This is a genomic window from Streptomyces sp. NPDC001796 (genome assembly GCF_042892355.1).
Taxonomy (GTDB): Bacteria; Actinomycetota; Actinomycetes; order Streptomycetales; family Streptomycetaceae; genus Streptomyces.
Window position 1 is genome coordinate 281144 of the sequence record NZ_JBIAUC010000007.1, and the last position, 57164, is coordinate 338307.

General features: G+C 70.8%; 47 protein-coding genes, 1 tRNA gene and 1 other RNA gene (2 of these 49 running past the window's edge). 19 read left to right on the forward strand and 30 right to left on the reverse strand.

Annotated elements, in window-relative coordinates:
• Positions 1–838: the 5' portion of an MFS transporter gene (locus ACFYZE_RS17555; protein ID WP_388994148.1), read on the reverse strand. Its footprint begins 611 nt before the window's first position; 838 of the gene's 1449 nt are visible here — the first part of the coding sequence; its start codon is at positions 836–838; its stop codon lies off the left edge, out of view.
• Between the two features lie 212 nt (positions 839–1050).
• Between ACFYZE_RS17555 and ACFYZE_RS17560 the strand changes: the two genes are divergently transcribed.
• Both ACFYZE_RS17560 and ACFYZE_RS17565 read left to right on the forward strand, forming a co-directional pair.
• Positions 1051–1125: transfer RNA gene (locus ACFYZE_RS17560), tRNA-Cys, on the forward strand.
• Positions 1126–1339: 214 nt separating this feature from the next.
• A complete protein-coding gene (locus ACFYZE_RS17565) occupies positions 1340–1861 on the forward strand; it encodes a hypothetical protein (RefSeq protein WP_388994151.1) in 522 nt (173 codons plus the stop codon).
• Positions 1862–2023: 162 nt separating this feature from the next.
• Here the strand turns inward: ACFYZE_RS17565 and ACFYZE_RS17570 are convergent, their stop codons facing one another.
• From ACFYZE_RS17570 to ACFYZE_RS17600, 7 genes are all read right to left on the reverse strand, one after another.
• Complete coding sequence (locus ACFYZE_RS17570) at positions 2024–2782, reverse strand: SUKH-4 family immunity protein (protein WP_388994153.1); 759 nt, start codon at positions 2780–2782, stop codon at positions 2024–2026.
• 305 nt (positions 2783–3087) lie between these two features.
• Positions 3088–5394 (reverse strand): xanthine dehydrogenase family protein molybdopterin-binding subunit, encoded by a 2307-nt coding sequence (locus ACFYZE_RS17575; protein ID WP_388994156.1) that lies wholly within the window; start codon positions 5392–5394, stop codon positions 3088–3090.
• Positions 5391–6854 carry a 2Fe-2S iron-sulfur cluster-binding protein gene (locus ACFYZE_RS17580; protein ID WP_388994159.1) on the reverse strand — a complete coding sequence of 488 codons (1464 nt, stop codon included), beginning with the start codon at positions 6852–6854 and terminating at the stop codon, positions 5391–5393. The genes ACFYZE_RS17575 and ACFYZE_RS17580 overlap by 4 nt, the downstream gene beginning before the upstream one ends.
• The gene (locus tag ACFYZE_RS17585; protein ID WP_103840999.1) at positions 6851–7744 is read right to left on the reverse strand and encodes a xanthine dehydrogenase family protein subunit M; all 894 of its coding nucleotides are present in this window, start codon (positions 7742–7744) and stop codon (positions 6851–6853) included. The genes ACFYZE_RS17580 and ACFYZE_RS17585 overlap by 4 nt, the downstream gene beginning before the upstream one ends.
• A 279-nt stretch (positions 7745–8023) precedes the next feature.
• A complete protein-coding gene (locus ACFYZE_RS17590; RefSeq protein WP_388994162.1) occupies positions 8024–9700 on the reverse strand; it encodes a beta-N-acetylhexosaminidase in 1677 nt (558 codons plus the stop codon).
• 154 nt (positions 9701–9854) lie between these two features.
• Positions 9855–10133, reverse strand: coding sequence for a DUF3039 domain-containing protein (locus ACFYZE_RS17595; RefSeq protein WP_388994166.1), 279 nt, complete (start codon positions 10131–10133; stop codon positions 9855–9857).
• A gap of 29 nt (positions 10134–10162) precedes the next feature.
• Complete coding sequence (locus ACFYZE_RS17600) at positions 10163–10735, reverse strand: YqgE/AlgH family protein (protein ID WP_200417816.1); 573 nt, start codon at positions 10733–10735, stop codon at positions 10163–10165.
• Between the two features lie 308 nt (positions 10736–11043).
• Here ACFYZE_RS17600 and murA point away from each other — a divergent pair, with 308 nt between their 5' ends.
• On the forward strand, positions 11044–12384 hold the full coding sequence (gene murA / locus ACFYZE_RS17605; protein WP_200417675.1) for a UDP-N-acetylglucosamine 1-carboxyvinyltransferase: 1341 nt from the start codon (positions 11044–11046) through the stop codon (positions 12382–12384).
• A gap of 508 nt (positions 12385–12892) precedes the next feature.
• On the opposite strand, the gene ACFYZE_RS17610 is transcribed toward murA, so the two are convergent.
• The 5 genes from ACFYZE_RS17610 to ACFYZE_RS17630 form a co-directional block, all read right to left on the reverse strand.
• Complete coding sequence (locus ACFYZE_RS17610) at positions 12893–13174, reverse strand: HU family DNA-binding protein (RefSeq protein ID WP_007498188.1); 282 nt, start codon at positions 13172–13174, stop codon at positions 12893–12895.
• Between the two features lie 392 nt (positions 13175–13566).
• Entirely contained in the window at positions 13567–14994 is a 1428-nt protein-coding gene (locus ACFYZE_RS17615; RefSeq protein WP_388994169.1) for an NAD-dependent malic enzyme, read from the reverse strand.
• Between the two features lie 397 nt (positions 14995–15391).
• Positions 15392–17701 carry a HelD family protein gene (locus tag ACFYZE_RS17620; RefSeq protein WP_388994172.1) on the reverse strand — a complete coding sequence of 770 codons (2310 nt, stop codon included), beginning with the start codon at positions 17699–17701 and terminating at the stop codon, positions 15392–15394.
• A 150-nt stretch (positions 17702–17851) separates the two neighbouring features.
• On the reverse strand, positions 17852–18670 hold the full coding sequence (locus ACFYZE_RS17625) for an anti-sigma factor family protein (RefSeq protein ID WP_388994176.1): 819 nt from the start codon (positions 18668–18670) through the stop codon (positions 17852–17854).
• The gene (locus ACFYZE_RS17630) at positions 18667–19257 is read right to left on the reverse strand and encodes a sigma-70 family RNA polymerase sigma factor (RefSeq protein ID WP_103841015.1); all 591 of its coding nucleotides are present in this window, start codon (positions 19255–19257) and stop codon (positions 18667–18669) included. The genes ACFYZE_RS17625 and ACFYZE_RS17630 overlap by 4 nt, the downstream gene beginning before the upstream one ends.
• 590 nt (positions 19258–19847) lie before the next feature.
• Between ACFYZE_RS17630 and ACFYZE_RS17635 the strand changes: the two genes are divergently transcribed.
• The 3 genes from ACFYZE_RS17635 (at position 19848) to ACFYZE_RS17645 (ending at position 23262) form a co-directional block, all read left to right on the forward strand.
• Positions 19848–21230, forward strand: a complete 1383-nt coding sequence (locus tag ACFYZE_RS17635; protein WP_388994179.1) for an MFS transporter — start codon at positions 19848–19850, stop codon at positions 21228–21230.
• A gap of 141 nt (positions 21231–21371) precedes the next feature.
• The gene (locus ACFYZE_RS17640) at positions 21372–22523 is read left to right on the forward strand and encodes a uroporphyrinogen-III synthase (RefSeq protein WP_388994182.1); all 1152 of its coding nucleotides are present in this window, start codon (positions 21372–21374) and stop codon (positions 22521–22523) included.
• A 151-nt stretch (positions 22524–22674) separates the two neighbouring features.
• The gene (locus tag ACFYZE_RS17645; protein ID WP_388994185.1) at positions 22675–23262 is read left to right on the forward strand and encodes a CGNR zinc finger domain-containing protein; all 588 of its coding nucleotides are present in this window, start codon (positions 22675–22677) and stop codon (positions 23260–23262) included.
• 59 nt (positions 23263–23321) lie between these two features.
• Here ACFYZE_RS17645 and ACFYZE_RS17650 read toward each other — a convergent pair whose 3' ends face one another.
• Positions 23322–24377, reverse strand: coding sequence for a LacI family DNA-binding transcriptional regulator (locus tag ACFYZE_RS17650; RefSeq protein WP_388994188.1), 1056 nt, complete (start codon positions 24375–24377; stop codon positions 23322–23324).
• Positions 24378–24696: 319 nt separating this feature from the next.
• Between ACFYZE_RS17650 and ACFYZE_RS17655 the strand changes: the two genes are divergently transcribed.
• Genes ACFYZE_RS17655 through ACFYZE_RS17670 form a run of 4 tightly spaced genes read left to right on the forward strand, consistent with a single transcriptional unit; the run spans position 24697 to position 29632 of the window.
• On the forward strand, positions 24697–25998 hold the full coding sequence (locus ACFYZE_RS17655) for an ABC transporter substrate-binding protein (RefSeq protein ID WP_388994191.1): 1302 nt from the start codon (positions 24697–24699) through the stop codon (positions 25996–25998).
• 11 nt (positions 25999–26009) lie between these two features.
• Complete coding sequence (locus ACFYZE_RS17660; RefSeq protein ID WP_388994194.1) at positions 26010–27074, forward strand: carbohydrate ABC transporter permease; 1065 nt, start codon at positions 26010–26012, stop codon at positions 27072–27074.
• On the forward strand, positions 27071–27904 hold the full coding sequence (locus ACFYZE_RS17665) for a carbohydrate ABC transporter permease (RefSeq protein WP_388994197.1): 834 nt from the start codon (positions 27071–27073) through the stop codon (positions 27902–27904). Before ACFYZE_RS17660 ends, ACFYZE_RS17665 begins: the two co-directional genes overlap by 4 nt.
• A 51-nt stretch (positions 27905–27955) precedes the next feature.
• On the forward strand, positions 27956–29632 hold the full coding sequence (locus ACFYZE_RS17670) for a glycoside hydrolase family 13 protein (protein ID WP_388994200.1): 1677 nt from the start codon (positions 27956–27958) through the stop codon (positions 29630–29632).
• 69 nt (positions 29633–29701) lie between these two features.
• On the opposite strand, the gene ACFYZE_RS17675 is transcribed toward ACFYZE_RS17670, so the two are convergent.
• From ACFYZE_RS17675 to ACFYZE_RS17690, 4 genes are all read right to left on the reverse strand, one after another.
• On the reverse strand, positions 29702–31018 hold the full coding sequence (locus tag ACFYZE_RS17675; protein ID WP_388994203.1) for an acyltransferase: 1317 nt from the start codon (positions 31016–31018) through the stop codon (positions 29702–29704).
• On the reverse strand, positions 31015–33207 hold the full coding sequence (locus ACFYZE_RS17680; protein WP_388994206.1) for a glycosyltransferase: 2193 nt from the start codon (positions 33205–33207) through the stop codon (positions 31015–31017). The genes ACFYZE_RS17675 and ACFYZE_RS17680 overlap by 4 nt, the downstream gene beginning before the upstream one ends.
• Positions 33207–34382 (reverse strand): hypothetical protein, encoded by a 1176-nt coding sequence (locus tag ACFYZE_RS17685; RefSeq protein WP_388994209.1) that lies wholly within the window; start codon positions 34380–34382, stop codon positions 33207–33209. The genes ACFYZE_RS17680 and ACFYZE_RS17685 overlap by 1 nt, the downstream gene beginning before the upstream one ends.
• A 251-nt stretch (positions 34383–34633) precedes the next feature.
• Positions 34634–35599 carry a LysR family transcriptional regulator gene (locus ACFYZE_RS17690; RefSeq protein ID WP_388994212.1) on the reverse strand — a complete coding sequence of 322 codons (966 nt, stop codon included), beginning with the start codon at positions 35597–35599 and terminating at the stop codon, positions 34634–34636.
• Positions 35600–35683: 84 nt separating this feature from the next.
• Here ACFYZE_RS17690 and ACFYZE_RS17695 point away from each other — a divergent pair, with 84 nt between their 5' ends.
• The 7 genes from ACFYZE_RS17695 (at position 35684) to ACFYZE_RS17725 (ending at position 46586) form a co-directional block, all read left to right on the forward strand.
• A complete protein-coding gene (locus ACFYZE_RS17695) occupies positions 35684–37021 on the forward strand; it encodes an MFS transporter (RefSeq protein WP_388994215.1) in 1338 nt (445 codons plus the stop codon).
• 120 nt (positions 37022–37141) lie between these two features.
• Positions 37142–38437, forward strand: a complete 1296-nt coding sequence (locus tag ACFYZE_RS17700; protein ID WP_388994218.1) for an ABC transporter substrate-binding protein — start codon at positions 37142–37144, stop codon at positions 38435–38437.
• The gene (locus tag ACFYZE_RS17705) at positions 38434–39402 is read left to right on the forward strand and encodes a carbohydrate ABC transporter permease (RefSeq protein WP_388994221.1); all 969 of its coding nucleotides are present in this window, start codon (positions 38434–38436) and stop codon (positions 39400–39402) included. Before ACFYZE_RS17700 ends, ACFYZE_RS17705 begins: the two co-directional genes overlap by 4 nt.
• Positions 39399–40256, forward strand: coding sequence for a carbohydrate ABC transporter permease (locus tag ACFYZE_RS17710; RefSeq protein WP_388994224.1), 858 nt, complete (start codon positions 39399–39401; stop codon positions 40254–40256). Before ACFYZE_RS17705 ends, ACFYZE_RS17710 begins: the two co-directional genes overlap by 4 nt.
• A 9-nt stretch (positions 40257–40265) precedes the next feature.
• A complete protein-coding gene (gene yicI / locus ACFYZE_RS17715) occupies positions 40266–42524 on the forward strand; it encodes an alpha-xylosidase (RefSeq protein WP_388994228.1) in 2259 nt (752 codons plus the stop codon).
• 31 nt (positions 42525–42555) lie between these two features.
• Positions 42556–43566, forward strand: a complete 1011-nt coding sequence (locus ACFYZE_RS17720; protein ID WP_388994231.1) for a LacI family DNA-binding transcriptional regulator — start codon at positions 42556–42558, stop codon at positions 43564–43566.
• Positions 43567–43685: 119 nt separating this feature from the next.
• On the forward strand, positions 43686–46586 hold the full coding sequence (locus ACFYZE_RS17725) for a glycoside hydrolase family 3 C-terminal domain-containing protein (protein ID WP_388994234.1): 2901 nt from the start codon (positions 43686–43688) through the stop codon (positions 46584–46586).
• A gap of 49 nt (positions 46587–46635) precedes the next feature.
• Here ACFYZE_RS17725 and ACFYZE_RS17730 read toward each other — a convergent pair whose 3' ends face one another.
• The 4 genes from ACFYZE_RS17730 to ACFYZE_RS17745 all read right to left on the reverse strand — a co-directional run bounded on the left by ACFYZE_RS17730 (position 46636) and on the right by ACFYZE_RS17745 (position 49211).
• Entirely contained in the window at positions 46636–46956 is a 321-nt protein-coding gene (locus ACFYZE_RS17730; protein WP_388994405.1) for a hypothetical protein, read from the reverse strand.
• An 84-nt stretch (positions 46957–47040) separates the two neighbouring features.
• Entirely contained in the window at positions 47041–47925 is an 885-nt protein-coding gene (locus tag ACFYZE_RS17735; protein WP_388994237.1) for a hypothetical protein, read from the reverse strand.
• Positions 47926–48195: 270 nt separating this feature from the next.
• Positions 48196–48396, reverse strand: coding sequence for a DUF397 domain-containing protein (locus ACFYZE_RS17740; RefSeq protein ID WP_388994239.1), 201 nt, complete (start codon positions 48394–48396; stop codon positions 48196–48198).
• Positions 48393–49211: a helix-turn-helix domain-containing protein gene (locus ACFYZE_RS17745; RefSeq protein WP_388994242.1), complete on the reverse strand. Its 819-nt coding sequence runs from the start codon at positions 49209–49211 to the stop codon at positions 48393–48395. The genes ACFYZE_RS17740 and ACFYZE_RS17745 overlap by 4 nt, the downstream gene beginning before the upstream one ends.
• Positions 49212–49352: 141 nt before the next feature.
• On the opposite strand from ACFYZE_RS17745, the gene ACFYZE_RS17750 reads away from it, so the two are divergent.
• The gene (locus ACFYZE_RS17750; protein ID WP_388994244.1) at positions 49353–49796 is read left to right on the forward strand and encodes an ATP-binding protein; all 444 of its coding nucleotides are present in this window, start codon (positions 49353–49355) and stop codon (positions 49794–49796) included.
• On the opposite strand, the gene ACFYZE_RS17755 is transcribed toward ACFYZE_RS17750, so the two are convergent.
• The 7 genes from ACFYZE_RS17755 to ftsE form a co-directional block, all read right to left on the reverse strand.
• Complete coding sequence (locus tag ACFYZE_RS17755; protein WP_388994247.1) at positions 49763–50743, reverse strand: alpha/beta hydrolase family esterase; 981 nt, start codon at positions 50741–50743, stop codon at positions 49763–49765. The two genes, ACFYZE_RS17750 and ACFYZE_RS17755, sit on opposite strands and share 34 nt — an antisense overlap.
• Before the next feature lie 98 nt (positions 50744–50841).
• Positions 50842–52074 carry a DUF6215 domain-containing protein gene (locus tag ACFYZE_RS17760; protein ID WP_388994249.1) on the reverse strand — a complete coding sequence of 411 codons (1233 nt, stop codon included), beginning with the start codon at positions 52072–52074 and terminating at the stop codon, positions 50842–50844.
• 391 nt (positions 52075–52465) lie between these two features.
• Positions 52466–52866: a transfer-messenger RNA gene (ssrA, locus tag ACFYZE_RS17765) on the reverse strand.
• A 201-nt stretch (positions 52867–53067) separates the two neighbouring features.
• Positions 53068–53547 (reverse strand): SsrA-binding protein SmpB, encoded by a 480-nt coding sequence (gene smpB, locus ACFYZE_RS17770; protein ID WP_388994252.1) that lies wholly within the window; start codon positions 53545–53547, stop codon positions 53068–53070.
• A 69-nt stretch (positions 53548–53616) separates the two neighbouring features.
• A complete protein-coding gene (locus ACFYZE_RS17775) occupies positions 53617–54777 on the reverse strand; it encodes a S41 family peptidase (RefSeq protein ID WP_388994255.1) in 1161 nt (386 codons plus the stop codon).
• A 67-nt stretch (positions 54778–54844) separates the two neighbouring features.
• Positions 54845–55762, reverse strand: a complete 918-nt coding sequence (ftsX, locus tag ACFYZE_RS17780) for a permease-like cell division protein FtsX (RefSeq protein ID WP_103841078.1) — start codon at positions 55760–55762, stop codon at positions 54845–54847.
• Between the two features lie 28 nt (positions 55763–55790).
• The gene (gene ftsE, locus ACFYZE_RS17785; protein ID WP_103841080.1) at positions 55791–56480 is read right to left on the reverse strand and encodes a cell division ATP-binding protein FtsE; all 690 of its coding nucleotides are present in this window, start codon (positions 56478–56480) and stop codon (positions 55791–55793) included.
• 264 nt (positions 56481–56744) lie between these two features.
• On the opposite strand from ftsE, the gene ACFYZE_RS17790 reads away from it, so the two are divergent.
• A complete protein-coding gene (locus ACFYZE_RS17790; protein ID WP_200417705.1) occupies positions 56745–56936 on the forward strand; it encodes a hypothetical protein in 192 nt (63 codons plus the stop codon).
• Between the two features lie 104 nt (positions 56937–57040).
• Here the strand turns inward: ACFYZE_RS17790 and ACFYZE_RS17795 are convergent, their stop codons facing one another.
• A protein-coding gene (locus ACFYZE_RS17795; protein ID WP_388994259.1) for a hypothetical protein crosses the window boundary here: on the reverse strand, positions 57041–57164 show its end. The gene runs 545 nt beyond the window's last position; only the last 124 of its 669 coding nucleotides appear in the window; its start codon lies off the right edge, out of view — the gene reads right to left on this strand; the stop codon is at positions 57041–57043.

Genomic DNA, 57164 nt, shown 5'->3' on the forward strand with positions numbered 1-57164 from the left:
GGCCGCGCGCCGCCCGACAGGTGCCGCGGGGCAGCAGTCCGAGCACCGCCGGGACGAGCAGGGCGGCGCCCGCGACGCCGGGGACGAGGGAGACCCAGTGCAGGTCCTGGGCGGCGTACTGGAGGAGTCCGGCGCCCAGGGAGATGCCGAACGCCAGGCGGATGCGGCGCGCGTCGAAGGGGGCGGCGGTCTCCGTGGCGGGACCGCCCGCGCGCCGCCGTATCTGCGGCAGGGCGAGCGCCAGCGGGAACACCACGAGCACGGGGATACCGATGAACACCCAGCGCCAGCCGAGTTGTTCGGTGACCGCGCCCGACGCCAGGGGGCCGACCACCGAGGGAATCACCCAGCTCGCCGCGAACGCCGCCATGATCGCCGGGCGCAGCCGCTCCGGGTAGGCCCGGCCGACGAGGACGTACAGCGCGACGATCACCAGTCCGCCGCCGAGCCCCTGCACGGCCCGGCCCAGGATGAACAGCCACATCGCGCTCGCCGTCCCGGACACCAGCAGACCGGCCGCGAAGGCGGCGATGCCGCAGGTCAGCGAGGAAAGAGGGCCGCTGCGATCGGACCACTGACCGGCGAGCACCATGCCGAACAGGCTGGTCGTGAAGTAGCCCGAGAACGCGAAGGCGTACAGGGACAGCCCGTCCAGCTCCCGCGCGGCGACCGGCATCGCCGTACCGACGGCCGTCGCCTCGAAGGCGATGAGCAGCACGACGGAGACGATCCCGATGCTCAGGGCCCGGTACGGCCGGCTCAGCACGCCGCCGGTGGCGTGGGAAGGGGAGGGTGTGGCGGCGGCGACGTCGGTGTCGCGGGGGTCCAGGGCGGTCATACAGGTCAGAGTAAGGGGCTCGACCGGGATTGGCTCCTGTCAGGAGCCGGTGATGGGCCGGGACCTTGGTCTTAGGACCGAACCGAGCCCGGTTCATGAACGGCGTATGGCAGTCCCGTTGCAGGGCCGCCGATCCTCTTGAGCCGGTGATCCACCGCTCCTACGGTCGGTACATCAGGACGGCACGGGCAAGCCGTACCGGGCCTGATCCCGGCCGTGTGCCCGAGTGGTTCAGGGACTCGCCTGCAAAGCGGGTTACGCGGGTTCGATTCCCGCCACGGCCTCCACCTGTCTGAACAGGAAAAACGAGAGGGCGGCACCCTGCGCGGGGTGCCGCCCCATCAGTGATCCGTCTCACTCCTCGTCCCAGTCGGCCCGCAGGGGCGCGCCCCGCTCATGGGCCAGGCCTCCGCCCTCCGACATGCCCGTCCCCTTTGGTCAGGTGTACGGTCCGGAAGCCGCGTCCGAGATCAGGGGCGCCCGGCCTTTACAGGGGGGATCGTGAGTCAGCAGCCCGTTCCGGCGCCGAAGAAGCCGCTGGGCAAGGGAAAGAAGATCGCTATCGGCGTCGGGGTGCTGATCGCAGCTCCGCCGTTCATCGCCGGCGTGGTCTCTGGAGTCAAGGACGCCGCCACACACGACACCTCGGCAGCAGCCGCGACACCTGTAGCGAGCCACAGCAGTCCGGCAGCGAAGTCGTCAGCGAAGACGAAGCGGACCCCGGCCACGCATGCGTCGACGCCTGGGCCGGCGCAGAAGCTGGCCGACCTCGATGGGAACGGTCGGCCCGCCGGCGAGTACCAGCAGGTTCTCGACGCACTGGCGCCGCGCTGCACGGAGGACCGCCCGCGCCTGACGGCCGTCGTCAACGCCACGCTGAAAGACCTGAAGAAGAACGGCGTCAACGACGAGGACGGGTTCAGCGTCCTGCAAAACCTGGAGCACTCGGTGCCCGCCGGGAACCCGCGGGTCAACTGCGCGTCGGTGGCGGCGGCTTACGCGACCCTGCGCGAAGGGAAGTAGAGCAACCGGATCTCCAGCATGGCCACAACGGCGGAACGGCACCCTTGCGGGGGGTGCGCCCTGCTGTTCGTCCTGTTCAGTCCGCGTCTCACCTGACCGGTGCATGCACGCCGGCCGCCCGATCGTCGTCATCGCCCGGCCGGTCCGTCTCGGTCTTCCGGATCAGACCGTCGACGTCGCTTCCGTCACTCTCCTGTCGCGGTGGGCCAGCCACACCGTGAAGACCAGGGTGGAGATGTCCGCGTGCAGCGGACGCAGGGTCGCGTCCGGCTCGCTCCAGCACAGGACCGCTCCGGTGGCGCCGTCGAGCAGCAGGCTCGTGTCCTCCAGCAGGCAGCCGAGGCGTATCAGGCGGTCCGCCCGTTCCGGGAGGTCGTCCTCCGGGACGCCCTCGTCCGCGTAGTGCTCGGCGAGCGTCGGCAGCGGCTGGTCCGTGTCCGGTTCGAACCAGTAGCCGGTCTCCGGCAGGCCCACCTCGCGCAGGAAACGGCGGGTCGGTTCGTGCGTGAGTGTGCGGGGGAAGTCGATGTCCTCGAAGCGCACCATCGCGGCGGAGCCGAACTCCTCGTCCAGCAGCCGCGGCGGCAGGTCCAGGGCGAGCCCCGTGCCGGGGCGGGCGATCCGGGCCAGCGGGCGGATCAGGGCGTGCGAGGCGAACCCGCCCGGGAAGGCGGTCGGTTCGTCCGTCGCCGCCGCGAGCCGCAGCAGTGCCTCCAGGGAGGGCGCGAGCGGCGAGAGGTCCATCGGGCCCGGGGTGCGCGGGGAGAGGTACGTCGTGGGTATCCGCCCCGTGGCGCCGCCCAGCAGGAGCGACTCCAGATCACGGTCTACGGTGCGCAGCGCCCCGATGACCATCTGGTCGCGCAGTTCCTCGGCGAGTCTCTCCGCGTCGTCGACCAGCTCGGCCGCCCGCCGCAGCACCGACCGCCCGCACGGTGTCCCGGCCCCCCGTGCATATGGTTCCGTCCCGGTCGGCGTGATCACGCCGCAGGCGTCGGTCGTGCCCATCGTCTTCCCCCGGTGTTCCGTGCCTGGCCCAGAGCGTCCGCAGGGCAGGACACATCGTCCTGCCGGGCAGCTCTCCCCCAACGCCGAGAACCTTACGCGGCACCACTGACAACGCCCCGGCAATAAACCGTCCTTGCGGACCTCACCCGATCCGCGCCCGCTCCCGCCCGGCCGGGATCGCCTCCACCGTCTCGTCCACGGTCAGGTCCGCGGCGAGTTCACTGCGTCGTCACCACCGCCGCCTGCGGGCGGATCGGCAGGCGGTTGACCGGGCGGCCCGTTGCCGCGCGGACCGCCGACGCGATCGCCGCCGGGGATGTCACCACCGGTACCGCGCTGACCGCCTTGGCACCGAAGGGGGCGACCACGTCCCGTTCCTCGACCAGTTTGACGATCTTGATGTCGGGGGCGTCCAGGGCCGTCGGCAGGGAGTAGCCCGTCAGGTCGGGGTGGCGGACCACGCCGCGGGCCGTGCGCAGGTTCTCCGTGAGCGCGATGCCCACGCCCTGCGTCACCCCGGCCTCGAGGCGCGCCGCCAGCTGCGCGGGGTTCAGCACCCGGCCCACGTCCTGGGCCAGCGCGAGCTCCACGACCCGTACCGAGCCGATCTCGATGTCCACGTCCACCACGGCGCGGATCGCGCAGAACGCGATTCCCACGAAGGCGTCGCCCTGGCCCGTCTCGTCGAGCGGTTCGGTCGGGTGCGGGCGGCACTGCGCGGTGGCCCACAGTTCCTTGCCGTCCATCGCCTCCGTCACGGTCGTGGACAGGACCCCGTCGTACGACGTGATCTTGCCGTCCGTGATCTGGAGCAGCTCCGTGGACATGCCGAACTTGTGCGCCAAGGGCTGCAACAGCTGGGTGCGGACCATCTTCGCGGCCCGTTCGACCGCGCCGCCCGACACCCAGGTGTGGCGGCCCCGGCAGCCCGCGCCCGCCGGGGGCTGGTCGGTGTCGACCGGGGCCACGTTCACCTCGTCGATGCCGAGGGTCTCCTGGACGATCTGCCGGGCGAGGGTCGCGAAGCCCTGGCCGGTCTCCACCGCCGCGCACAGCACCGTCGCCACGCCGTCCTGGACCTTCACGGTCGCGGTGGAGACCTCGTCGGCGCCCTCCGCACCGAGCATGTGGACCATGCCGAGGCCGTAGCCCACACCCCGCCGGACCGCGCCCGGTTCGCCCGCGCCCTCGGGGCCGCCCGGCAGCAGCCACTCCTCCTCGGGGGTGTCCTTGGGGAGCGGGGGCAGCGGGTGGTCCCGTACTGCCTCGAGCAGTTCGGCCACCGGCGCCGGGCACGTCACCGTCTGGCCGGTCGGCAGGACGTCGCCGGTCGCCATGACGTTGCGCATCCGCAGCTCCGCCGGATCGAGGCCGAGCTTCTTGGCGAGCTTGTCCATCTGCGCCTCGTACGCGGCGCACACCTGCATCGCGCCCTCGCCGCGCACATGGCCCGACGGCGGGTTGTTGGTGCGGACGGCCCAGCCCTCGATGAAGGCGTTCGGGACGACGTACGGGCCGCAGGCGAAGGAGACCGCGGCGGCGAGCGCGTCGGAGGAGGTGTCCGCGTAGGCCCCCGCGTCCAGCAGGATCTGCGCCTCCACCTTCACCAGCCTGCCCTCGGCGTCCGCGTGATGGCGGTAGCGCAGCAGTGTGGGGTGGCGGTGGACGTGGCCGAGGAAGGACTCCTCGCGGTTGGCGGTCAGTTTCACCGGGCAACCGGTCTTGAGCGCGAGGAGCCCGAGCGGCAGCTGGAAGCCCTGGTCCTCGCGGTCCGCGGTGGCGCCGGGCACTCCGGTGACGACGACCTTCACCCGGTCCGGTTCCAGGCCGTAGACGGCGGCGGCCCGGTCCCGGTCGGTGTGCGGGTCGGTGGAGGCGAGGTACAGCTCGACGCCGCCGTCGGGCCGGGGCACGGCGAGGCCGGCCTCCGCGCCGATGGGGGCGGGGTCCTGACGGCCGATGCGGTACAGGCCCTCGACGACGACCTCGCCGACCGCGTCCGGGTCGCCGTGGCGCAGCGGGATGTGGCGGATCAGGTTGCCGTCCGGGTGCAGCGGCTCGGCCTCGAACGCCTGCTCGGGGTCGGTGACCGGGTCGAGCACCTCGTACTCGACGATGACGGCCGCGGCGGCCATGCGGGCGGTGTCGGGGTGGTCGGCGGCGACGGCCGCGATGGGCTCCCCGTGGTGGCGTACGACGTCGGAGGCGAAGACGGGGCGGTCGGCGGTGCCGCGTCCGTGGAGGGCGCCCGCGGGCACGTCCTCATGGGTGAGGACGGCCCGCACGCCGGGCATCTCGCGCGCGTGGCCGGTGTCGATGGACAGAATGCGCGCGTGCGGGTGCGGCGAGCGCAGGACGGCCGCCCACAGCAGGCCCTCGGCCCACAGGTCGGCCGCGTAGGGGAAGGTGCCCTCGGTCTTGGCGCGGGCGTCGGCGGACGGCAGGGAGGCTCCGATGCCGTGCGGCAGCGGCTCGGGGGCGGGTGCGGCCGCCGCTGTGGTCGCGGTGGCGGCTTCGTTGCTCACGCCTGGCCTCCGTCCTGGCCGTACGGGTGGTCGTTCGGGGTCACGTTGCCGAACGCGTCGAGGTGGACGCCGCCCTCTCCGGGGCCCGCCTGGTGCGGGATGCGCGGTTCGTCGCCGTCCGCTGCCGGGTCGCCCTCGGCGCGGTGCGCCTCCCGCTCGGCGACGACCTCCTGGACGGCCTGCAGGACGCCCCGGTAGCCGGAGCAGCGGCACAGGTTGCCGCACAGCGCCTGGCGGGCCTCGAGGTCGGTCGGCGCCGGGTTGCCCTCCAGCAGGTCGTGCACGGTCATCGCCATGCCGGGCACGCAGAAGCCGCACTGCACGGCACCGCACCGGGCGAGCGCCCGCTGCACGTCGGAGGGCTGTCCCTCGACGGCGAGTCCCTCGACCGTACGGACCTCACTGCTCGCGGCGGTGACGGCGGGCACCAGGCAGGAGGCGACGAGCCGTCCGTCGACCTGCACGTTGCAGGCGCCGCACTCGCCCTGCGAGCAGCCGTCCTTGGCCCCGGCGAGGCCGAGCCGCTCGCGCAGCACGTACAGCAGGGACTCGCCGATCCAGGCCTCGGTGACGGGCCGGTCGGCGCCGTTCACCCGCAGGACGTACGAGGCCAGGGGGTGCTCGTCGTGCGGGGGCGCGGGTTCGGCGGCCTGATCCGGGGGCGGGTCCTGGGCGCCGGCGGGCTCGGGGGCCGGGTCGGGTTCGGGGTGCCGGGCCGCTTCGTCGGCCGGTGCCTCCTCGGCTTCGGAGGTGCCGTCGGCGGCGTCGGACGTATCGGCGGCCTCGGACGGCCCCTGGACGGCCTCCGGCGCCTCGGAAGCACCGCTCGCCCGCGCGGCCTCGTAGGCCTCGTACGACCCGTCCGACGGCTCCCCAGGGGCCTCCTCCGGCGTCTGCGCGGCTGTCTCCTGCCCGTGCCACGACGGCACGGGCGCCTCCGTCGCCCAGGGCGCGGGCGCGCCGCCCGGCAGGGTCGCGGGCGGCGTGCCGCCCCACTGCTCGACGAGCGCCGACGTGGTGAACTCGCCCGACTCGTCCGGCAGATCCCCGCCCGCGACCGGGATCGACCACTGCCCGGTGACGTCGTGCCCGGGCGCCGGCTCCCGCGCGGCCCGGACCTCCTCGAAGCTCCACTGCCCGGTCGCGCCGGGGTTGTACGTGAACCGGTCCCCCGTACCCTCCTGCGTGGCGCCCGGCCAGTGGGCGCCCTCGGCGGGCGCGCCCCAGTTCCCGCCGTGCTCCTCGGCGCCCGTGCCCTCCTGCGGGGTGAAGGTCGGCGGCACATAGCCGTGGCCCGGCGCGGCCAGCGGGCTGTCGGAGGCGAGGAGGGCGTCGATCCCGCCCTCCGGGAGCTGGACGAAGGCGGTGGCGCCGTCGTCGTAGTCCCCTTGCGGCAGCCGCTCCCAGGAGCCGTTGGTGCCCTGGCGGCGGGCTTCCTCCGGGTGCTGGTCGTCCGTCACGACAGTGCCCTCCCCAGTGCTCGTCGGGCCAGCGCGGCGACGGTGCGCCGCAGGTGCAGTACGGCGGGCGGAAGCTGCTGGACGGTGCCGTCCTCCGCGGGCGCCGGATCGGGGATGCAGGCCGCGGCGACGTACTCCCCGAAGGCGTTCAGGGCCTCCGGGACGATCGCGCGGTTGTTGTCCCAGTCGATGAGCTGCGCGACCCACTGCTCGGCCTCCAGCGGGCGCAGCGGCATCGGCGCTATGGCACCGACGGCGCAGCGCACCCCGCGCCGGGCCGGGTCCAACACCAGCGCCACCGACGCCATCGCCCGCCCGGGTCCGGTGCGGCCGGTCGCCTTCAGGAAGACCTGGGGGGCGTGCAGCAGCGGCACGCGCACGTAGCCGATGAGTTCACCGGCGCGCAGCATCTCCACGCCGGCCAGCAGGTGCGAGACCGGGATCTCCCGGCGTGCCCCGCCCGGGCCGGCGATGATCAGCGTGGCCTCCAGGGCGGCGAGCACCGGAAGCGCGTCCCCGGTGGGGGCGGCCGACGCGATGTTGCCGCCGAGGGTGCCGGCGTTGCGGATGTGCGGTGGGCCGGCCGCGCGCGCCGCCGCCGCGAGGGCGGGGATGAGCGCCGCGAAGTCGGGGCGCCCCATGCGCGCGTGGGTGAGGCCCGCGCCGAGCAGCGCGTGGCCGTCCTGGTACTGCCAGCCGCGGATCTCGCTGATGCGGCCGAGGCCGACCAGCGCGGCGGGCCGCAGCTGCCCCGAGTTCACGGCGGCCATGAGGTCGGTGCCGCCCGCCACGGGGACGGCGGCCGGATGGGCGGCGAGGGCCGCCACGGCCTCGTCCAGCGAGGCGGGCAGCGTCACGGCCTGCGCCGCCTGCGGTGCGTGCGTGGTCAAAACCGGCTGCCCCTTCCCGCTGCCCCCTGGTCCCACCTGTGTTGCCGTACGGTACGTGCTGACAGGGCGGACGTGGCAACTCTGGCACATCTTTCACGGCCTCCGACGCGGGGGTCCGCTAGGAGGCATTCGCCCCTGCGACCAGGGAGATGGACCGTTTTGCCACGACATCCCCGATGGGGGTGTATTGCGACTCTTCGACGTTCCTTGCACTGCTTTTCCCATGCGGGGGTACGTTTCCAGCCGACTCGGCGCCTCGCCTGCCCTCCGCCCGCCACCTCACACGTTCGGGGGCGCACCCTCGATCGGGCGTCCGAGCACCCCGGGTCGCCGCTGCCACGGCAGCGGGCCCGCGGGCGGCCGGTAGGCGACCCCCAGGGCGTCCAGACGGCGGTAGTGGGCGGCCATGCGCCGCTCGAAGTCCCCGAAGTCGCGCTCGGCCGGGTCCGGAAGGGCGCTCCAGGCGACCTCGGCGAACGCCGCGAGCCGGGGAAACGCCTGGTAGTCGACGCGCCCCTGATCTTCCGTCACCTCGGTCCACACGTTGGCCTGGGTGCCGAGGACGTGGCGCGCCTCCTCCGGCGTCAACTGCGGTGGCACCGGCTCGAATCGGTAGACGTCCTCCAGGGTGCGCACGTACCCGATCGGCACCGGCTCGTCGGGGCCGCCGTCCTGACGGTGATCCAGATAGACCTGCTGCTCGGGGCACATGACGACGTCGTGGCCGGCGCGCGCCGCCGTGATCCCGCCGGCGTACCCGCGCCACGAGGAGACGGTCGCACCGTCCGCGAGGCCGCCCTCGAGGATCTCGTCCCAGCCGACGAGCCGGCGCCCGCGTGCGGTGAGCCAGGTGTCGAAGTGGCGCACGAACCAGGCCTGGAGCTCGTCCTCGTCCGCGAGTCCCAGCTCCTTGATGCGCCCCTGCGCGGCCGGCGAGCGCCGCCACTGGTCCTTGGGGCACTCGTCGCCGCCGATGTGGACGAAGGGTGACGGGAAGAGTTCCAGGACCTCCTCGAACACCCCCTCGTAGAACCGCAGGGTGGCGTCGGTGGGGGCGAGTACGTTGGGGTTGATGCCCCAGTCGTCCCAGACCGTCAGGGAGGTCGTGTCGATGACGTCGGAGTTGCCGAGTTCCGGGTACGCGGCGATGGCCGCCTGGCTGTGCCCGGGGACGTCGATCTCGGGGACGACGTTGATGTGCCGCTCGGCCGCGTACGCGACGATCTCGCGGATGTCGTCCTGCGTGTAGAAACCGCCGTGCGGCTTCTCCTCCCACAGCGGCGAGGCCCGGTGGCCGAATCTGGTGCGCGCCCGCCAGGCACCGACCTCGGTGAGTCTCGGGTGGCGCTTGATCTCCAGCCGCCAGCCCTGGTCGTCGGTGAGGTGGAGGTGGAGGACGTTGAGCTTGTGGGCGGCCATCAGGTCCAGGTAGCGCAGGACGCCGTCCTTGGGCATGAAGTGCCGGGCCACGTCGAGCAGGAGGCCGCGCCAGCGGAAGCGGGGGGCGTCGTGGATCGTCACCGCGGGCACCTCCCACCGACGCTTCCCGGTCACCGGGGCACGGCGGAAGGCCTCCGGCCCGAGCAGCTGGCGGAAGGTCTGGGCACCCCAGAACAGGCCGGTCTCGCTCGCGCCGTCGATGACGACGAGGTGGCCGTCGGCGGTGAGGCGGTACGCCTCAGGGCTGCCCAGTTCCTCTTCGAGGCCGGGCACGATGCGCAGCACCACCCGGTTCCCGTCGTCGCCGGCCGGCGGCAGCGGAAGCCCGGTCGCGGCGCCGACGGCCGCCCGCAGCCACCGCGCGACGCGCTCGGTGCCGGGGCCCGTCGTCTCGATTTGGGTGTCCTCGTCGAGGACGTGTCCCGTGCCGCCGCCGATCGAGGGGGACATTCGGGTGGGGGCGGGGACCAGGTGCACGTCGAGCCCCGGGTGGAGGGAGTAGGGAAACTCAGGCATGCCGCCAGTCTTCACCGCCCGGCCCGGCCCCGAGGGCGGATTCACCGCACTTCGAGGCGCACTCCCGGGGCAGCGGCAGCAGGCACAAAGGATCCCGGGACGCACCGGACACGCGTCCCGGGAGCCAGCGGTCGTCAGGCAGCCGAGCGGTCGGCTACTTGTCGCCGCCCTTGCCTTCGCCGTCGCTGCCCATGGAGTCGTAGATCTCCTTGCACATCGGGCAGACGGGGTACTTCTTCGGGTCGCGTCCCGGGACCCAGACCTTGCCGCACAGCGCCACGACGGGAGTGCCGTCCAGGGCGCTCGCCATGATCTTGTCCTTCTGGACGTAGTGGGCGAAGCGCTCGTGGTCGCCGTCGCCGTGCGACACCTGCGGCGTCGGCTCTACGAGGGTCCCCGTACCGGTGCCGCGCTCGGGCTCAAGAGTGCTCATAGCGCCAAGGGTACTGAAGCTCACGGGCATCAGTTGAGCGTAGGGTCGTCCGGGTACGTCGCCACCATCGCCAGCTCGCTGCGCTGGCGTCGCAGCACGTCGCGCCAGAGTTTCTCCGGGGCCGGGGACGACACGTCGCCCGGTTCCGACTCGACGACGTACCACGCCCCGTCCACCAGCTCGTCCTCCAGCTGGCCCGGCCCCCAGCCGGCGTATCCGGCGAAGATGCGCAGCGAGCCGAGTGCCTTGGCGAGCAGCTCGGGAGGGGCCTCCAGGTCGACCAGGCCGATCGCGCCGTGCACCCGCCGCCAGCCGAGCGGGGCGTGCTCCGGGGACGCCCCGCCGGGGATCACCGCGACACCGAGCGCCGAGTCCAGCGACACGGGTCCGCCCTGGAAGACGACACCGGGCTCGCCCGCGAGGTCCGCCCAGCCCTCCAGGATGTCGCCCACGTCAACGGGCGTGGGGCGGTTGAGGACCACGCCGAGCGAGCCCTCCTCGTCGTGGTCGAGGAGCAGCACCACAGCGCGGTCGAAGTTCGGGTCCGCCAGGGCGGGGGTGGCCACGAGCAGCCGCCCTGTGAGCGAGGACACCTCGGTCATGCCAGACATGATCCCGCATCTTGCCTTCGGATGGGGAGGCAACGGGGGTACGTGGGTGAATGCAGCCATGAATCAGACAGGCGGCCTGGTAAGGCCTCCTTCGAGGGTGGTGGCGGGGAGCGGGAGGGGCGTACGGGTGCGGTCGGGCGTACACGCCGCCCGGTAACCCCGCGCGTCCGGTCACATACGGCTCGTGTTGTGGCAAAGCTATGACCTTCCTTGGGGCCACTTGGGCTTACTGAAGGGGGGTACGCGGCCATTACGCTTACGTCTTCGGCCCCTGCCCCCCTCCACGGAACGCGAGATTCATGACCGTCAACGACGATGTCCTCCTTGTCCACGGCGGCACCCCGCTCGAGGGCGAGATCCGTGTCCGCGGTGCGAAGAACCTCGTACCGAAGGCCATGGTCGCCGCCCTTCTGGGCAGTGCCCCGAGCAGACTGCGCAACGTCCCCGACATCCGCGACGTCCGCGTCGTCCGGGGGCTGCTGCAGCTGCACGGTGTGACGGTCCGTCCGGGTGAGGAGCCGGGTGAGCTGGTGCTCGACCCGACGCACGTCGAGAGCGCGAACGTCGCGGACATCGATGCCCACGCGGGCTCGTCGCGCATCCCGATCCTGTTCTGCGGTCCGCTGCTGCACCGGCTGGGCCACGCGTTCATCCCGGGTCTCGGCGGCTGCGACATCGGCGGCCGGCCGATCGACTTCCACTTCGACGTGCTGCGGCAGTTCGGCGCGGTCATCGAGAAGCGCGCGGACGGCCAGTACCTGGAGGCGCCCAAGGGGCTGCGCGGCACGAAGATCCGGCTGCCGTACCCGTCCGTCGGCGCGACCGAGCAGGTGCTGCTGACGGCGGTGCTCGCCGAGGGTGTCACCGAGCTGTCCAACGCGGCGGTGGAGCCGGAGATCGAGGACCTGATCTGCGTGCTGCAGAAGATGGGCGCGATCATCGCGATGGACACCGACCGCACGATCCGCATCACCGGTGTGGAGAAACTCGGCGGCTACACCCATCGCGCGCTCCCGGACCGGCTGGAGGCCGCGTCCTGGGCGTCGGCGGCGCTGGCGACCAACGGCAACATCTACGTCCGCGGCGCGCAGCAGCGGTCGATGATGACGTTCCTGAACACCTACCGCAAGGTGGGCGGCGCGTTCGAGATCGACGACGAGGGCATCCGGTTCTGGCACCCCGGCGGGCAGCTGAAGTCGATCGCGCTGGAGACGGACGTGCACCCCGGCTTCCAGACGGACTGGCAGCAGCCGCTGGTCGTGGCCCTGACCCAGGCGACGGGCCTGTCGATCATCCACGAGACGGTGTACGAGTCCCGGCTCGGCTTCACCTCCGCGCTGAACCAGATGGGCGCGCACATCCAGCTCTACCGCGAGTGCCTCGGCGGCTCCGACTGCCGCTTCGGCCAGCGCAACTTCCTGCACTCCGCGGTGGTTTCGGGCCCGACGAAGCTGCAGGGCGCGGACCTGGTCATCCCCGACCTGCGCGGCGGCTTCTCCTACCTGATCGCGGCCCTTGCGGCCGAGGGCACGTCCCGCGTCCACGGCATCGACCTGATCAACCGCGGCTACGAGAACTTCATGGAGAAGCTGATGGAGCTGGGCGCGAAGGTCGAACTTCCCGGCAACGCGCTCGGCTGAGGTCCACCAGCGGCTGGGGGTCCGGGGGTCGTCCCCCGGATCGGCACAGCATGGAGAAGCTGATGGAGCTGGGCGCGAAGGTCGAACTTCCCGGCAACGCGCTCGGCTGACGGTCACCGGCTCGCCGACGGGCGCGTTCGGTCGGCCTTCCGGGGCGGCCCGTGGCGGCCCAGGTAAGCGAAGGGGCGGTCACCCTGATCCGGGTGACCGCCCCTTTTGGCCTTGCTGGGCCCGTACGCCGTCGCGAGGAGCTTGCCGGGCTCGTCACTCGCCGTCCCGTGGCGGTACGGGCCTCATCGCGCCGTCCCTGCGACGGGCGCGGCCTCGTCACGCCGTCCTACGGCAGGTAGGGCCTCGTCACGCCGCCCTGTGGCGGGCGGGCTTCGTCACGCCGCCCTGTGGCGGTGCGGCGGCCTTGCTGCGCCGGCCCGTGGCGTCACACGGCGTCGTACGCCGTCCCGTGGCGTCACGGCGTCGTACGCCGTCCCGTGGCGCACGAACGGCAAGATCACTTGCCCTTGGCGGCTTCCTTGAGCTTGGAGCCCGCGGAGACCTTCACGCTGTAGCCGGCCGGGATCTGGATGGGGTCGCCGGTCTGCGGGTTGCGCGCGGTGCGAGCGGCACGGTGGGTGCGCTCGAAGGTGAGGAAGCCAGGGATGGTGACCTTCTCGTCGCCCTTGGCGACGACCTCGCCGACGGTCTCGGCGAACGCGGCCAGCACGGCGTCGGCGTCCTTGCGGGTCACCTCGGCGCGATCGGCCAGCGCGGCCACCAGCTCACTGCGGTTCATGTTGTTACTCCCGTGTTCTTCTTGCCGTTGAGGCGTGCCACGCGGCGGAGCCGCATGTTGGGCACGGCGAAGCCGATGCTGCCAGGGTCCTCGGTGAGTCCCCGGACCCGGGTCCGTCGTCAGACCCTCGCGCCCGAAGACGCATCCTGCCCCCACCTGCGGCGGGAAAGCCAATCCGGCACCCGTAGGAGTCGTGAGAACACCCTTGGGAGTCACACGAAGGGCGCCACCGCCAATCCGGCGGTGACGTTCCGTCCGCTTTCCGCGACAGATCGCAGGTTCCGGGGGTCCGAGCCCGGCCGCCACCATAGAGGTCGGCCGGGCACCCGGGGTTCCACGACTCGCCGGTCGGCCGCCACCGTGGCAATGGTCACAGCAGCGGCACAGAATCCCTACTCGTCCGCCGTCGCCGACGCGCCCGCCGCCTTCGCGGCCTCCCGCACCGCTCCGGCGACCGCGCCCGCGACCTTGTCGTTGAAGACGCTCGGAACGATGTAGTTCGGGTTCAGCTCGCCCTCGGTCACCACGTCCGCGAGGGCCTGCGCGGCCGCCAGCATCATCTCCGTGTTGACCGTGCGGGACTGCGCGTCCAGCAGACCGCGGAAGACGCCCGGGAACACCAGCACGTTGTTGATCTGGTTCGGGAAGTCGGAGCGCCCGGTGGCCACAACAGCCGCCGTCTGACGGGCGATTGCGGGGTCGACCTCGGGGTCGGGGTTCGCGAGCGCGAACACGATCGCGCCCTCCGCCATGGCCGCCACGTCGTTGCCGTCCAGCACGTTGGGCGCGGAGACACCGATGAAGACGTCGGCGCCGCGCACCGCTTCCTTCAGCGTGCCGGTCAGGCCCTCCTGGTTGGTGTTGTCGGCGATCCAGCGCAGCGCCGAGTCCGGCGCGGCGTCCACGAGGTCCTCGCGGCCGGCGTGCACGACACCGTGGATGTCGGCCACCACCGCGTTCTTCACGCCCGCCGCGAGCAGCAGCTTGAGGATCGCCGTACCGGCCGCGCCGGCGCCCGACATCACGACGCGGACGTTCTCGATCTCCTTGCCCACCACGCGAAGTGCGTTGGTGAGGGCGGCCAGCACCACGATCGCCGTGCCGTGCTGGTCGTCGTGGAAGACGGGGATGTCCAGCGCCTCGCGCAGCCGTGCCTCGATCTCGAAGCAGCGCGGCGCGGAGATGTCCTCGAGGTTGATGCCGGCGAACCCGGGGGCGATCGCCTTCACGATCTCGACGATCGCGTCGGTGTCCTGGGTGTCGAGGCAGATCGGCCAGGCGTCGATGCCGGCGAACCGCTTGAAGAGGGCCGCCTTGCCCTCCATGACCGGCAGCGCGGCCTTCGGGCCGATGTTGCCGAGGCCCAGCACGGCCGAGCCGTCCGTCACGACCGCAACGGAGTTGCGCTTGATGGTGAGGCGGCGGGCGTCCTCCGGGTTCTCGGCGATCGCCATGCACACGCGGGCCACACCCGGCGTGTAGACCATGGACAGGTCGTCACGGTTGCGGATGGGGTGCTTCGACGCCATCTCGATCTTGCCGCCGAGGTGCATGAGGAACGTACGGTCCGAGACCTTGCCCAGCGTGACGCCCTCGATGCCGCGCAGCTTCTCGACGATCTCCTGCGCGTGCGCGGTGGAGGTGGCGGCGATGGTGACGTCGATGCGGAGCTTCTCGTGGCCGGACGCGGTGACGTCGAGGCCGGTCACCGAGCCCCCGGAGGACTCCACGGCGGTGGTGAGCTGCGAGACGGCGGTTCCGCTCGCGGGCACCTCCAACCGGACCGTCATCGAGTAGGAGACGCTGGGCGCCGTTGCCATGGCCGACTTCCTCTGCTTTCACCGTGTCGCGGATATGCCGTCCGATCGTCGCACCTACCGGAGAGTACGCGGTAGTCGCCCCGGATTTGCGAACGTTTTGTTCGTCGGCCCGGGCTACTTTCGGAAGGCGACTTCCACAATACGAGAGGCCCGGGGGGTTCGCAGAGGCACGCCGTACACGAGAGGGGTCCGCGTCGCACAAGGACGCGGACCCCTCCACAAGTCAGTGACACCGACCCGCCATGCTCGCCTCGCGGCAAGTGGTCGCTCGTAGCGACTAAGGTTGGGCCCGGGGGCTTGGATCGGGCCGGTGCCACATCCAGGCTAACAAACGGATCCCGTAAGGCCATTCCCGTACCCAGAGTTCATCTCGCGTACAGGGCCCCGCCCCGGGTTTCTAGTCCCGCAGCAGGTCCGCAACCCCTGCCGCGTCCGGCTCGTCCCGCTCTCCCGAGACCACCGTCAGCTGCTGCGTCGCCCGGGTGAGCGCCACGTACAGCACGCGCAGCCCCGCGGGGCTCTCGTCGGCGATCTCCGCGGGCGAGACGACGACCGTCGCGTCGTACTCCAGACCCTTGGCCTCCAGGCTGCCGAGGGCCACCACCCGGTCGCCGAGGCCGTCCAGCCAGCGGGCCGCCTCCTCGCGCCGGTTCATGGCGACGACGACGCCGACCGTGCCGTCGACCAGGCCGAGGAGCCGGGCGGCCTCCTCACGGACGGTCCGCGCCATCGAGTCCCGTATGACCGTGAAGCGCGGCTGGACGCCGGTCGAGCGGACGGCCGTGGGGGCGGTGGAGCCCGGCATGGCGAGCGCGAGGACCTTCGACGCCAGGTCGGCGATCTCGGCGGGGTTGCGGTAGTTGACCGTGAGCGTGAAGCGGCGGCGCGGGCGGGTGCCCAGAGCCTCGTCGCGGGCCTCGGCCGCCTCGTCCGGGTCGGACCAGGACGACTGGGCCGGGTCGCCGACGACGGTCCAGGTCGCGTGCCGGCCGCGGCGCCCGACCATCCGCCACTGCATCGGCGTGAGGTCCTGCGCCTCGTCGACGATCACGTGCGCGTACTCGGTGCGCTCCTGCGCCAGCCGCTCGGCGCGCTCGCGCTGCGACTCCTCGCGGACGGGCATCAGCTCCTCGAGCCCGGTCAGCTGGTCCAGCGGGTCCAGCTCGCGCCTCTTCTTCGGACGGGCCGGCAGGCCGAGGACGGCCTGGAGCTCGTCGAGCAGGGCGATGTCGTGCACGGAGTACCCGTCCCGCTTCAGCGAGCGCGCGACCCTGCGCACCTCACCGGGGGTGAGGACGCGCCGCGCCCAGCGGCCGAGCCGCCTCTCGTCGGCCATCGCGGTGAGGACGGACCGGGGCGTCAGCTCCGGCCACCAGGCGTCCAGGAACGCGATGAAGGAGTCTTCGGAGGTGATGTCCTCGTCGAAGGAGGACCGCAGCTCGGCGGCCAGCTCCGGGTCGGCGTGCCGGTTCGCGGCGCCGGACTGCGCCCACAGGGCGTCCAGGAGCAGCTTGCGGGCGCGCGGGCGCAGCAGGTTGACGGGCGCCGTACCGGTGAGAGCGGTGCGCCGGATCCGCTCCAGTTCCTCCGCCTCCAGCTCCAGGCGGCGGCCGAAGGCGACGACCCGCAGCCTGTCGGGTGCGTCGTTCAGCTCCAGGGCGCCGCGGGCCGCCTTGCGCAGCACCTTGAGCATGCGGGAGGAGCCCTTGGCACGGGCCACGGACGGGGAGTCGTACAGCGTGGCCTCGACGCCTTCGACGAGCGAGCCGATGGCGCGGATCGCGACCTGCCCCTCCTCGCCGAGCGACGGCAGGACGCCCTCGGTGTAGGCGACGAGCAGCGGGGTGGGCGAGACGATCAGGATGCCGCCCGCGTAGCGGCGCCGGTCCTGGTAAAGCAGGTACGCGGCCCGGTGCAGGGCGACGGCGGTCTTGCCGGTGCCGGGGCCGCCCTCGACATAGGTCACGGAGGCGGCGGGGGCCCGGATGACCAGGTCCTGCTCGGCCTGGATGGAGGCCACGATGTCCCGCATGGTGTGGGTGCGGGCCTGGCCGAGGGCGGCCATCAGGGCGCCGTCGCCGATGACGGGCAGCTCGTGGCCGTCGAGGAAGGCCGTCAGCTCGGGGCGCATCAGGTCGTCCTCGACGCCGAGCACCCTGCGCCCCTTGGAGCGGATGACCCGGCGGCGCACGACCCGCCCGGGGTCGACCGGGGTGGAACGGTAGAAGGGGGCGGCGGCGGGCGCCCGCCAGTCGATGACCAGCGGCGCGTAGTCCTCGTCGAGGACGCCGATGCGGCCGATGTGCAGGGTCTCGGCGATGTCGGCGGTGTCGTCGGGGCGCACCGCGCCCTCGGCGGGCTCGACGGCCGTGTACGCGCCGTCGGGTCCCTTCTTGCCGTCCTTGCCGAGCAGCAGGTCGATCCGGCCGAAGAGGAAGTCCTCGAACTCGTTGTTGAGCCGGTTGAGGTGGACACCGGCCCGGAACACCTGGGCGTCGCGCTCGGCGAGCGCGCCGGGCGTGCCGACCTGGCCGCGCTTGGCGGCGTCGTTCATCAGGAACTCCGCCTCGTGGATCTTCTCCTCGAGGCGCCGGTACACCCGGTCCAGGTGTTCCTGTTCGACGCTGATCTCCCGGTCACGGAGCGAGTCGTGCGCGGACTTGCCGACCGGGCCGAGCGCGGTTTCCTGTTGAACCTGAGCGGCCACCGGGCCCCCTTCTGACGTGCTGAGCAGCCGTCCACCGTACGCGACGGGGGACCGGGGAGGCTACGGCCCGCCCCGATCCACGCACACGTCGACCCGCGGCGTGACTCGGACGCACGCCGCGGGGAAGGGGTCAGGCCGGCCGGGGGACGGCTACGCCTTCACCTCCACCAGCTTCTTCCCGTCGAACGTCATGAGCTCGAAGTGGTCGATCTGGTTCGGTGTGAAAGCGGCGGCGCCGCTCACGTAGAGCGGGTTCTTCGACTCCTCCGTCTTTCCGTCGGGGATGCCGTAGCCCCACTTCGGGACGGACCAGGAGGCCAGTGTCTCGCGCTCGCCGTTCTTGCCGACGGCGACCCACGAGCACTTGAGCGGGCCCTTGACGCCCTTCACCTCGATGGCGCCGCTGGTGCCCCAGTCCTTGGCCTGCATCGCGATCGTGGCGCTGATCCCGGTGGTCGGGTCGGTCGCCGAGACCTTGTCGGTCATGGACTGGAAGGCGGCCTTGGCCGGCGAGACCGCCGCCACCGTGTGTCCGTTGTTGGTGTCGTCGCCGCCGTTCACCGCCATCACGGCGACCGGGCCGCCGATGATCAGCGCGGCGGCGGCCGCGACGAGGTAGAAGCTGCGCCGCCGCTTCTGGGCGCGCCGCTCGGAGACCTCGTCGACCAGTCGCTCGACGAGCCGTGGGCTGGGTTTCGCGGACAGGGATTCGCCGATGGCCGGAGTGCCCTGGCTGCCCGGCATGTCGGCGAGCGCGGCCAGCATCGGTTCCATGCCTGCCAGGTCGTCGAGCTGCTGGGCACACCAGTCGCAGGTGGCGAGGTGCGCCTCGAAGGCGGTCGCCTCCGCGTCGTCCAGGATGCCGAGGGCGTAGGCGCCGACGGTTTCGTGGATGTCGCCCTGCCCCTGGGGACCGCCTCTCACGGCCCCGGGGCCACCAGTGCCGAATCCCCCGTACAGGTTGCTCATGCCGTCACCCCCCGCTCCTCCAGTGCCAGCTTCATCGACCGCAGGGCGTAGAACACCCTGGAGCGCACCGTTCCGCTGGGGATGCCGAGCGTTTCGGCCGCCTCATTGACCGTACGCCCTTTGAAGTACGTTTCGACCAGGACCTCCCTGTGAGCAGGGGTCAGGTCTTCCAGCGCGTCCGACAGTGTCATCAGCCACAACGCCTTGTCGATCTCGTCCTCCGCGGGGATGACCTCCAGCGGCGACGGGTCGACCTCCTGCGGCCGGGCCTGCCGGCTGCGGTGGCCGTCGATGACGATGCGCCGGGCGACCGTCACCAGCCAGGGGCGTACCGAACCGGTCGCTCGGTTGAGCTGGCCGGCGTTCTTCCAGGCACGGATGAGCGTCTCCTGCACGACGTCCTCGGCGCGCTGCCGGTCGCCCGCGACCAGGCGCAGCACGTAGGCGAGCAGGGGTCCCGCATGTTCTCGATACAGGGCACGCATCAGCTCCTCGTCCGGCTCGGTCGAGGACGCCGAGGACGAGGTCATGCGATGTCGGGCCCTGGGCCGCTTTCGTTCATCAGCCACGGCGGAATCCTTGCGCACGCCTACCTCCGGTGTCCGGGGGTTCCCCCAGTCGGTCGCTCACATCCGGGTACGCGCGAAGGGGCCGTTGTGTTCAGAGCGACACCACAAATTTCTTTGAGAAGGTGTGGAAGCACCCGTTCCCGGGCACCCATTTCTCCCCCAACGGGACATACGGCCGCCGGAGTGGAGAGACCCAGGTCACACCGGCAGGCGCTTCACTCCCGAATCCACCAAGATCGCCGTGTGAAAATTTGGCTGGACTTCGGTGGAGGAATTGTCGAGGTCCAGGCGCGCCCTGCCCGGTTTCAGCCAAATTCTTCGGTAACTCTCCTTTTCCTGCGGGCTATACGGATGGTCTCCCTTCCCGGCGGGCGCCCGGTTTCCCTCGGCTTCCATTTCTTTTACAGAGCGCTCAGCGCGTCGAGGGGGTTCCGGGTGTTCAGGGTCTTCAGAACGCCCCGCCGCCGCCTCACCGCGCCCCTGCCCGCCAGGTGAGCGCAACGTTCCCTTCCGGTCACCCGGTGCCACAGGGCGGAAACGCGTTCTCCCTACCTTCGGGACTCATCACCGCGTACGACACCCGGGCACCGCAGAACCGTGGAGGCGTCATGACAGCCCCGAGCACAGCCCCCGCCGCCGGCAGGGGAGGCCGCTGGATCCAGCAGTGGGATCCCGAGGACGAGACGTTCTGGAACGAGACCGGGGAGAAGATCGCCCGGCGCAACCTGCTGTTCTCCGTCTTCTCCGAGCACATCGGGTTCTCGATCTGGACCATGTGGTCCGTGCTGGTGCTCTTCATGGGCCCGAAGTACGGGCTGACCCCCGCCGACAAGTTCATGCTCACGTCCATGGTCACGCTCGTCGGCGCCGTCGTCCGCGTCCCCTACACCTTCGCGGTCGCGATCTTCGGCGGGCGCAACTGGACGATCATCTCCGCGAGCCTGCTGCTCATCCCGACGATCGCCGCCTTCGCCGTGATGAAGCCGGGGACCTCCTTCTCCACCTTCCTGGTCGTCGGCCTGCTCGCCGGCATCGGCGGCGGCAACTTCGCGTCCTCGATGACCAACATCAACGCCTTCTTCCCGCTGCGGAAGAAGGGGTGGGCCCTCGGCCTCAACGCGGGCGGCGGCAACATCGGCGTGCCCGTCATCCAGCTCGTCGCCCTCGCGATCATCGGCGCGAGCGGTGGGCCGCGCGTGCTGCTCGGGATCTACATCCCGCTGATCGTCGTCGCCGCCGTGCTCGCCGCCCTCTTCATGGACAACCTCGCCTCCGTGAAGAACGACACCGGCGCCGCCCGGGACGCCGCGAAGGACGCGCACACCTGGATCATGTCCTTCCTCTACATCGGCACCTTCGGCTCGTTCATCGGTTACAGCTTCGCCTTCGGGCAGGTGCTGCAGAACCAGTTCGGGCGCACCCCGCTGCAGGCGGCGTACGTCACCTTCATCGGCCCGCTGCTCGGTTCGCTGATCCGTCCCGTGGGCGGCTGGCTCGCCGACCGCTACGGCGGCTCGAAGATCACGCTGTGGAACTTCGTCGCCATGGGCGCGGCCACCGCCGTCCTGGTCTTCGCGAGCATGCAGAAGTCGCTGCCGCTGTTCACCGCCGCGTTCGTCGTGCTGTTCGTGCTCAGCGGGCTCGGCAACGGGTCGACGTACAAGATGATCCCCGGCATCTTCCAGGCCAAGGCCGTCGCCAAGGGGCTTCAGGGCGAGGAGGCCGCAGCGTACGGCCGGCGGCTGTCCGGCGCCTCCATGGGCCTCATCGGCGCCGTCGGCGCGCTCGGCGGTGTCGGCATCAACCTCGCCTTCCGGCAGTCCTTCCTCTCCTACGGCTCCGGCACCGGCGCCTTCGTCGCCTTCCTCGCCTTCTACGCCGCGGCCTTCGCGGTCACCTGGGCCGTATACCTTCGCCGCCCGGCCGTGCAACCTCAGGCCAACGCCTCCACCTCCGAGGCGAACCAGCAGCTCAGCTACGCCGAGGTGTGACGTAACACCAGCGACATGAAGCCGAACCGAGCCTGTCACGAGCCGTTGACAGGCTCGGTCGGCATGTAGGCAGGACGCGTACGACCGGTGTTCACGACCGCGTGACCACCGGTATGCCGACTCGAGTGCGGGACGAGAGCCATGTACGACAACCAGCAGCGACCAGAACACGGGCCCCTCGAGGGGTTCACCGTGGGCGTGACGGCCGCGCGACGGGCCGACGAGCTGGGAGCCCTGCTCCAGCGGCGCGGCGCCTCCGTGCTGCACGCGCCGGCCCTGCGCATCGTGCCGCTCGCCGACGACGGGGAACTGCTCGCCGCCACCAAGGAGTTGATCGACCGGGCGCCCGACATCGCGGTCGCCACCACCGCGATCGGCTTCCGCGGCTGGGTCGAGGCCGCCGACGGCTGGGGGCTCGGCGAGGATCTGCTCGTAACGCTGCGCGGGGTGCGGCTGCTCGCGCGCGGCCCGAAGGTCAAGGGCGCCATACGGGCGGCCGGGCTGACCGAGGAGTGGTCGCCCAGCTCCGAGTCCTTGGCCGAGGTGCTCGACCGGCTGCTCGAAGAAGGCGTCGACGGCCTCCGTATCGCCGTCCAGCTGCACGGCGAGCCGCTGCCGGGCTTCGTGGAGGCGCTGCGGGAGGGGGGCGCCGAGGTGGTGGGGGTGCCGGTGTACCGGTGGATGCCACCGGAGGACATCGGGCCGGTGGACCGCCTCCTCGACGCGACCGTCAGCCGGGGCCTGGACGCCCTCACCTTCACCAGCGCGCCCGCTGCCGCGTCCCTGCTCTCCCGGGCCGAGGAGCGCGGGCTGCTGCCGGAACTGCTCGCCGCCCTGAACCACGACGTGCTGCCCGCCTGCGTCGGCCCCGTCACCGCGCTTCCGCTCCAGGCCCACGGCATCGACACGGTCCAGCCCGAACGCTTCCGGCTCGGCCCGCTCGTCCAGCTGCTGTGCCAGGAACTGCCCGCCCGGGCCCGTACGCTGCCCGTCGCCGGCCACCGGGTGGAGATCCGCGGGCACGCGGTGATGGTGGACGGCGCCCTGCGGCCCGTACCGCCGGCGGGGATGTCCCTGCTGCGCGCCCTGTCCCGGCGGCCGGGCTGGGTGGTCCCCCGCTCCGACCTGCTGCGCGCGCTTCCGGGCGCCGGGCGCGACGAGCACGCCGTGGAGACGGCGATGGCCCGGCTGCGGACGGCCCTCGGTGCGCCCAAGCTGATCCAGACGGTGGTCAAGCGCGGCTACCGGCTCGCGCTCGACCCGGCGGCGGACTCCAAGTACGCGGACGTCTGAGCCTCCGTCGGTCGTGACCCGTGCGGCCCTCGTGGCCCACGCGCTCGCCTTGAGGCCGAGGAGTCGGGGGCGTACGGGGCCTTCCCGAGGCGTGTGCGGGCGGGCACTGTAGAGGGGGCGACCGCGGCGATCCCAAGGCGGTGACAGGCACATGGCATCCGGCACGGTCACGGCCTCGTACGCGTTGCGGTTCGGCTCCGGGCGGATCTGCCTGGACCTGCTGACGACGACGCATCCCGAGGAGCGCCTCGACTCGGTGGACCGGTTGCGGTCGTGGATCACCGGGTCCGGGCTGGTGCCGCCCGGTACCCCGCTGACCGGGGTGGACGCGGGCTGGCTGCGGGCGTTCCGTGAACTGCGCGAGCAGATCGGTCAGTTGGTGGACGGCGAACTGGACGGGCGTCCGGCGGACGGGGCGCTGCCCCGGGTCAACGCGGCGGCCCGGGGAGCACCGCCCGCGCCGTGCGCGGTCCGCACGGAGGACGGCGCGCTGGTACGACGGCTGCGCGCACTGCCCGGCTGCGAGGACCTGCTGGCGGCGGTGGCCCGCGAGGCCATAGAACTGCTGACCGATCCGAAGGCCAGGGCGAGCCTGCGGCGGTGCGAGGGCGACAACTGCCCGATCGTCTACCTGGACACGTCCCGGGGCCGACGCCGCCGCTGGTGCTCGAGCGAGGTGTGCGGCAACCGGGAGCGGGTGGCCCGCCACCGCCGGCGGGCGGCGCTGGCACGGACGTAGGTCGCAGGTCGTGCCGGGCACCCTCCCGCCTGCTACGGGATCACATGCCTGCTACGGGATCACATGCCGGCCTCGGTCACCACGTCGCCGGTGGGCGCGGGGGGCGCGGTGGTCGCGCGAGGGATCAGATGGATGGGCAGCACGACGTGGCGCGTGCGGTCGGCCTCGGGGTCGTCGATCAGCTTCAGGGCGAGTTCCCCGGCCACCCGGCCCATGTCCGAGGGTGACTGGGCGACCGTGGACAGATCGAACCACTCGGCGATCTGGTGGTCGTCGAAGCCGATGACGGACATCCGCTCGGGCACCTGGATCCGCGCCGCGCGCAGGGTGTGTACGACAGCGACGGCCAGCTCGTCCTGCTCGGCGAAGACTGCGGTGGGCGGCTCCCGCAGGCTCAGCAGCGCGCCTATCCCTGCGGCGAGACCGCGCTTGTCCTCGACCGACATGGTGACCACCAGCTCGTCGTCCAGGGGAATGCCGGCCTCGGTGAGCGCCTGCCGGTAGCCGAGCAGCCGTTCGCGCGAGCTGAAGGTGAAGCCGGTGGCGCCCGCCGTCGGCACGAAGGCGATCCTGCGGTGGCCGAGGTTGAGCAGGTGCCGGGTGGCCTTGCAGCCTCCGGCCACGTCGTCGACGTAGACGCTGGGGCGGCCCTTGGCGTGCTGGCTGACGTAGATGACCGGCATCCCGAGGTCGTCCAGCCGTGCCGTCTCCTCGTCGGTGAGGTCGAAGCCGAAGACGAGGAGCGCGTCGGCGTTCCGCCGGGCCGGGAGGTGCTCGAAGAACGAGGTGCGCTCGGCCATGTCCGGGATGACGTAGACGTTCAGCTCCATGCCGGCCGCGCGCAGCAGCGGGCCCAGGCTGGACAGCGCCGAGCCCATGAACCACGAGTTGAGCGTGGGCACGAGCACCGCGACGACCCCGGTCTTCCCCGTGACCAGGCTCGCCGCCTGCCGCGAGACCGCGAAGTTCAGCTCGCGGGCGGCCTGTTCGACGCGTACGCGGACGTCCGCCGAGACGGACGTCAGTCCGCGCAGGGTGCGGGAGACCGTGGACGGGGAGACGCCGGCCCGTTCCGCGACGTCGGCCATCGTGGGGTGCCGCTGAGCTGGTGACATGAGCGGAAGTTAGCACAGAGGCGGGCTTTTGACAGCTGGCTCGTGAAAGCGCTGCCACAACTCCACCATGGGGCTTTTTGCCCCGTTTTGCTGTAAAAATAACTGCGGTACGCACCTAAAACTGTCTGAATCATCGGCGACTTACGGATTGACTTCCCCCAACTGCACTCCTAGCGTGCAAGCGTTGTCACGGCGGCGTGCAAGGTGCTTTCGTGTAGCCAGCCTTGAGGGCTCCGATCTGCGCTTTTGAGGGATCTTCGCGCCGTGACAGCACTGTCAGTCGCGCCTTCGGTTCCGCACGACCAGGAGAGAGACAGTGATGACCAGGACCACCAGAGCCCTTCAGTGTTCGGCGACGCTCGCCGCCGCCGGGCTGCTCCTCACCGCCTGCGGCTCGTCCGGCGGCAGCGGCGGCAGCTCCGGACAGGACTCCCAGAGCATGTCGTTCAAGGGCCGCGGCCCCATCACGTACGTGGCCGGCAAGGACGCCACCGGCACCATCCAGACGATCATCGACCGCTGGAACAAGCTGCACCCCAAGGAGAAGGTCACCTTCATCCAACTGCCGACGGACGCGGACTCGCAGCGGCAGCAGATGATCCAGAACGCGGAGACGAAGTCCGACGCCTACACGGTGCTCTCGCTCGACGTCGTGTGGACGTCGGAGTTCGCCGCCCACCAGTGGATCGACCGCCTGCCCGAGACCCGGTTCCCACTGCAGAACATGCTCAAGCCCGTGGTGGAGACCGCGAAGTACCGCGGAGGGCTGTACGCGGTCCCGGGCAGCTCCGACGGCGGCCTGCTGTACTACCGCAGCGACCTGCTGAAGAAGGCCGGCATCACCAGCCCTCCGGTGACCTGGTCCCAGATGACGGCCGACTGCGCCAAGGTGAAGAAGCTGCCCGAGGCCAAGGACATGTCCTGCTACGCCGGGCAGTTCCAGAAGTACGAGGGCCTGACGGTGAACTTCTCCGAGGCCGTGAACTCCGCGGGCGGCGTGGTCACCGACGCGAACGGCAAGCCGGACGTCGACACCCCGCAGGCGAAGAAGGGCCTGGACTTCCTCGTCGACTCCTTCAAGGACGGGACCATCCCCAAGGAGGCCATCACCTACCAGGAGGAGGACGGCCGTCAGGCGTTCCAGTCCGGCAAGCTGGTATTCCTGCGCAACTGGCCGTACGTGTACGCGCTGGCCCAGAAGAGCCCGGTCGGGGGGAAGTTCGCGGTCGCGCCGCTGCCCGGCCTGAACGGGGCCGGCTCCTCCAGTCTGGGCGGTCACAACCTGGCCCTGTCGTCCTCCGCCAAGAACAAGGCGACGGCCCTGGACTTCATGAAGTTCTTCAGCAGCGAGGAGAGCGCGAGCTACTTCCTCAAGGCCGCCTCCCTCGCCCCGCCGTACACGAACCTGTACGACGACGCGTCGCTGGACAAGCAGTATCCGTACCTGCCCGTCCTCAAGCAGTCCATCCTGCACGCCGTGCCGCGCCCGCGGGTCGTGCAGTACGGGGACGTGACGTCGGCGATCGAGAAAGAGGCCTACGCAGCCCTGTCCGGCAGCAAGAGCAGCGCTCAGGCTCTGAAGGATCTGCAGGCGGACCTGCAGAAGCTGACGGCGCAGTGAGGACACGGGTCATGGCCGACACGAAGATCCCGTCCGGAACGGCCGGCCGGGAGCCCGGGGCGGTGGGCCGCCCCGGGCGGCCCTCCGCGCTGCGGAACCTCCGGCGCACACGGGACCGCGCGACAACGGGCACGGGCCGGCTGGCGGCGCTGCTGGTCTCCCCCACGCTCCTGGTGCTGACGATCGTCGTGATCTATCCGACGCTCATGGCGCTGCACGAGTCGCTGTACGGGCCCAAGGGACTGGACCCCAAGACCGGCTTCATCAACAACACCGAGCCGTTCGTGGGCCTGAAGAACTACACCGGCATCTTCACCCAGGCCGGTGACCGGTTCTGGAACGCCTTCTGGAACACCACCCTCTTCACCGTCGTCACGGTGTCGCTGGAGACGGTGATCGGTGTGGCCATGGCGCTGATCATGCACAAGGCGTTCCGGGGCCGGGGCCTGGTACGGGCGAGCATCCTCGTGCCCTGGGCGATTCCCACGGCCATCTCCGGCCTGTTGTGGCGGTGGATCTTCAACGCCGACGGCATCGCCAACGTCCTCGTCGGGCACCAGGTCCTGTGGACCGCCGACGGCTTCTCGGCCAAGATCGCGGTCATCATCGCCGACGTGTGGAAGACCGCCCCCTTCATCGGGCTGCTGGTCCTGGCCGGACTGCAGGTGATCCCGAAGGAGGTCTTCGAGGCGGCCCGGATCGACGGGGCCCGCGCCTGGGGCCGGTTCTGGCACATCACCCTGCCCCTGGTGAAGCCCGCGCTGCTGGTGGCGGTGCTGTTCCGGTGCCTGGACGCGCTGCGGATGTTCGACCTGCCCTACATCCTCATCGGCGCGCAGAAGAACTCGGTGGAAACCCTGTCGATGCTCGCGCAGAACGAGGCGTCCAACGTCCGCTTCGGACCGGCCTCCGCCTACGCGGTGCTCCTCTTCCTCTACGTCTTCCTCATCGCGCTCGCCTTCGTCCGGCTGCTGGGCGCCGACCTCGTCGGCGACGGCGGCGTCCGCAACAGGCGCGGGCGCCGGACCGGGCGCCGGGGTTCCGTGGCGCTGCTCCGTGCGGAGGTGACGGCATGACCCTCACAGCCACCTGGCGTCAGCGGCTGCCCTATGTGGGTGTCGCCGCGGTGGTCGCCTACTGCCTGGCCCCGTTCTACTGGATGCTCGTCTCCAGCCTGCGGCGCGACGACGACATCTTCAGCACCTCGCTGTTTCCCTCGCCGCTGTCGTTCCGGAACTACCGGGCGGTGTTCAACCCCTCCCAGGGGTTCTCGCGCGCGCTGCTCAACAGCCTGATCGTCGCCGGCATCACCACGGCACTGGCGCTGCTGCTGGCCACGTTCACCGCGTACGCGATGGCCCGGCTGGACTTCCGGTTCAAGCGGCTGATCCTCACGCTGATCATCGCCACCTCGATGTTCCCGGTGGTGTCGATCGTGGTTCCGCTGCTGAAACTGTTCACGGACATCGGCTGGATCAACACCTACCAGGCCATGATCGTGCCGAGCATGTCCTTCGCGCTGCCGCTGGCGGTGTGGAACCTGACCACGTTCTTCCGCCAGATGCCGGACGAGCTGGAGCACGCCGCGATGGTCGACGGCTGCACCCGCGGCCAGGCGTTCCGCAAGGTCATCATCCCGATCGCCGCGCCCGGCATCTTCACCACCGCGATCATCACCTTCATCGCCGCCTGGAACGAGTTCCTCATCGCCCTGTCGATGACCAACAAGCCCGGGATGCAGACCGCGACGGTCGCCATCTCGAAGTTCTCCGGAGCCACGACGTACCAGACGCCGTTCGGCAGCCAGATGGCGGCAGGCGTCATCGTCACGATCCCGCTGGTGATCATGGTGCTGCTCTTCCAGCGCCGTATCGTCGCCGGACTCACCGCAGGCGCGGCCAAGTAGGCACCGGCGCCGCGCCGACCCTTCCCGACGTCCAAGGAGTGACGCACTCGTATGTCCGGTACCGCACCGTGGTGGCGCAGCGCCGTCATCTACCAGATCTACATCCGCAGCTTCGCCGACGGAAACGGTGACGGCGTCGGCGACATCGCCGGCATCCGCTCCCGTCTGCCGTATCTGAAGTCGCTCGGGGTCGACGCCATCTGGATCAACCCGTGGTACAAGTCGCCGATGGCGGACCACGGTTACGACGTGGCGGACTTCCGTGAGATCGACCCGCTGTTCGGCACGGTGGCCGAGGCGGAGGAGCTCATCGAGGAGGCGCACCGGCACGGGATCCGCGTCATCCCCGACATCGTGCCCAACCACACCTCCGACCGGCACGCCTGGTTCCAGGCGGCGCTGGCGGCGGGGCCGGGCAGCCCCGAGCGGGAGCGCTACGTCTTCCGGCCCGGCCGCGGGCCCGACGGCGCCGAGCCGCCCAACGACTGGGTGTCCTCCTTCGGCGGCCCGGCCTGGACGCGGCTGCCCGACGGGCAGTGGTACCTGCACCTGTTCGCCCCCGAGCAGCCCGACCTCAACTGGGAACACCCCGAGGTGAGGGCCGAGTTCGAGTCGATCCTGCGGTTCTGGTTCAGCCGGGGCGTGGACGGGTTCCGCATCGATGTGGCACACGGACTCGTCAAGCACCCCGAACTGCCCGATCTGCCGCCCCGCCCCGAGCCGGCGGGGGTGCTCGGACCGCTCTCCCGCCGCGACGACACGGAGGAGCGGATCCGGCAGCACGTCGACCACCCCCACTGGGACCGCGACGAGGTCCACGAGATCTACCGCGCGTGGCGCAAGGTGGCCGACGAGTTCCCCGGCGACCGCTCCTTCGTCGCCGAGGCCTGGGCGGACACCCCCGAGCGGCTCGCCGCCTACGTCCGCCACGACGGCCTGCACACCGCGTTCAACTTCGACTTCCTGATGGCGAGCTGGGACGCGAAGGACCTGCGCGCGGTCATCGACGACTCGCTCGCCATGCTCGGCGCGGTGGGCGCACCGGCCACCTGGGTGCTGTCCAACCACGACGTCATGCGCCACGTCAGCCGCTACGGCCGCAGGACCGTCAAGCGGTGGCTGGCCAACGAACGCTACGAGCCCGAAGGCCCCCTGGACCTCGAGCTGGGCATCCGGCGCGCCCGTGCGGCCGCCCTGCTGATGCTCGCCCTGCCCGGCGGCGCCTACATCTACCAGGGCGAGGAACTCGGCCTGCCCGAGGTCGAGGACCTGCCCGAGTCCGTCCTGCAGGACCCGATCTGGGAGCGCTCCGGACACACCGAACGCGGTCGTGACGGCTGCCGGGTGCCGATCCCCTGGTCCGGGCACACCGCGCCGTTCGGCTTCAGCCCCGAGGGTGCCTCGGCCGCGCCCTGGCTGCCGCAGCCCGCCGACTGGGGCGAGCGCAGCGTGGAGGCGCAGACCGGTGACGAGACGTCGATGCTGGAGCTCTACCGTCGCGCCCTGCGTGTGCGCCGCGAGCACCCGGCGCTCGGCGACGGCACTCTGGTCTGGCTGGACGCTCCCGCCGGAGTCCTCGCGCTCCGCCGCGAACCCGGCTTCGTCTGCGTGGTCAACCTCTCGTCCGAGGCGTACCGGCTGCCCGACCACACCTCGGTCCTGCTGACGAGCGGCCCCGTGGAGGACGGCCTGCTGGCACCGGACCAGGCAGCCTGGCTGGCGGTGTAGCCGTCCATGGGACACCAGGGCGGTCCGGTGCATCCCCGCTCACCGGACGGCCCTGGTTCTGCCCCGGTCTCACACGGACCCGGCCCGCCTGCGTCCCGCCGACCGGTCCCGCTCCTGCCCGTTCCGCCCCGGCCGGTTCCGCTCCGGCCCGTTGTGTCCCGCCCCGTTGCGTCCCGCCCCGTTCGGCCACAGCCTCGGGCTCCGCTTGGCCGCCCTGTCCTCGATCCAGCCGAACGCCACGATCGCCAGGCCGATCAGCGGCCAGATCAGGACGAACATCCAGAGCGTGTACGTCGCGTCCGGCGCCGCCACGGCGCTGTCGGCCTGAAGGAAGGGGAGTTTGTAGAGCTGGTCCAGGATCGGGACCGTGGCCATGATCAGCATGTTGTGCCACAGGTAGATCGTGACCGCGCGGTTGTTGGACAGGGTCACCAGCTTGTCCCAGCGGCGCAGCCGGCCCGGGAGTTCCTGCCAGGACGGGGAGTACTGGAGGAGGATGACGACGAACCCGAAGGACCAGGTCGCCTGGGCCAGCGGGATGTCGTTCAGGTCCCAGCCGTCGGGGCCCTGGTGGCCCGACGCCCACCACAGGCCGAACGCCATCAGCAGGGCCGAGCAGGAGACGGCGGCATAGCGGGGGATCCGGGCCAGAAGGCCCTCGTGGTGGGCGAAGCCGAGGACCCAGCAGCCGCCGTAGACCGCGAAGTCCGTCACCGCGTTGCCGGTCTCGCCGGGGATCGAGACCAGGCCCGTGCCGACGACCGCCGTCAGGCCCAGCGGCGCCAGCAACGTCGGCCACGGAGCCCGCCTGAACGCCCACAGGAGCAGCGGCGAGGCCACCACGAACCACAGGTAGGCGCGCAGGTACCACAGAGGTCCCACCGCCTGCACCGCCCAGGTGTCCTCCAGCAGCCCCGACTTGGCGCCCAGGTGCCAGGGGAAGGGCGGGGCGCCGACCGGGATCACATAGTCGACCAGGCCGAGCAGGCCCCAGGTGCCGCCGTGGTCCCGGTCCTTCAGCGGGTTCCAGCCGCCCGCGAACATCAGCGTCAGGACCACCGCGCTGAACGCCCACAGCGGCGGCAGCAGCCTGCGCACCCGGCTCCTGATCACACTCGGCGCCGGGCGGCTCAGGGAACGGGCCATCAGGGAGCCCGCCAGGGCGAACATCACGCCCATCGACGGGAAGAGCACGGTCAGCCAGGCCCAGCCGAAGAGGTGGTAGACCACGACCCGGACCAGGGCCAGGGAGCGCAGGAGGTCCAGGTAGCGGTCGCGGCCTGGTTTGCGGGCTTCGGGGCTCCCCTTCTCCGCCTCCCGCTGCCGCGGGATCCCGTACGCCGACGCCGGCTCCGGGCCCGTTCCGGTGGTGTAGCCGTGGGTCATGCCACGGGCCTCCGATCACTGTGCGGCCTTGGCTGCGGCACGGGGCCGCCGGGCGCCTCCACGACACCGGTGCGCCGCAGCTTCTGCCAGCGCAGCCGGCCGCCGGTGAGCGCCGTGATCCAGGACTGGAGCAGCACGACGTACATCAGCTGGCGGTAGAGGATCTGCTGCAGGGGCAGCGAGAGCAGGTGGGTCATGCGTTCGCGGTCGAGGCGGAAGGCGTACGCCGCGCAGGCGGCCTGGATCGCCAGGACGCCCAGCCACGCCACGACCGTCTTCTGCGTCGGGCCGAACACCACGCCGTAGAGCAGGAAGACGTCGATGAGCGGGGCCAGCAGCGGGGCCACCACCATGAACAGGGAGACCAGGGGAAGGCCCACCCGGCCGAAGCGCCCGGACGGACCGCGCTCCAGCAGCGCCCCCCGGTGCTTCCAGATCGCCTGCATGGTGCCGTACGACCAGCGGTAGCGCTGGGACCACAGCTGCTGGACGGTCTCCGGGGCCTCCGTCCAGGCACGGGCGTTCTCGGCGTACACCACCCGCCAGCCGTCGCGGTGCAGCGCCATGGTGATGTCGGTGTCCTCGGCGAGCGTGTCGTCGCTCATGCCGCCCACCCGTTCCAGCGCGGACCTGCGGAACGCCCCGACCGCGCCGGGGATCGTCGGCATGCAGCGCAGGATGTCGTACATGCGGCGGTCGAGGTTGAAGCCCATCACGTACTCGATGTGCTGCCACGCACCGATGAGGGAGTTCCGGTTGCCCACCTTCGCGTTGCCCGCCACCGCGCCGACGCGCGGGTCGGCGAAGGGCTGGACCAGTTCCCGGACGGTGGCCGGTTCGAAGACCGTGTCGCCGTCCATCATCACGACCAGGTCGTAACGGGCGTTCGCCACACCGCGGTTGAGAGCGGCCGGCTTGCCCGCGTTGAGCTGCCGTACGACACGCACGTTGGGCAGGCCCATCGCCTCGACGATGCGGGCCGTGCCGTCGGTCGAGCCGTCGTCGACGACGACCACCTCGATGGGGTGCTCGCTCGCCATCAGGGAACGGACGGTGTTCTCGATGCACTTGGCCTCGTTGTACGCGGGCACCAGCACCGACACCGGTTCGGTGACCGGCGCCCCCCAGCGGAAGCCGCTGCGGCGCACCCGGCGCGCGTGGACGCCGGAGAGCAGGAGCATCAGCACGAAGCGGCCGATGACGAGGCTGCCGACCACCGCGAGGCAGACCACCATGACGTCGGTGACCTTCTCGGAGGCCTGGACCAGGAAGATCCACGCCTTGCCCTTCCCCGCGTCGAGGCCGGTGACCGGGGTCAGTGCGCTGGGCGCGCCGAGCGCCTCGGTGAGGTTCTGGAACCGGTAGCCCTCAGCCTGGAGTCCGGGCAGGAACCGGTCCAGTGCCTGCACCGTCTGGTGGCGGTCGCCTCCGGAGTCGTGCATCAGGACGATCGCGCCCTTGCCGCCGTGCGGGGTGGCACGGCGGATGATCTCGGCGACGCCGGGCTTCTGCCAGTCCTCGCTGTCGGTGTCGTTGACGACGGTGATGTAGCCGCGGCTGCCGATGTACTCGGTCACCGGCCATGACTTGTCGTCCATGGCGTCGGCGAAGGAGGAGTACGGCGGCCGGAAGAGGGAGGTGCGCACACCGGCCGCTCCGCTGATCGCGAGCTGGTTGGTGGACAGCTCCCAGTCGATGCGGCGCTTCGACTGGTAGGACAGGTCGGGGTGGTTGAAGGTGTGCAGGCCGACCTCGTGGCCCTCCGCCACCATGCGGGCGACGAGGTCGGGGTAGCGCGAGGCCATGGTGCCGGTGACGAAGAAGACCGCGTGCGCGTGGTGCTTCTTCAGCACGTCGAGGACCTTGGGCGTCCAGGTGGGGTCGGGGCCGTCGTCGAAGGTGAGGACCAGGCGGTGGTCCGGCACACGGATCGTGCTGGTGCGGCCGCTGCGGGTGTCGATGACCGGACCGCCGTCCAGGATCTGCTCCGGGACGTGACCGGTGGCCGCCTCGGGCCGGATGCGGTGGTCGGCGAGGATCTCGCTGTGCACGAAGCCGCGCAGCATCAGCATCGTCACGAGGGCGACGAGGAGGAGCGTGGGCAGCAGCAGGCGCATGGGCACACGGCGGCGCCGGGCGCCGTCGCGGGCGCCGGTCGCGGCCCCGGGACGGCGGGTGCGGGATGCCATCAGAGGACGTACTCCGGGGAACGGGAGAGCGAGGAGGAGGACCCGGCGGCGTCTTCGGCGTCGGGCGTGGGGGTGCGCGCACCCCCGGCCACCGGCGACGGCGCGCTCGGGCCGTCGGCGATGCTGCGCAGGCCCGGGCCCGGGGTGCCGCCGTCCGGGCTCGGCGACGGGTCGGGCGAGGGGTTGCCGCCCGCCGAGGGGCTCTCGGCCGGCGGGGTGGGGACGGGCACCGACGGACGCAGGCTCGGTCGGGTAACGCCGCTGCCCGGGTCGCTGGCGGTGCTCGTCGCGGACGGCCCGGGATCGGCGGAGGTGCCCTGCCGTCCTGGGCTCGCGGAGGCGCCGCGCGTGGAGGCGCTGAGGCCCGGCGACGGTGTCGTGGCCTCGCTCGCCGACGCGGTCACGCCGGGGGCGGCGCTGCCCGGCGCGGACGGCTGCGCGGACCGGGAGGGCAGCGGCGAGCTGTCGACCTTGCTCGCCGGCACGTCCTCCTGCTCCCTGGGCACCGGCAGCCAGGGCGCGGCGGAGTTGCCCGACAGCAGGGTGGCGACGATGACGGCGGCGTAGGCGGCGCAGGCGACACCGATGGCGATGCCGATACGGCGCAGCCGGCGCCCGCGCCGTCCGGACTCGTCCACGAAGACGGGGCCCTCGGAGCCGTCCCGGCCGCCGGGCTCCCCACGCTCGGCCTGCCCGGGTCCCGCCCCGAGCCGCCAACCGATGCTGTCGAGCTGGACGGTCACCTCGTGCGGGTCGTGGGCGTGCTCGGTGTCGGCCGGGCCGGGCCAGGGGTCCCGGCGAGCGGCGCCGGCGCGCTGTGCGGGGATGCCCTGGATCCCGGCCGTGTCCGGCAGGCCCGCGTGACCGGCGGGCCCGGGAGGAAACTCCGTCTCGGCGACCTCCGGAAGACGCGCACCGGCACCGGCCTTGAGAACGGCCTCGGCTTCGGTGACGCCCGGGCGTCCCGCGCGACCCGCGGCCCTGCGAAGGGCCTCGGTCCCGGTGGTCTCCGCCAGGCCCGCGTGCCGCACGGCCCTGGGAAGGAGCTCCGTCTCGGTGAGGTCCGGCAGGCCCGCGCCCGCGCCCGCACCGGCTCGCGGCAGGACCTCGGTCGCGTCCATGCCCGTCAGGCCCGCACCCGCACGCAGCGTCTCCGCTCCGCCGGACGCCGCCAAGGAACGGACGTCATGCCCGCCGACTGGGACTTCTCGGGTCGCCGATGCGGCATCGGGCCATTCCGGTTGGGCGTCTTCCCGCCACTTTTCCACGCGCGCACATCCCCCCACGGGACAGTTCCGGGCGCGCCTACGGCCCCGGGCACCTGTCGACCGGACCAGGCCCCCACCTGGCCCGAGCGCCCCCTCTTACCATGTCCTTGCCCGGGCCATGAATGTAGCGCATGTGGGGGGTGTGTGTTTCCGATGCGCTAATTACGGGTAGTCATGGCCTCCGCGTCATTGGCTGGAATCCATCCATCCATGGGTCGCCGCAGCCACCCCTCCGCCGCGGCGAGTTCGGCCGAGGCCCGTCGAAGCGCATCGAGTCCCGGGTGCGTCAGCCCTTGTCGCCACACCAGCGAGACAGGTGAGAGCGGTACCGGATCGACGAGCGGACGCCGCACCGTCCCGGGCAGCGCGGGGAAGTCCACCACGGCGAGAATCGGATGGCCCGTCCTCGCCATGATCCGCTGGAACTCCTCGTCCCCGACGGCCAGCGGGACCGGCGGCGCGACCCGGATGCCCCGCCCATCGAACAGACGGTGCGCCAGGTCGGTCCACTCCGGCGTGCGCGGGTTCCCGGCGCCCGCGTACACCGTCTCCCCGGCGAGGGCGGCCAGCGGCACCGCCTCCAGCGACGCCAGACGGTGGTTTTCGGGCAGGACGACCGCCATCGGCTCGTACCGCACGGGCTGCTGGTCGAGCCCGGCCCGCAGCGCCGGGGGCAGGCCCGCGAACCGCCCGAACGACGCGTCCAGCCGGCCGGCGAGCACTTCGGACGCGGCATAGGTGAGACCGCTCTCGTAGCGGGCCATCAACTCCAGATCGGGGACCAGCGCGCGGGCCCTGTGCAGCACCCGGCGTCCGGTGACCAGCCCCGGGGAGTTCAGGTCCACCAGCAGCGGCCGCGCCTGCCCGAAGGCGGCGAGGAGTTCGTCCTGCGCGTCCAGCACCCGGCGCGCGTACGGCAGCAGGCGCTCGCCGTCGGGGGTCAGCGTGACCTGCCGTGTCGTACGGACGAACAGCTCGGTGCCCAACTCCCGCTCCAGCCTGCGGATGTCCCGGCTCAACGCCTGCTGGGCGACGTAGAGACGGGTCGCGGCGCGGGTGAAGTGCAGTTCCTCCGCGACGGCGAGGAACGCGCGGAGCAGGCGGGGGTCGACGGCGGCGGGCATCCGGCGAACTTACAACCCAGGTGCGTCAATCTCCAGGGAGCAAGTGTTGGACCCCAGGTCACGGGCCGGGCGACGCTTCCCTGCATGCCGCAGCCCTCTCCTCGCAGACCACCCCTGCTCACCGTCACGCAGGACACCCTCGTCGCCGCCGACTTCACCCCGCGCACCACCGGCAGGACGCCCGACCCGCGCGCCACCGGCAGGGCGCCCGCCCCGCGCAACCCCTACCGCCGGCTCTTCGCCCACCCCGGCACCCGTGCCTTCACGATCGGGAACCTCATCGCCCGGCTCCCCATCGGCATGTTCAGCGTGAGCTCGGTCATCATGATCGCCGGCTCGCGGGGCTCGTACGCCCTCGCCGGAGCGGTCACCGCCACCGGCCTCGTGGCCACGGCCGCGGTCGCGCCCTGGGTGGCGCGGCTCGTCGACCGTCACGGCCAGGCCCGGATCGCCCTGCCCGCCACGCTGTTGGCGCTGCTCGGGAGCCTCGCACTGGTCCTGTGCGTGCACTACGACGCCCCCGCCTGGACCCTGTTCGCCGCACACGCGGCCACCGCGACCACCCCCAACATCGGCGGCCTGTCCCGCGCCCGCTGGGCCCACCTGTTCCGGGACGCCCCGGACGCCCTGCACACGGCGAACTCCTTCGAGCAGGCCGCCGACGAACTGTGCTACCTGCTCGGCCCGGTGCTCGCCGCCTTCCTCTGCACCCGGCTCTTCCCGGAGGCCGGCACTCTGGCCGGGGGAATCCTCCTGTTCACCGGCATGCTGGTCTTCACCGCCCAGCGCGCCACGGAACCGCCGCCCAGCCGCCGCCCGGGCACCCGGCCCCCGCTGCGCGCCCCCGGCATGCCCCCGCTCCTGCTCGGACTGCTGGCCACCGGCGCGGTCTTCGGCGCGATGGAGGTCGTCACCGTGGCGTTCGCGGACGCACAGGGGCACAAGGCGGCTGCCGGCCCGGTCCTCGCCCTGCAGGCCGCCGGTTCGTGCGCCGCCGGACTGTTCTACGGCACGCTGCGGCCCGCCGGTCCCGCCGAGCGCCGTTATGTGTGGTGCCTCGTGGCGATGACGGCCCTCATGGCGCTGCCCCTGCTGGCGGCGCGCACCACCGGTTCCCTCCTCGCTCTCGCGCCCGCCCTGCTGCTCGCGGGCATGGCCACCGCCCCGACGATGGTCACGGCGATGGTGCTGGTCCAGCGGCGCACCCCCGAGGGTCGTTCGAACGAGGGCATGACCCTCGCCGTGACAGCCCTGCTCGGGGGCGTCGCCTGCGGTTCCGCCATCGGCGGCTGGGCGGTGGAGCACCTGTCCCCGACCGCCGGTTTCGCCCTTCCCACGACGGCCGCGGGCCTCGCCCTGGCGACCGCTCTCGGGCACAGGGCGGTCGAAGGAATCCGCACCGATTCGTGCGCCCCCCATTGACGCGATCGGAACGCCCACATACGTTCCCCCGTCGAAGCGCTTCGACGCCAGGTATCGAAGCGATTCGACGAACCCTGCGTGAGGGCTCCGATACCCATCCGACTCCCCCGGAGGTACTGGATGTTGACAGCACGACGACGTGTGGTGGCGACGGCTGCGGTGGTCCTGTCCGGATCCCTGCTCCTGGCCTCCTGCGGTGGCTCGGACAGTGGCTCTTCCGACGGCAAGACGCTGAAGCTGTGGCACTACGAGGGCCCGGACAGCGCGATGGGCGCCGCCTGGAACGAGGCCGTCAAGGAGTTCGAGGCCAAGCACCCGGGCGTGAAGGTGAAGTTCGAGGAGAAGGGCTTCGAACAGATCCAGAAGACCGCGCCCATGGTGCTCAACTCCTCCGACGCGCCCGACATCATGGAGTACAACAAGGGCAACGCGACGGCGGGCCTGCTGTCCAAGCAGGGGCTTCTCACCGATCTGACCGCCGAGGTCACCGAGCGCGACTGGGACAAGAAGCTCAGCGCGGGCGTGAAGACCACGAGCCAGTACGACACCAACGGCGTCATGGGCTCCGGCAAGTGGTACGGAGTGCCCAATTACGCCGAATACACCATGATCTTCTACAACAAGGACCTGTTCAAGAAGTACGGGATCGCCGAGCCGAAGACGTTCGACGACCTGACCGCCGCGATGGACAAGTTCGTCGCCAAGGGCATCACGCCGCTCGCCAACGCCGGCGCCGAGTACATGGCCCAGCAGTACCTGTACCAGCTGGCGCTGTCGAAGGCCGACCGCTCCTGGGTCGACAAGTACGAGCTGTACAAGGGCAGGACCGACTTCCACGACGCCGCCTGGACGTACGGCGCGACCACCTTCGCCGACTGGGCGAAGAAGGGCTACATCAGCAAGACGTCCAGCGGCACCAAGGCCGAGGACGCGGGCGTCGCCTTCATCCAGGGCAAGAACCCGATCCTGTTCAGCGGAAGCTGGTGGTACGGGCGCTTCAAGACGGAGAACAAGTTCGACTGGGGCACCATGCTCTGGCCGGGCTCCGACCTCACCCTCGGGTCCGGGGGCAACCTCTGGGTCGTGCCCAAGGGCGCCAAGAACAAGGACCTCGCCTACGACTTCATCGACATCACCATGTCGCCGAAGATCCAGAACCTGCTGGGCAACAAGGGCGGCGTCCCGGTCGCGGCCGACCCCAACGCCATCACCGACCCGCAGTCCAAGACCCTCATCTCCGACTTCAACACGCTCTCCCAGCGCGACGGCCTCGCCTTCTACCCCGACTGGCCCGTCCCCGGCTTCTACGACACCCTCGTCTCCGAGACGCAGAAGCTGATCACGGGCAGCGAGCAGCCGGACGCCTATCTCAGCGCGCTGCAGAAGGCGTACGACCAGGGCGCGCCGAAGCAATGACGAGCACCGTCGAACGGGGCGCGCGGGCCGTCGGCAAGCGCCCGCCCACCGGCCCGCGCCGCCCCCGCTCCCAGACCTCGTACGCGCTCTTCCTGCTCCCCGGCGTGCTCGCGTTCCTCGCCGTGATCATCGTCCCGTTCCTGATGAACACGGGCGTCAGCTTCACCGAGTGGAGCGGCATCGGCTCGCCGAAGTGGACCGGTCTCGACAACTACCGCCAGCTGCTGGACGACAGCGAGTTCTGGGCGTCGTTCCGGCACAGTCTGTTCATGGTCGTCGCCATGGCGGTCGTGCCGACGATGATCGGGCTCGTCCTCGCGGCCGCGCTGTTCGACTACATCGGCAAGCACTTCGGCAGCAAGCCGGCCGCCGTGCTGCGGGCCTGCTTCTACCTGCCTCAGGTGCTGCCGATCGCGGTGGCGGGCATCGTCTGGAGCTGGATCCTCGCCCCGGACAACGGCTCCCTGAACGCGCTGCTGAAGGCGGTGGGTCTCGGCTCCTGGCAGCAGGACTGGCTCGGCGACCCGGACATCGCCCTCTACAGCGTCATGGGGGTGATGGTGTGGGTGCAGCTGGGCTTCCCGCTGGTCGTCTTCATGGCGGGGCTCCAGCGCGTCGACCCGCAGCTCCACGAGGCGGCCGAACTCGACGGCGCCGGCTGGTGGCGCCGTTTCTGGCACATCACGCTGCCGCAGATCAGGCCGGAGATCTACGTCGTGCTGACCTGGTGCACGGTCGCGGCGCTCAAGGTGTTCGGGGCGGTGTACGTGCTGACGAAGGGCGGCCCCGGCGGGGCGACCGACGTCCCGTCCTACTTCTCCTTCACCACCTTCTTCGAGAAGACCCAGGCCGGGTACGGCGCCGCGATCTCCACCGTCCTCACCCTGATCATCCTGCTCCTCGCGCTGGTGGGCCTGAAGCTCCAGACGCGCGCCGAGGACGCCGAGGAAGGGGCCCGCGCATGACCGCCGTACGCACCGAGATCCGCACGCGGCCCCGCACGGCCCTCGGCCGCTACCCCGTTCTCGTCGCCCTGTGCACCGCGGCCCTGTTCATGGTGCTGCCGTTCCTGATCGTCGCCCTCAACGCCGTGAAGTCCCCCGCCGAGTACTCCCAGCACGGGCCGCTGAGCCTGCCGAAGGGCCTGTACCTGGACGGTCTGAAGGACTTCTGGCAGCGCGTCGACTACGGCCAGAAGCTCCTCAACTCCGTCCTGATCAGCGGCTCGGTGGCCGTCCTCGCGGCGGTGCTGTCCGTGCTGAACGCGTACGCGATCGGCATCGGCCGCATCAAGGGCCGCACCTGGGTGCTGGCCTTCTTCGTGCTCGCCAACGTGCTGCCGCAGGAGGCGCTGGTCTACCCGCTGTACTACCTGAGCAAGCAGGCCGGCCTCTACGACACCCGGCTGAGCGTGATCATCGTCTTCACGGTGATCCAGGCCGCCTTCGGCACCTATCTGCTCTCCTCGGTCCTCGGGCAGTTCCCGCGCGAGATCATCGAGGCCGCCCGGATCGACGGGGCGAACAAGTGGCAGGTGCTGTGGCGGATCGTGGTCCCGGTCAGCCGGCCCACGATCGGGGTGCTGCTCGTCTTCTTCTTCATCTGGACGTGGAACGAGTTCCTGCTGCCCTTGGTCATGCTGATCTCCAACGACAACCAGACGGTGTCGGTGGCGCTCGGCGTCCTGCAGGGCCAGCGTCTGATGGACGCCACGATGACCAACGCGGCGGCCCTGCTGGGCGTGCTGCCCGCCATCGTCTTCTTCCTCGTCTTCCAGCGGACTCTCACCCGCGGCATCGCCGTGGGTGCCGTCAAGTAGGGGGCACGCTTGAAGTTCACCGACGGCTACTGGCTGCTGCGCGAAGGCGTCACCGCGGCCCACCCGGTGCAGGTCCTGGACGTGACCACGCCTGAGGGGGCCCTGGAGATCCATGCGCCGACCCAGCCCATCCGCCACCGCGGCGACCTGCTGAAGGGACCGGTCGTGACGATCAGCGCCCACGCGCCGATGCCGGACGTCATCGGCCTCACCTTCACGCACTTCGAGGGTGAACAGCCCCGGGGGCCGAGGTTCGAGATCCGGCATGACGAGGACTTCGTGCCGCACGCCGAGTACGACGAGGAGACCGCCACCCTCACCGCGGGCGCCCTCTCCGTCCGGGTCGCCCGCACCGGCCCCTGGCACGTCGACTTCCTCGCCCACGGCCGCACACTCACCACCAGCGGCCCCAAGAACATGGGCATCATGCGCGACGCCTCCGGCGCCCACTACCTGCGCGAACAGCTGGGCCTCCGGGTCGGCACGTCGGTCTACGGCCTCGGTGAACGCTTCGGGCCGCTGGTGAAGAACGGCCAGGTCGTCGACATCTGGAACGCGGACGGCGGCACCGCCACCGAACAGGCCTACAAGAACGTCCCGTTCTTCCTGACGGACGCGGGCTACGGCGTGTTCGTCGACCACCCGGGCAAGGTGTCCTTCGAGGTCGGCTCGGAGGCGGTGTCGCGGGTCCAGTTCAGCGTGGAGAGCCAGCAGTTGACGTACTACGTCATCTACGGGCCCACCCCGAAGGACATCCTGCGCAAGTACACCGCCCTCACCGGCCGCCCGGCCCTGCCGCCCGCCTGGTCGTTCGGGCTGTGGCTGTCGACCTCCTTCACCACCTCCTACGACGAGGCCACGGTCACCTCCTTCATCGACGGCATGAGGGAACGGGAACTGCCGCTGTCGGTCTTCCACTTCGACTGCTTCTGGATGCGCGAGTTCAACTGGTGCGACTTCCAGTGGGACCCGCGGGTCTTCCCCGACCCGGAGGGCATGCTCTCCCGCCTGAAGGAACGCGGGCTGCGGGTGTGCGTGTGGATCAACCCCTACATCGCGCAGCGCTCGCCGCTGTTCGCCGAGGGCAAGGCCCTGGGCCATCTGCTGAAGAAGCCGGACGGCAGCGTGTGGCAGTGGGACCTGTGGCAGCCGGGCATGGCCCTGGTCGACTTCACCAGCCCGGACGCCCGTGACTGGTACGCCGCCAAGCTGGAGGCGCTGCTCGCCCAGGGCGTCGACTGCTTCAAGACCGACTTCGGGGAGCGCGTCCCGGTCGACGTCGCCTACGCGGACGGCTCGGACCCGGAGCGGATGCACAACTACTACACGTACCTGTACAACCGCACCGTCTTCGAGGTGCTGCGCAAGCACCGCGGCGAGCAGGAGGCCGTGGTCTTCGCCCGCTCGGCGACCGCGGGCAGCCAGAAGTTCCCGGTGCACTGGGGCGGCGACTGCGAGGCCACGTACGAGTCGATGGCCGAGTCGCTGCGCGGCGGGCTCAGCCTCGGTCTGTCGGGCTTCGGGTTCTGGAGCCATGACATCGGCGGCTTCGAGGGCACGCCGACCCCGGCACTGTTCAAGCGCTGGCTGGCCTTCGGGCTGCTGTCCTCGCACAGTCGGCTGCACGGCAGTTCCTCCTACCGGGTGCCGTGGCTGTTCGACGAGGAGTCCGTGGACGTGCTGCGGCACTTCACCCGGCTCAAGCTGCGCCTGATGCCGTATCTGTACGAGACCGCGCGCACCGCCCAGGCCGAGGGCGTGCCGATGATGCGGGCGATGGTGCTGGAGTTCCCGGACGATCCCGGCTGCGCGCACCTGGAGCGGCAGTACATGCTCGGCCCGGACCTGCTGGTCGCGCCGGTCTTCAGCGACGAGGGGGACGTCTCCTACTACGTGCCCGAGGGCGCCTGGACCGACTACCTGACCGGGCGGACGGTGACCGGCCCGCGCTGGGTGCGGGAACGGCACGGGTTCTCCAGCGTCCCGCTCCTGGTCAGGCCGGGTGCGGTGATCCCGGTCGGCGCGGTGGACGACCGCCCCGACTATCCGTACGCCGACGGGGTCACCCTGCGCGCGTTCCGGTTGGAGCAGGGCGCGCAGGTGACGGTGCCGGTCGGGGACGTGACCTTCACCGTCGTACGGGAGGGGAAGACGCTGCGGGCCTCCTGCAGTGATCCCCGGGCGCCCTGGGCCCTGGCGAGCGGGGAGCGGACCGCCCGTGCGGCGGCGGGCGCCGGGTTCCTCTCGCTGGAGCTGGAGTCGGAGTGATGGTTCCTCCCCCCACAGGAGCTGGACTGACATGGTGAAGATCACGGACGTGGCCCGGCACGCGGGGGTCTCCCCCAGCACCGTCTCGTACGCCCTCAGCGGCAAGCGCCCCATCTCCGAGGAGACCCGGCTGCGCATCGAGGAGGCCATCCGCGAGCTGGGCTACCGCCCGCACGCCGGCGCCCGCGCGCTGGCCAGCAGCCGGTCCAACGTGCTGGCGCTGGTGGTGCCGCTGCGCTCCGGGATCAACGTCCCGGTGGTGATGCAGTTCGCGGTGTCGGTGGTGACGGCCGCGCGCCGGCACGACCACGACGTGCTGCTGCTCACCCAGGAGGAGGGCGAGGAGGGGCTGCGGCGCGTGGCGGACACGGCGCTGGTGGACGCGTTGATCGTGATGGACGTCCAGTTGCACGATCCGCGGCTGGCGCTGCTGCGGGCCCTGGACCGGCCGTCCGTGCTGATCGGTTTCCCTGCCTCCGCGCAGGGGCTGACCTGCATCGACCTCGACTTCATGGCGGCGGGCGAACTGTGCGTGGAGCACCTGGCGGGCCTCGGGCACCGGGTGGTCGCGCTGGTCGGGTCGCCGCCGGAGGTGTACGTGCGGGGCACCGGGTTCGCACAGCGGGTCGTGCAGGGGTTCACCGCGGCGGCCGACCGGCACCGGCTGGTGTCGTCGGTGCAGCCCTGCGAGGCGGCGCCGGCCGCCGCGCGTGGGGTCGCCGAGCGGCTGCTGCGGGAGCAGCCCGCGCTGACGGGGGTGGTCGTGCACAACGAGGCGGTGCTCGAGCCGTTGATCGACGCCTTCGAGTCGCTCGGCCTGCGCGTACCCGGCGACCTGTCCGTCACCGCGATCTGCCCGGAGGAGCAGGCCGCCGGCGCCCGGGTGCCGGTCACGTCCGTCGCCGTCCCGTCCGCCGAGGTGGGTGAGCGGGCGGTGGAGCTGCTGATGAAGAAGCTGGGCGGGTCGGCCGTTCCGGAGGCCACCCTGCTCGTCCCCCACCTCACGCTCCGCGCGAGCACCGCACCGCGCTCCGCGTCCTGAAGTCCGGAAGGCGCGAAGCCGGAAGGCGCGAACCCGCGAACCCGCGAAGCCCCAAGCCCCAAGCCCCGAAATTGACCGGATTCGTCCCGTTGCAAGGCCCTGACCGAAGGAGCCGTGGCATGCAAGGCACGCGAGGAAGACGCAGAACCACCCTGGCCGTGGCGCTCGCCCTGATCGCGGGGCTCGGCACCACCGTCCCCGCCCGGGCCGACGATCCCGCCTACCCCTTCCGCAACCCGAACCTCCCCGTCGAGAAGCGCGTGGACGACCTCCTCTCCCGCCTGACCCTCGACGAGAAGATCTCCCTCCTCCACCAGTACGAACCCGCCATCCCCCGCCTCGGCATCCAGTCCTTCCGCACCGGCACCGAGGCCCTCCACGGCGTGGCCTGGCTCGGGAAGACGACGGTCTTCCCCCAGGCGATCGGGCTCGCCTCCACCTGGGACCCCGCGCTGATCCGCCAGGTCGGCTCGTCGGTCGGCGACGAGGCGCGTGGCTTCCAGCAGCAGCGCCCGGCCGGGTGGGGCCTCAACCTGTGGGCGCCCGTGGCCAACCTGCTGCGGGACCCGCGCTGGGGCCGCAACGAGGAGGGCTACTCCGAGGACCCGTACCTCACCGGCTCGATCTCCACGGCCTACGGCACAGGCCTGACGGGCGGCGACCCGAACCACCTGAAGACAGCACCCACGATCAAGCACTTCCTCGCCAACAACAACGAGGAGCACCGCGACACCACGTCCTCCGAACTTCGCCCGCGCGTGCTGAAGGAGTACGACGAGCAGGCGTTCAAGCCCGCGATCGAGGCGGACGCGGCGACGGGCGTCATGTCCTCGTACAACCTCGTCAACGGCCGCCCCAACACGGTGAACCCGGCCCTGAACGACCCCGTGCGCACGTGGACCTCGCAGGACCTGCTGAACGTCACGGACGCCTACGCGCCCGGCAACCTGGTCGGCAGTCAGAAGTACTACGGCACCCGGACCGAGGCGGACGCGGCGGCGCTGAAGGCCGGCATCGACAGCTTCACCGACAACGACACGGACTCAGGGCCGACGACGACCGCGATCAAGTCGGCACTGTCGTCGGGCCTGTTGAAGGAGTCGGACGTCGACACCGCGGCACGTCATGTCCTGAGCGTCCGGGTCCGGCTCGGCGAGTTCGACCCGGGCGGCGGCAGGTACGGCTCGATCGACGCGTCCGTCATCGACAGTCCGGCACACCGAGCACTGGCACGCAAGGCGGCGACCGAGGCGGCGGTGCTGCTGAAGAACGACGGCGCGCTGCCGCTGAGGAAGTCGGGGAGCGCGGCGGTGGTCGGCCCGCTCGCCGACACCCTCTACACCGACTGGTACTCGGGCAGTCTGCCGTACGCGGTGACGCCGAAGGACGGCATCGAGGCCAAGCTGGGCACGTCCGTGGCGAGCAGCGAGGGCGTGGACCGGATCGCGCTCAAGGACACGGCGACCGGTAAATACGTGACCGCCGGCACGGGGGATGCGGGAGCGCCGCTGAAGGAGACGACCGAGAGCGGCGCCGGCGCGCAGTTCGACGTGTTCGACTGGGGATCGGGGGTCGTCACCCTCCGCTCGGCCGCCAACGGAAAGTACGTCGGCTACAACTGGTCGAACTTCGTCAACGACCAGACGCAGCCGAACGGCTGGTTCGTGCAGCAGCAGTTCAAGCTGGAGCGGCAGGACGACGGGACGTACCTGCTGCGGTACGCGGGCTACGAGACCGGCGAGTCGTGGTGGTCGAACCCGGTGTACCTGGGCCCCGTGGACGCCGACGGCACGCTCGGCCTGGTGGCCGAGGACAAGGCCGCGCACTACGCGAAGGACGTGGTCCGCAGCGGCGTCGACGACGCGGTCGCCGCGGTCAAGGGCAAGGACACGGCCGTGGTGGTGGTCGGCTCGATGCCGGCGATCAACGGGCGCGAGGCCCACGACCGCACGGACATGGGCCTGGCACCCGCGCAGGAGGCGCTGGTCAAGGCGGTCCGCAAGGCCAACCCGAAGACGGTGGTCGTGGTCGAGAACAGCTACCCCACCACGCTGGGCGCCCTCCAGAGGGAGGTCCCGGCCCTGCTGTGGACGACGCACGCGGGCCAGGAGACGGGCAACGCGCTGGCCGACCTGCTGTACGGCGACGCCAACCCGGCGGGCCGCCTGACCCAGACGTGGTACCGCTCGGAGTCCGGCCTCCCCTCGATCCTGGACTACGACATCATCAAGTCGAACCGGACGTACCTGTACTACAAGGGGCAGCCGCTCTACCCCTTCGGCTACGGACTGTCGTACACGACGTTCCGCTACGGCGGGCTGAAGCGGGTCTTGGACGGCTACGAGGTGAAGGTCACCAACACGGGCCGCCGGTCCGGTGACGAGGTGGTCCAGCTCTACGTCCACCAGCGGGAATCCCGCGACAAGCAGCCGCTGAAGCAGCTGAAGGCGTACGCACGGGTGCCGCTGAAGCCGGGCGAGACGAAGACGGTCCGTCTGAAGTTGCGGGATTCGGACCTGGCGCACTGGGACGTCACGCGCTCGAAGTGGGTCGTGGAGACGGGGACGTACGACGTGATGGTCGGCGCGTCGTCGACGGACATCCGCGCGGGAACGTCACTGAAGGTGCGAGGGGAGACGATCCCGCCCCGGGACCTCTCGCGGGTGACGCGGGCGGAGAACTTCGACGACTACAGCGCGGTCGGCCTGGTGGACGAGTCGAAGGCGAGCGGGACGGCCGTGTCGGCTTCCGCGGACGGGGCGTGGCTGAAGTTCGCGGACACGCGGCTGGGTCCGGGCACGTCGGCGGTCACGGCGCGGCTGGGGGGCGCGGCCGGAACACTGGAGGTCCGGCTGGGCTCACCGACGGGCCGACTGCTGGGCACGGCACACTTCGACGGGACGTCGTCGCCCTACACGTACGCCACGGTGACGGCTGCGCTGACAGGAGCGAGCGGCCGTGCGGACGTGTACCTGGTGCTGAGCAAGGGGCTACGGCTTTCGACGTTCACGCTCCGCTGACGCACGGACCGCGTACCGGCTCACCCGAGCCGGTACGCGGCGCACCGGTTCACCCGGTGCCCGGATCCTCGAGGAACCGAAGCAGCACAGCGGCCTCCGCTCTCAGCTGCGCGGCTCGGTCGGCATGCGCAGGAGCGGTCAACTGGTCCGCGGCCTCCAGTCGCTCAGTTGCCTCGGACCGCACGATGTCCGCCACGCTTCGCTCGCTCAGCTCACGACGCTGTGCCTCCGCGACGCCGACACCGACCGGCGACTCCTCAAGGGCTGTTCCGCGCAGTTCGGCTTCGCCCACCGGCACCGCCTCGGCGTTGTCCAATGCGGCGAGCGTGGCGCGCAGGGCGCTCACCGCGACTTTGTCGCGGGCGCGCATCGCTTCCGGGAGGGCTTGTCGCATACGAAGGCGTAAGGTCATGCCGCTGACCGTATGGCCTGGCTCCTGGGCCGACAACGGGATTCACATCCGCTGTGGCGTGCGGATCGCGTCGCGTACCCGAGCGACCCGGGCGCGCACCGTCGCGTACTGCGTTCGGGTGGAGCCTGGACGCGCACTGCCGTCCCCGCCGCGGCAGGCGCGGCAGAGACCGCCGAGCAGGGCCTCCGGGCGGCCGGGGACACCGCAGTCGGTGCACTCCATAAGGGTGCGGGGCGCGCGGGAGGGAGTGGTGGGGCGCTCGGGCGGCATCTTGTCGATCAGTCTGCGCTGGACGAACGCCCGGGGCGAGTACACCTGCTCGGGCAGGCCGGCGAGGAGGGCCTGCGTGAGGTACTCCGGAGTCGTCCCGCGGGCCAGCCAGTCCTCGGCCAACTGTTCAAGGTCGGAGCAGTCGCCGGAGGAAAGGGCGAGGCGGGGGTCGCGGAGACCGAGTCCGGCGAGAGCGGCGTAGGCGGTGGAGGGCCGACCCACCGCCTGCGAGTGCGACAGTTTCGGCTGGAGTGTTGCAGTGGGGGCGACCCCGGGTCCGGGGGTCCTTCGGGGTACCGGGTCACCGTCCAGGAACCGGGCCCACCATTCGTCGTCACGTGCGGTGCGTGACCAGTAGGTGTGGAAGACCCAGCGGGTGCCGGTGGCGGTACCGCCTTCGCCACCGGGCTCGACACGACGGCGCACGCGACGCAGGTGCCCGGCCCTGCTGAGCTCGTTGAGCGCGGATCGGACGGCCTGTTGCCCGTACAAGGGCTGGAACCTGGCGATGGTCTTGGCGTCCATGGCCGCGTTCTCGGGGAGCCGGTCGAGGAGGCCCGCGAGGTACGCCTCACGGGCCGGGAGGTGATCGAAGTCCCCGGCTCGGGACGGCAACTGGTCGGGCGCGGACCGCTTGCCGTAGCCGGGCTTGGCCATGGGATGCGCTGCGGGCGCGGGCAGGGCAGCGCTAGAGTTTTCGTAAGCCACGAGATCGTCCATTCCGATCTTGGGGTGAGACCCCGGCGGGTGTTGGTAGCACCCGGCCGGGGTTGTTTGTTGTTGCGCACGCTAGAGGGTCGCGACAGCGAGTCGCAACTTGCTTACGAAAAGTGACACGGCCTGGTATGGGCGGGTGGGCGGGTGGGTGAGCCTTACCGCCCATTCCTTGAAAAAGAGGCTCGGACCTCGAGGCCCGGAGCCCGGGGCTCAGGCCTCGCGGGAGGCGTACGCGAGGAACGCGTTCCAGGCGTCGACAGGGACGGCGAAGCGGGGGCTTCGAGCTCCGAGCTTCGAGTCGCGGAGGTGGACGGTACGGAGGAACTCCGGGGACGGGTAGGCGACTTCGAGGCAGGCGCCGCCTTGAGAGTCGCTGTAGCTGGACTTGAACCATGCCAGCGTTTCGCTCATAGCTCTTCGGCCACCCTCCTGATAAACGCTGCCGACTCCTCAACTCCTAAGGCCTGCATGCGGATCATGCCATGCACCTGTGCGAGATCGCTGACCTTGTCGGCCTCGGAGTGCAGCACGCTCGTCTCTGGACCCTCCACATAAGCCAAGCGCTCGTGGTCGGCGGTCTCAAGCAGGATGAACGAGCCGTTGAGCGCGAGACCTCCGCACTTCCCGAACGGCAGCACCTGAACGGACACATTGCGCAGCGCGCCAACCTCCGTGAGGTGGAGCAGTTGTTGCCGCATGACGGTCCGCCCACCCACCTCCGTGCGCAGCGCTGCCTCATGGATGACGAAGCCGTACACCGTTTTGGCACGCCGTGTCAGCGCTTCCTGCCGCGCCAGCCGTGCCCGAACCCGCTCCTCCACAGTTTCGTCGTCCAGCGGGGGACAGCTCTCACTGATCAGATTTCGCGCGTACTGCGCGGTTTGCAGCAGGCCAGGAACCAGACCGAGCGAGTAGTCATGCACGGCGATCGCCTCGGCCTCGATCGCCATGTACTCCTGTGACCGCGCCGGAAACGGCTCCGGCTTCAGGAACTCGTGGGCAGCGACCAGTTTCCCCCGCGCCCCGCACATCTGATCCGCGACCTGCAACAACCGCAGCGTCGGCCGCCGCCTCCCGCACTCCATGGACTTGACGTACTCGTAGTCGTAGCCGGCCTCCTCGGCGAGCGCCTGGCGGCTGATCCCGGCCTCCTCCCGCCACAACTTGACCTGCCCACCGCAGTACCGCCAGTTCTGCTGCGCCTGCTGGGACTCCCCCGAAGCCACGACACCCCCACCGGTCTCCCGCCGACACACCGTGTACAGCCACGCGGTGTACCCACTCCGCCACTCCCGGAGACTACGCACCAACCACCAGCCTGGCCTGGCGAAATGACGGAGAATCACACGCAAGGAACCACCGGCCGCATGGCTGACTCCCCCTCCGCAGTACCGCAGGACATCGAATGGCGCCTCCCCCGCCACGCCCGCAGCGTGAGCCGCGCCCGTACCCTCCTCCGCGAACAGGCCACCTCCTGGAAGCTCCCCGAGGAGGTGACGGAAACGGCCGTACTCCTGCTCAGCGAGCTGATGACGAACGCGTACCGCCACGCGAAGGTCCCCGCGGGCCGGGAGATCCGGGCCCGCTGCGTCCTGAGGGCAAACCGCCTCCACATCTCGGTGACGGACGCGAACGACACCCTGCCCACACCCCGCGACGCGTCACCGGACGACGAGTCCGGCCGGGGCCTGGCCCTGGTGGCGTCACTGGCGGACGCCTGGGGTGCAGAACCCCGCCCCGGCGGCATCGGCAAGACCGTCTGGTTCGAGCTCCCGGCTCAGCCGAGCCCCCAGGCCCGCCCGAGCCGGTAGGCGGCGCACAGGTTCACGTCGAGGAAGTAGGAGCCGACCGCCCCGCACTGCTCGCTCCCGGTCCCGGGGTCGACGGGCTGGCCGTGCCCCATGCCGGTGATGCTGTACGTCTCCACGACGGTGTTCCCGGCCGGGTCCCGGAAGACCTGGTGGGGATACCCGGCGACGGTGTCGCTGACGTCAGCCGTCTGGTCGGCGCCGTGCACATCGGTCCACTGCTTCATCAGATCGGTCATGTTGACGGGCTTCACGGTGTAGTCGGCCGTCCCCTGGAAGACCGTGAGCGTCGGCCAGGGTCCGCCGTACCCCGGGCGGGCGGCCCGCACCCGGTCGCCCCACTGCTTGGGGGTCTGGGTGGCCCCGACGTACATGCAGACGTACGGCGACCCGGCGGCCTGCGCGCACCCGTACGGCAGCCCCGCGACGATCCCGCCCGCGGCGAACTTCTCCGGGTACGCCGCCATCATCACGGTGGTCATGCCGCCGCCCGCCGACAGCCCGGTGACGTACACGCGTGCGGGGTCACCGGAGACGTCGGCGAGCTGCCGGTCGACCATCTGCGCGATCGACGCGGCCTCGCCCTGGCCGCGCTCGATGTCACCGCTCTGGAACCAGTCGAAGCAGTTCGAGGGGTTGTTGCCGCTCTGCTGCTGCGGCAGGACCACGGAGAACCCCCACCGGTCGGCGAGCTGGATCCACCCGCTTCCAGTGCCGTACCCGGCGGCGTCCTGGGTGCACCCGTGCAACGCGACGACGACGGGCCGCCCGGCGGGAAGCCCACCCGGGACATACCGGAACATGCGCAGCGCACCGGGGTTCGACCCGAACCCGGTGACCTCCACGAGGGAGGCCGCCGAGGCGGTGCCCGGCGTGAGGAAGGCGGCGAGAAGAGCGACCAGAAGACTCGCCAGGACGAAGAAGCGACGTGCGGCTCTGGTGTGCGTCATGCCGGGGACCGTAGGAACAGACGCCTCCCCCCGATATGGGACGGGACACCACAACCAGCGCACCACTTGTGTGCTGGCTACGGCCTGCCGGCGGGCCGTCATCCGTTGGCGGACCACCCCGGGATCGTCGGCAGCACCTTCTCGGCGACGCGGAGCAGTACCGCGTCGTCGGGCACCGCGCCGTCCGCGCGCCACAGGCCCACCTCGAAGGAGCCGCCGCTGTCCTTGGCATCGCGGGCCACGGTGAGGACGCGGGCCGGGACGCCAGGACCGCTGCCGGTGTCGCTCCCGTCGAGGCGGAAATGGATGCTGATGGTGCGGTCCGAGTACAGGACGGCCGGTCGCCCGAGAACCGTCCGCTGCCGGGCGCCGTCCCCCAGGAGCGCGGCCGTCCCGGCCACCGGAAGGCGGTCGTAGGTGGCCGACAGCGTCACCGTGTAGGTGCCGAACTCCACCTGAGCCGAGGGGTTGTCGATCTCCTTGCCACCGGCGAGTCTGACCGAGCCGTCGCTGCCGCTGGCGTTCGTCGCCGTCTCCCCGGGCGTGCCCAGCAGTTCGGCGAGGTCGGGACGGTTCACTGCCTTGCAGAGTTGCGCACCGGAGACATGGCGAGACGCGTTCCCCGGCGACTTGTCGGGCTCCACGTCCGAACACGTAGCAGCCGTCGCAGCACTGCCCGAGGACGACGTCTGCCCGAACGTCCACAGAACGACACCGAGTACCGCTACCACCGCGACGGCCGCGACGGCCTGTCCCCAGGGGTTCGGGCCCTTCGTGGGCACCACGTGGTGCTGCTCGTCCTGCTTGGACGCCCCTTCCCTCCCCTCTCTGCTTCCTTCGTTCACGGGCACTGGGGTCGGGCTACCGGACTCGGCGGTCCGCACCGCTCGGCGCAGGCGGAGCATGCCTCTGACCGTGCGGATCCGCCAAGCGGTGAAGGCGAGGAACACCACGCCGGTGAGAGTGGGGATCTTCCAACGGCCGGAGCCGTCGCGGGTCGCGGTGTGGTCGCCGGAGCCGTCGACGAGGGCGGGCAGGGTGCCGTCGGCGGGGCGGTTCTCCATGATTCCGTCGACGGCGACGCGGCTGATGCTGACGGAGTGGTCAGTGGCCTCGAACGAGCCCTTGCAGGCCCAGCCGTCCTGCCACAGATCGCCCAAGCTGCCGGTAGCAGGCGTGCACTCGGCCACCTTGACCGTGCCGTGCACACCTGCCGCCTCTGCGTAGGCCTGCCGAGCCCCCTGCACGGTCAGGAACAGACCGAAGAGCAGCCCGACGACGGCGAGGGATATCTCCCGGGGAAGCGGCGGGAGAAGGCGGAGCAAGAACATCGGTCGATGAGTCCTCTTCGTGAAACAGGCAGGCCGAGGCATGCCCGTCCGAAGCAGTGGACGTGGCGGCGGTTCCCCCCGACCGCGGGCTGGAGTGCGCGCCGGCGGAGGGGTCAGGTCCGCGGAGACGCGACGGTCACCATAGACATGCCAAGACGGACGAGGACAAGTCCCGGGCGAGGCGTGACCGAAAGCCGACCACTCGGCCGGACATGGCGAAACGGCACAGAATCTGTGGGCCACCTGTGAAGATCGCGGGGGCGGCAGGGCTCCCGGCGCCACCCGAAGTTGGCCGGAACGCGCCTCTCTTGTCCGCGCACGGCAAAGGCCCCGCCGCTCGAAAGCGACGGGGCCTCGCCCACATGGGGTTCGGGAGGCCTCGGCCTCCCGATCGTGGAGATGGCGGGAATCGAACCCGCGTCCAACGGTGAAGAATCAGGGCTTCTCCGTGTGCAGTCCGCTGTGCTTTTCTCGGCCCCGGAGATCACGCGGACAAGTCTCCGACGGGCTCAGTCACTGTGTGGTTTCCCTCTTCACCCCGTGACCGGGATCGAGGTTTAGTTCCCTAGCTGATGCCAGGATCCGGGTCGGGAACACCCCCGGGCTGACACTCCCTTTAGTAGGGCAGCTGAGGCTCGCTACCTGATCAGGCAGCGAGGGCCAGCTGGCCCTGGGAGAGATCGCGCTTGGAATTGGCGATTATTTTTTTCGGCCTGTGGTTTACGAGATCATGGCCGCTTCCTCGACACGCTTCCCCTGCTTCGACAGCCGCTGTCGAAACCGATCATCCCCATGTTGATTTTTCAATCGGCGCCCCTCTGGAGGAGGGACTCGCACCGGCCACGCGGTGCGATGCCATCGTACGGGATCAACGTATCCCGTCGCCAGCGTATTCCCGGCGGTCACCCCGCCGTGGTACCAGGTTCAACACCAACGGGTGCCCGGTTCTTCCCGGCTCACGCCGGTGTTCCCGCTCGAGGCCGGTGTTCCCGCTCACGCCCGCTGCCGGCGGCGCACCGCGGACATCGCCCGCTCCGCCTCGCGGCGGTCCTGCTTCTCGCGGAGCGTCTGCCGCTTGTCGTACTCCTTCTTGCCCTTCGCCAGCGCGATCTCGATCTTGGCGCGGCCGTCCTTGAAGTACAGGGACAGGGGCACGATCGTGTGACCCGTCTCCTGCGACTTGGACTCCAGCTTGTCGATCTCGTCGCGGTGCAGCAGCAGCTTCCGCTTGCGGCGGGCGCTGTGGTTGGTCCAGGTGCCCTGGCTGTACTCCGGCACGTGCACGTTGTGCAGCCACGCCTCGTGCCCGTCGAGCTGCACGAAGCCGTCGACCAGCGATGCCCGCCCCTGGCGCAGCGACTTCACCTCGGTGCCCATGAGGACGAGACCGGCCTCGTAGGTGTCGAGGATGTGGTAGTCGTGCCGCGCCTTCTTGTTCTGCGCGATCAGCTTGCGCCCTTTTTCCTTAGCCATAGTGCCGCCCATTTTCGCACTACAGGGGGGTGTGCGGGGAAGTCGATTACATGGCGTCGCGACGCGTCGCTACGAGGCGTCGCCCAGGCCGCCGAGCACCGTCTCGGCCCGCTGGAGCGCCCCGTCGTCGGCCTCCAGGTCGGGGGTGACGCCGCGGCCGTCCACGCTGCGGCCCGCGGGGGTGCGGTAGTGGCCGACGGTCAGCTCGGCGACGGAGCCGTCCGGCAGGCGTCTCGGCATCTGGATGGAGCCCTTGCCGAAGGTGCGGGTGCCCACCACCACCGCCCGGCCGCGGTCCTGGAGGGCACCGGTGAGCAGTTCGGCCGCGCTCATGGTGCCGCCGTCGACGAGCACGACCAGGGGTCTGGTGGTGTCGCCGCCGGGCTCGGCGTGCAGGACGCGCTGGTCGCCGTCGACGTCGTAGGTGCCCACCAGCCCGCCGTCGAGGAAGGCGGACGCGGCGGTGACGGCCTCGGCGACGAATCCTCCGGAGTTGCCGCGCAGGTCGAGCACGATCCCGCCGCCCTTGGGCGCCCGGTCGACGGCGTCCCGTAGGCGGTCCCCGGAGCCCTTGGTGAACGCGGTGACCTTGATCAGGGTGATGTCCCGGGCGAGCCGTCGCACGGTCACCGAGTCCGTGGACAGCCGGGCCCGGCGCAGCACCTCGCTCCAGGTGTGCGTGCCGCGCTGCAGTCCGAGCCGCACCCGGGAGCCGGCCCCCGCGTCGTCGGCGTCGCCGCGCAGCAGGGAGACGACCTCGGTGACGGGCCGGCCGGTGACGTCCTCGCCGTCGACGCCGCGCAGCAGGTCGCCCTTGCGGATCCCGGCGCGGGCCGCGGGCGAGCCGGGCTGCACCCGGGTCACCTCGATCCGTCCGTCGCTCTCCCGCCGGGCCGACAGCCCCACGCCGGTGTACTGGCCGTCGAGGGCCTCCTCCAACTCCTCGTACTCGCCCTGGGAGTAGACGGCGCTCCACCGGTCGCCGCTGCGGCTGACCGCGCGCTCGGCGGCCTCCATCGGGGACTTGCCGTCGGCCATCGCCCGCTCGGCGGCCTCGGTGACGTCGTCGTGGCCGGCCGGGACCACGGACTCGGTGGAGGGCTGTTTCGCGTCGCTTCCACCGAACGAGCCGGTCGCGGCGCCGGCGGCGAGGACGCTCGCGAAGACCAATGTCAGGGCCGCCCCGTGGCGGATGCGACGGGGCTGACAGAACAGGTCACGGCCTGACATGCCGGTGAGTCTAGGACAACGCAAGGGGGCGTACGGGCGGTTGCCCGTACGCCCCCGTTGGCATGCGTCACACCTTCAGGTACTTGCGCAACGCGAAGAACGCGGCCAGCGCCGGCATCAGCAGGCTCGTGGCGAGTATCAGCGGCAGCTTGGTCAGGACGGCGTCCCAGCCGATGAAGTTGATCAGGTTGAGCTTGTGGGACAGGTCGAGGCCGTGGTCGATGATGAAGTACCGCGCGATCAGCAGGAATCCGCAGGCGACCGTGCCGCCGATGAGTCCGGCGACCGCGGCCTCCGCGATGAACGGGGCCTGGATGTAGAAGCCGGAGGCGCCGACCAGACGCATGATGCCGGTCTCACGACGACGGCTGAACGCGGAGACGCGCACGGTGTTGACGATCAGCATCAGCGCGACGACCAGCATCATCGCCATGACCGCGCGGGCGGCCCAGTTCATGCCGTTGAGCAGGCCGAAGAGGTTGTCCAGGATGCCCTTCTGGTCCTGCACCGACTGCACGCCGTCGCGGCCGTTGAAGGCGGACGCGATGACCTGGTACTGCTCAGGGTTCTTCAGCTTGATGCGGTACGACTCCTGCATCTGGTCCGGGGTGAGCGAACTGGCCAGCGGGGAGTCGCCGAACTGCTCCTTGTAGTGCTTGTAGGCCTCGTCCTGGGACTCGTAGGTGACCTTCTCGACGACCGACATCTTCTTGAGGTCGGAGAGGATCTGGTCCTTCTGCTCCTGGGTGACCGCGCCCTTGGAGCAGTTGGGGTCGGACTCCGCGTCGCTCTTGTTGCACAGGAAGATCGAGACGTTGACCTTGTCGTACCAGTAGCCCTTCATCTGGTTGACCTGGTCGCTCATCAGAAGCGAGCCGCCGAACAGGGCGAGGGACAGGGCGACCGAGACGATCACCGCGAAGGTCATCGTCAGATTGCGGCGGAGACCGACACCGATCTCCGAGACAACGAACTGGGCGCGCATGGCGTCTGCTCAAGCCTTTCCGTGGAACTCAGTGCTGGTAGCCGTAGACGCCGCGTGCCTGGTCACGGACGAGGCGGCCCTTCTCCAGCTCGATGACGCGCTTGCGCATCTGGTCCACGATGTTCTGGTCGTGGGTCGCCATCACCACGGTCGTGCCCGTCCGGTTGATCCGGTCGAGCAGCTTCATGATGCCGACGGAGGTCTGCGGGTCGAGGTTGCCGGTGGGCTCGTCGGCGATCAGCAGCTTGGGCCGGTTGACGAAGGCCCGCGCGATGGCCACGCGCTGCTGCTCACCACCGGACAGCTCGCCGGGCATCCGGTCCTCCTTGCCGCCGAGCCCGACGAGGTCGAGAACCTGGGGCACGGACTTGCGGATCTCACCGCGCGACTTGCCGATGACCTCCTGCGCGAAGGCCACGTTCTCGGCGACCGTCTTGTTGGGCAGCAGGCGGAAGTCCTGGAAGACCGTCCCCAGCTGGCGGCGCATCTGCGGCACCTTCCAGTTGGAGAGGCGGGCGAGGTCCTTGCCCAGGACGTGCACCTGCCCGGTGCTGCACCGCTCCTCGCGGAGGATCAGCCGCAGGAAGGTGGACTTTCCGGAGCCGGAGGACCCCACCAGGAAGACGAACTCGCCCTTCTCCACCTCCAGGGAGACATCCCTGAGTGCGGGGCGGGTCTGCTTGGGGTAGACCTTGGAGACGTTGTCGAATCGGATCACGGATGCACCACAGGCCGTTGGGGGTAGGTGAGCGTGACCATACGCGAACCAGGTGCAGGAGCGCAGTCGCCGGTCGTGGTTACGGGGGAGTTGCGTGTTTTGTCATAGCCCCAGAGGGTACGGAGGCGCGCTGTGACGCCCTCCACGGCCGTAGGACTGGCGGAGCCCGCGCAGCGGCTCGCGGAACCTGGCACAGTGGAGTGGGAACTGTCGCGTTCCCGGAAACGTTGTGTACGTGTAAGCGGCACGAGGAGGGCGAGGCGCATGACGTACGACCGATTGGTGTGCGCGAACTGCGCGGCGCCCGTGAGTGAGGGCCGCTGTCCCGTGTGCCGCGCCAGCCGGGAGCGCCTTCAGCAGGAGAACCCCTGGTCAGGGCTGACACCGGCGGCGCTGATCGCCCTGGTGGCCGTGCTGATCGCGGCGGTGGCGCTGCTGGCGCACCAGACGGCGTAGCGGAGCGGGGAAAGACGGGTGTACGGGAAGGGCCCGGGGCGATGCCGCCCCGGGCCCTTCTCACGTTGGTCTCACGCCTGTGGGTGAGGCTGTGCGCCCCTCGCTCAGGCGGCGGCCCCGCCGCGGCCGTTGATCAGGCGCGGCATCACGCGGAAGCCGATACCGCCGGCGATCATCGTGGCGGCGCCGACCAGCAGGAACGCGGTCTGCCCGGCACCCGTCTCGGCC

What these genes read in the sequence shown, in the direction of transcription:
- ACFYZE_RS17590 (WP_388994162.1), bottom strand. Translation starts at nt 9,700, where the DNA reads ATGCCTGAGTTTCCCTACTCCCTCCACCCGGGGCTCGACGTGCACCTG.
- ACFYZE_RS17595 (WP_388994166.1), bottom strand. Translation starts at nt 10,133, where the DNA reads ATGAGCACTCTTGAGCCCGAGCGCGGCACCGGTACGGGGACCCTCGTA.
- ACFYZE_RS17600 (WP_200417816.1), bottom strand. Translation starts at nt 10,735, where the DNA reads ATGACCGAGGTGTCCTCGCTCACAGGGCGGCTGCTCGTGGCCACCCCC.
- murA (WP_200417675.1), top strand. Translation starts at nt 11,044, where the DNA reads ATGACCGTCAACGACGATGTCCTCCTTGTCCACGGCGGCACCCCGCTC.
- ACFYZE_RS17610 (WP_007498188.1), bottom strand. Translation starts at nt 13,174, where the DNA reads ATGAACCGCAGTGAGCTGGTGGCCGCGCTGGCCGATCGCGCCGAGGTG.
- ACFYZE_RS17615 (WP_388994169.1), bottom strand. Translation starts at nt 14,994, where the DNA reads ATGGCAACGGCGCCCAGCGTCTCCTACTCGATGACGGTCCGGTTGGAG.
- ACFYZE_RS17625 (WP_388994176.1), bottom strand. Translation starts at nt 18,670, where the DNA reads ATGAGCAACCTGTACGGGGGATTCGGCACTGGTGGCCCCGGGGCCGTG.
- ACFYZE_RS17635 (WP_388994179.1), top strand. Translation starts at nt 19,848, where the DNA reads ATGACAGCCCCGAGCACAGCCCCCGCCGCCGGCAGGGGAGGCCGCTGG.
- ACFYZE_RS17640 (WP_388994182.1), top strand. Translation starts at nt 21,372, where the DNA reads ATGTACGACAACCAGCAGCGACCAGAACACGGGCCCCTCGAGGGGTTC.
- ACFYZE_RS17645 (WP_388994185.1), top strand. Translation starts at nt 22,675, where the DNA reads ATGGCATCCGGCACGGTCACGGCCTCGTACGCGTTGCGGTTCGGCTCC.
- ACFYZE_RS17650 (WP_388994188.1), bottom strand. Translation starts at nt 24,377, where the DNA reads ATGTCACCAGCTCAGCGGCACCCCACGATGGCCGACGTCGCGGAACGG.
- ACFYZE_RS17655 (WP_388994191.1), top strand. Translation starts at nt 24,697, where the DNA reads ATGACCAGGACCACCAGAGCCCTTCAGTGTTCGGCGACGCTCGCCGCC.
- ACFYZE_RS17660 (WP_388994194.1), top strand. Translation starts at nt 26,010, where the DNA reads ATGGCCGACACGAAGATCCCGTCCGGAACGGCCGGCCGGGAGCCCGGG.
- ACFYZE_RS17665 (WP_388994197.1), top strand. Translation starts at nt 27,071, where the DNA reads ATGACCCTCACAGCCACCTGGCGTCAGCGGCTGCCCTATGTGGGTGTC.
- ACFYZE_RS17670 (WP_388994200.1), top strand. Translation starts at nt 27,956, where the DNA reads ATGTCCGGTACCGCACCGTGGTGGCGCAGCGCCGTCATCTACCAGATC.
- ACFYZE_RS17675 (WP_388994203.1), bottom strand. Translation starts at nt 31,018, where the DNA reads ATGACCCACGGCTACACCACCGGAACGGGCCCGGAGCCGGCGTCGGCG.
- ACFYZE_RS17680 (WP_388994206.1), bottom strand. Translation starts at nt 33,207, where the DNA reads ATGGCATCCCGCACCCGCCGTCCCGGGGCCGCGACCGGCGCCCGCGAC.
- ACFYZE_RS17690 (WP_388994212.1), bottom strand. Translation starts at nt 35,599, where the DNA reads ATGCCCGCCGCCGTCGACCCCCGCCTGCTCCGCGCGTTCCTCGCCGTC.
- ACFYZE_RS17695 (WP_388994215.1), top strand. Translation starts at nt 35,684, where the DNA reads ATGCCGCAGCCCTCTCCTCGCAGACCACCCCTGCTCACCGTCACGCAG.
- ACFYZE_RS17700 (WP_388994218.1), top strand. Translation starts at nt 37,142, where the DNA reads ATGTTGACAGCACGACGACGTGTGGTGGCGACGGCTGCGGTGGTCCTG.
- ACFYZE_RS17705 (WP_388994221.1), top strand. Translation starts at nt 38,434, where the DNA reads ATGACGAGCACCGTCGAACGGGGCGCGCGGGCCGTCGGCAAGCGCCCG.
- ACFYZE_RS17710 (WP_388994224.1), top strand. Translation starts at nt 39,399, where the DNA reads ATGACCGCCGTACGCACCGAGATCCGCACGCGGCCCCGCACGGCCCTC.
- ACFYZE_RS17720 (WP_388994231.1), top strand. Translation starts at nt 42,556, where the DNA reads ATGGTGAAGATCACGGACGTGGCCCGGCACGCGGGGGTCTCCCCCAGC.
- ACFYZE_RS17725 (WP_388994234.1), top strand. Translation starts at nt 43,686, where the DNA reads ATGCAAGGCACGCGAGGAAGACGCAGAACCACCCTGGCCGTGGCGCTC.
- ACFYZE_RS17730 (WP_388994405.1), bottom strand. Translation starts at nt 46,956, where the DNA reads ATGCGCGCCCGCGACAAAGTCGCGGTGAGCGCCCTGCGCGCCACGCTC.
- ACFYZE_RS17735 (WP_388994237.1), bottom strand. Translation starts at nt 47,925, where the DNA reads ATGGCCAAGCCCGGCTACGGCAAGCGGTCCGCGCCCGACCAGTTGCCG.
- ACFYZE_RS17740 (WP_388994239.1), bottom strand. Translation starts at nt 48,396, where the DNA reads ATGAGCGAAACGCTGGCATGGTTCAAGTCCAGCTACAGCGACTCTCAA.
- ACFYZE_RS17750 (WP_388994244.1), top strand. Translation starts at nt 49,353, where the DNA reads ATGGCTGACTCCCCCTCCGCAGTACCGCAGGACATCGAATGGCGCCTC.
- ACFYZE_RS17755 (WP_388994247.1), bottom strand. Translation starts at nt 50,743, where the DNA reads ATGACGCACACCAGAGCCGCACGTCGCTTCTTCGTCCTGGCGAGTCTT.
- ACFYZE_RS17760 (WP_388994249.1), bottom strand. Translation starts at nt 52,074, where the DNA reads ATGTTCTTGCTCCGCCTTCTCCCGCCGCTTCCCCGGGAGATATCCCTC.
- smpB (WP_388994252.1), bottom strand. Translation starts at nt 53,547, where the DNA reads ATGGCTAAGGAAAAAGGGCGCAAGCTGATCGCGCAGAACAAGAAGGCG.
- ACFYZE_RS17775 (WP_388994255.1), bottom strand. Translation starts at nt 54,777, where the DNA reads ATGTCAGGCCGTGACCTGTTCTGTCAGCCCCGTCGCATCCGCCACGGG.
- ftsX (WP_103841078.1), bottom strand. Translation starts at nt 55,762, where the DNA reads ATGCGCGCCCAGTTCGTTGTCTCGGAGATCGGTGTCGGTCTCCGCCGC.
- ACFYZE_RS17790 (WP_200417705.1), top strand. Translation starts at nt 56,745, where the DNA reads ATGACGTACGACCGATTGGTGTGCGCGAACTGCGCGGCGCCCGTGAGT.